The organism is Nonomuraea sp. NPDC049709, from assembly GCF_040674815.1.
In the GTDB taxonomy this organism is placed as follows: domain Bacteria; phylum Actinomycetota; class Actinomycetes; order Streptosporangiales; family Streptosporangiaceae; genus Nonomuraea.
Window position 1 is genome coordinate 1 of sequence record NZ_JBFANM010000041.1, and the last position, 55,475, is coordinate 55,475.

General features: G+C 72.9%; 54 protein-coding genes and 1 pseudogene (1 of these 55 running past the window's edge). 23 read left to right on the forward strand and 32 right to left on the reverse strand.

The window, feature by feature from the left end; all coding sequences use genetic code 11:
* A pseudogene (locus AB0J69_RS35045) lies at positions 1-395 on the forward strand (hypothetical protein); the annotation flags it as partial.
* Between the two features lie 209 nt (positions 396-604).
* On the opposite strand, the gene AB0J69_RS35050 reads toward AB0J69_RS35045, so the two are convergent.
* The 3 genes from AB0J69_RS35050 to AB0J69_RS35060 form a co-directional block, all read right to left on the reverse strand.
* On the reverse strand, positions 605-1,660 hold the full coding sequence (locus AB0J69_RS35050; protein ID WP_364126354.1) for a dihydrodipicolinate synthase family protein: 1,056 nt from the start codon (positions 1,658-1,660) through the stop codon (positions 605-607).
* A gap of 38 nt (positions 1,661-1,698) precedes the next feature.
* A complete protein-coding gene (locus AB0J69_RS35055; protein WP_364126357.1) occupies positions 1,699-2,706 on the reverse strand; it encodes an NAD-dependent epimerase/dehydratase family protein in 1,008 nt (335 codons plus the stop codon).
* A gap of 191 nt (positions 2,707-2,897) precedes the next feature.
* Complete coding sequence (locus tag AB0J69_RS35060) at positions 2,898-3,803, reverse strand: Gfo/Idh/MocA family oxidoreductase (RefSeq protein ID WP_364126359.1); 906 nt, start codon at positions 3,801-3,803, stop codon at positions 2,898-2,900.
* 321 nt (positions 3,804-4,124) lie between these two features.
* Here AB0J69_RS35060 and AB0J69_RS35065 point away from each other — a divergent pair, with 321 nt between their 5' ends.
* Positions 4,125-4,847: a VIT1/CCC1 transporter family protein gene (locus AB0J69_RS35065; protein WP_364126362.1), complete on the forward strand. Its 723-nt coding sequence runs from the start codon at positions 4,125-4,127 to the stop codon at positions 4,845-4,847.
* Positions 4,848-5,010: 163 nt separating this feature from the next.
* Here AB0J69_RS35065 and AB0J69_RS35070 read toward each other — a convergent pair whose 3' ends face one another.
* The 6 genes from AB0J69_RS35070 to AB0J69_RS35095 form a co-directional block, all read right to left on the reverse strand.
* Positions 5,011-5,637 carry a LysE family translocator gene (locus tag AB0J69_RS35070; protein WP_364126364.1) on the reverse strand — a complete coding sequence of 209 codons (627 nt, stop codon included), beginning with the start codon at positions 5,635-5,637 and terminating at the stop codon, positions 5,011-5,013.
* Positions 5,634-6,173 carry a hypothetical protein gene (locus tag AB0J69_RS35075; protein ID WP_364126366.1) on the reverse strand — a complete coding sequence of 180 codons (540 nt, stop codon included), beginning with the start codon at positions 6,171-6,173 and terminating at the stop codon, positions 5,634-5,636. The genes AB0J69_RS35070 and AB0J69_RS35075 overlap by 4 nt, the downstream gene beginning before the upstream one ends.
* Positions 6,174-6,191: 18 nt before the next feature.
* Positions 6,192-6,545: a spore germination protein GerW family protein gene (locus AB0J69_RS35080; protein ID WP_364126368.1), complete on the reverse strand. Its 354-nt coding sequence runs from the start codon at positions 6,543-6,545 to the stop codon at positions 6,192-6,194.
* Between the two features lie 189 nt (positions 6,546-6,734).
* Positions 6,735-8,114, reverse strand: a complete 1,380-nt coding sequence (zwf, locus tag AB0J69_RS35085) for a glucose-6-phosphate dehydrogenase (protein ID WP_364126371.1) — start codon at positions 8,112-8,114, stop codon at positions 6,735-6,737.
* 1 nt (position 8,115) lies between these two features.
* The gene (gene pgi / locus AB0J69_RS35090; RefSeq protein ID WP_364126374.1) at positions 8,116-9,747 is read right to left on the reverse strand and encodes a glucose-6-phosphate isomerase; all 1,632 of its coding nucleotides are present in this window, start codon (positions 9,745-9,747) and stop codon (positions 8,116-8,118) included.
* Positions 9,748-9,856: 109 nt separating this feature from the next.
* Positions 9,857-11,563, reverse strand: a complete 1,707-nt coding sequence (locus AB0J69_RS35095; protein WP_364126377.1) for an IlvD/Edd family dehydratase — start codon at positions 11,561-11,563, stop codon at positions 9,857-9,859.
* Positions 11,564-11,616: 53 nt separating this feature from the next.
* On the opposite strand from AB0J69_RS35095, the gene AB0J69_RS35100 reads away from it, so the two are divergent.
* Both AB0J69_RS35100 and AB0J69_RS35105 read left to right on the forward strand, forming a co-directional pair.
* Entirely contained in the window at positions 11,617-13,920 is a 2,304-nt protein-coding gene (locus AB0J69_RS35100) for a phosphoketolase family protein (RefSeq protein WP_364126380.1), read from the forward strand.
* Positions 13,896-15,080, forward strand: a complete 1,185-nt coding sequence (locus AB0J69_RS35105) for an acetate kinase (RefSeq protein WP_364126382.1) — start codon at positions 13,896-13,898, stop codon at positions 15,078-15,080. The genes AB0J69_RS35100 and AB0J69_RS35105 overlap by 25 nt, the downstream gene beginning before the upstream one ends.
* 135 nt (positions 15,081-15,215) lie before the next feature.
* On the opposite strand, the gene AB0J69_RS35110 is transcribed toward AB0J69_RS35105, so the two are convergent.
* The 3 genes from AB0J69_RS35110 to AB0J69_RS35120 all read right to left on the reverse strand — a co-directional run bounded on the left by AB0J69_RS35110 (position 15,216) and on the right by AB0J69_RS35120 (position 17,477).
* Positions 15,216-16,247 carry a PAS domain-containing sensor histidine kinase gene (locus AB0J69_RS35110; protein WP_364126384.1) on the reverse strand — a complete coding sequence of 344 codons (1,032 nt, stop codon included), beginning with the start codon at positions 16,245-16,247 and terminating at the stop codon, positions 15,216-15,218.
* Positions 16,248-16,318: 71 nt separating this feature from the next.
* Positions 16,319-16,738, reverse strand: a complete 420-nt coding sequence (locus AB0J69_RS35115) for an ATP-binding protein (protein WP_364126385.1) — start codon at positions 16,736-16,738, stop codon at positions 16,319-16,321.
* Positions 16,739-16,832: 94 nt separating this feature from the next.
* On the reverse strand, positions 16,833-17,477 hold the full coding sequence (locus AB0J69_RS35120) for a response regulator transcription factor (RefSeq protein WP_364126387.1): 645 nt from the start codon (positions 17,475-17,477) through the stop codon (positions 16,833-16,835).
* A 185-nt stretch (positions 17,478-17,662) separates the two neighbouring features.
* Here AB0J69_RS35120 and AB0J69_RS35125 point away from each other — a divergent pair, with 185 nt between their 5' ends.
* The 4 genes from AB0J69_RS35125 (at position 17,663) to AB0J69_RS35140 (ending at position 21,921) form a co-directional block, all read left to right on the forward strand.
* Complete coding sequence (locus AB0J69_RS35125; protein ID WP_364126389.1) at positions 17,663-18,145, forward strand: cation:proton antiporter regulatory subunit; 483 nt, start codon at positions 17,663-17,665, stop codon at positions 18,143-18,145.
* An 8-nt stretch (positions 18,146-18,153) separates the two neighbouring features.
* Positions 18,154-19,314, forward strand: coding sequence for a cation:proton antiporter (locus AB0J69_RS35130; protein WP_364126391.1), 1,161 nt, complete (start codon positions 18,154-18,156; stop codon positions 19,312-19,314).
* A gap of 29 nt (positions 19,315-19,343) precedes the next feature.
* Positions 19,344-19,961: a pentapeptide repeat-containing protein gene (locus tag AB0J69_RS35135; RefSeq protein WP_364126393.1), complete on the forward strand. Its 618-nt coding sequence runs from the start codon at positions 19,344-19,346 to the stop codon at positions 19,959-19,961.
* Positions 19,962-20,022: 61 nt separating this feature from the next.
* Positions 20,023-21,921: a hypothetical protein gene (locus AB0J69_RS35140; protein ID WP_364126396.1), complete on the forward strand. Its 1,899-nt coding sequence runs from the start codon at positions 20,023-20,025 to the stop codon at positions 21,919-21,921.
* Positions 21,922-21,939: 18 nt separating this feature from the next.
* Here the strand turns inward: AB0J69_RS35140 and AB0J69_RS35145 are convergent, their stop codons facing one another.
* Positions 21,940-22,797: a helix-turn-helix domain-containing protein gene (locus tag AB0J69_RS35145; protein ID WP_364126399.1), complete on the reverse strand. Its 858-nt coding sequence runs from the start codon at positions 22,795-22,797 to the stop codon at positions 21,940-21,942.
* A 101-nt stretch (positions 22,798-22,898) separates the two neighbouring features.
* Here AB0J69_RS35145 and AB0J69_RS35150 point away from each other — a divergent pair, with 101 nt between their 5' ends.
* Positions 22,899-23,492 (forward strand): NAD(P)H-dependent oxidoreductase, encoded by a 594-nt coding sequence (locus AB0J69_RS35150; protein ID WP_364126402.1) that lies wholly within the window; start codon positions 22,899-22,901, stop codon positions 23,490-23,492.
* Between the two features lie 11 nt (positions 23,493-23,503).
* A complete protein-coding gene (locus AB0J69_RS35155) occupies positions 23,504-24,490 on the forward strand; it encodes an aldo/keto reductase (protein ID WP_364126404.1) in 987 nt (328 codons plus the stop codon).
* 7 nt (positions 24,491-24,497) lie between these two features.
* Here AB0J69_RS35155 and AB0J69_RS35160 read toward each other — a convergent pair whose 3' ends face one another.
* From AB0J69_RS35160 to AB0J69_RS35170, 3 genes are all read right to left on the reverse strand, one after another.
* Positions 24,498-25,586 (reverse strand): hypothetical protein, encoded by a 1,089-nt coding sequence (locus AB0J69_RS35160; protein ID WP_364126407.1) that lies wholly within the window; start codon positions 25,584-25,586, stop codon positions 24,498-24,500.
* Positions 25,576-26,232: a copper resistance protein CopC gene (locus AB0J69_RS35165; protein WP_364126409.1), complete on the reverse strand. Its 657-nt coding sequence runs from the start codon at positions 26,230-26,232 to the stop codon at positions 25,576-25,578. The genes AB0J69_RS35160 and AB0J69_RS35165 overlap by 11 nt, the downstream gene beginning before the upstream one ends.
* A gap of 86 nt (positions 26,233-26,318) precedes the next feature.
* Complete coding sequence (locus AB0J69_RS35170) at positions 26,319-26,969, reverse strand: hypothetical protein (protein WP_364126412.1); 651 nt, start codon at positions 26,967-26,969, stop codon at positions 26,319-26,321.
* A 72-nt stretch (positions 26,970-27,041) separates the two neighbouring features.
* Between AB0J69_RS35170 and AB0J69_RS35175 the strand changes: the two genes are divergently transcribed.
* Positions 27,042-27,332: a hypothetical protein gene (locus AB0J69_RS35175; RefSeq protein WP_364126415.1), complete on the forward strand. Its 291-nt coding sequence runs from the start codon at positions 27,042-27,044 to the stop codon at positions 27,330-27,332.
* On the opposite strand, the gene AB0J69_RS35180 is transcribed toward AB0J69_RS35175, so the two are convergent.
* The 6 genes from AB0J69_RS35180 to AB0J69_RS35205 form a co-directional block, all read right to left on the reverse strand.
* Positions 27,322-28,353 carry an acyl-CoA desaturase gene (locus AB0J69_RS35180; protein WP_364126418.1) on the reverse strand — a complete coding sequence of 344 codons (1,032 nt, stop codon included), beginning with the start codon at positions 28,351-28,353 and terminating at the stop codon, positions 27,322-27,324. The two genes, AB0J69_RS35175 and AB0J69_RS35180, sit on opposite strands and share 11 nt — an antisense overlap.
* 208 nt (positions 28,354-28,561) lie before the next feature.
* A complete protein-coding gene (locus AB0J69_RS35185; RefSeq protein ID WP_364126420.1) occupies positions 28,562-29,701 on the reverse strand; it encodes an FAD-dependent monooxygenase in 1,140 nt (379 codons plus the stop codon).
* Positions 29,702-29,726: 25 nt separating this feature from the next.
* On the reverse strand, positions 29,727-31,307 hold the full coding sequence (locus AB0J69_RS35190; RefSeq protein WP_364126423.1) for an MFS transporter: 1,581 nt from the start codon (positions 31,305-31,307) through the stop codon (positions 29,727-29,729).
* 191 nt (positions 31,308-31,498) lie between these two features.
* On the reverse strand, positions 31,499-32,836 hold the full coding sequence (locus tag AB0J69_RS35195; RefSeq protein ID WP_364126426.1) for an FAD-binding oxidoreductase: 1,338 nt from the start codon (positions 32,834-32,836) through the stop codon (positions 31,499-31,501).
* A gap of 130 nt (positions 32,837-32,966) precedes the next feature.
* Positions 32,967-33,269: a polymer-forming cytoskeletal protein gene (locus AB0J69_RS35200; RefSeq protein WP_364126429.1), complete on the reverse strand. Its 303-nt coding sequence runs from the start codon at positions 33,267-33,269 to the stop codon at positions 32,967-32,969.
* A gap of 69 nt (positions 33,270-33,338) precedes the next feature.
* Positions 33,339-34,232, reverse strand: coding sequence for a hypothetical protein (locus AB0J69_RS35205; RefSeq protein ID WP_364126431.1), 894 nt, complete (start codon positions 34,230-34,232; stop codon positions 33,339-33,341).
* 252 nt (positions 34,233-34,484) lie between these two features.
* On the opposite strand from AB0J69_RS35205, the gene AB0J69_RS35210 reads away from it, so the two are divergent.
* Positions 34,485-36,191: an exo-alpha-sialidase gene (locus tag AB0J69_RS35210; protein ID WP_364126434.1), complete on the forward strand. Its 1,707-nt coding sequence runs from the start codon at positions 34,485-34,487 to the stop codon at positions 36,189-36,191.
* 133 nt (positions 36,192-36,324) lie between these two features.
* Here AB0J69_RS35210 and AB0J69_RS35215 read toward each other — a convergent pair whose 3' ends face one another.
* Both AB0J69_RS35215 and AB0J69_RS35220 read right to left on the reverse strand, forming a co-directional pair.
* The gene (locus AB0J69_RS35215; RefSeq protein ID WP_364126436.1) at positions 36,325-37,197 is read right to left on the reverse strand and encodes a PRC and DUF2382 domain-containing protein; all 873 of its coding nucleotides are present in this window, start codon (positions 37,195-37,197) and stop codon (positions 36,325-36,327) included.
* 124 nt (positions 37,198-37,321) lie between these two features.
* Complete coding sequence (locus tag AB0J69_RS35220; RefSeq protein ID WP_364126439.1) at positions 37,322-37,864, reverse strand: DUF4142 domain-containing protein; 543 nt, start codon at positions 37,862-37,864, stop codon at positions 37,322-37,324.
* Positions 37,865-38,027: 163 nt separating this feature from the next.
* On the opposite strand from AB0J69_RS35220, the gene AB0J69_RS35225 reads away from it, so the two are divergent.
* Positions 38,028-38,483, forward strand: a complete 456-nt coding sequence (locus tag AB0J69_RS35225; RefSeq protein WP_364126442.1) for a pyridoxamine 5'-phosphate oxidase family protein — start codon at positions 38,028-38,030, stop codon at positions 38,481-38,483.
* 19 nt (positions 38,484-38,502) lie between these two features.
* Here the strand turns inward: AB0J69_RS35225 and fxlM are convergent, their stop codons facing one another.
* On the reverse strand, positions 38,503-39,642 hold the full coding sequence (gene fxlM, locus AB0J69_RS35230; RefSeq protein ID WP_364126445.1) for a methyltransferase, FxLD system: 1,140 nt from the start codon (positions 39,640-39,642) through the stop codon (positions 38,503-38,505).
* A 140-nt stretch (positions 39,643-39,782) separates the two neighbouring features.
* On the opposite strand from fxlM, the gene AB0J69_RS35235 reads away from it, so the two are divergent.
* Positions 39,783-40,070: a Fe-S cluster assembly protein HesB gene (locus AB0J69_RS35235; protein WP_364126448.1), complete on the forward strand. Its 288-nt coding sequence runs from the start codon at positions 39,783-39,785 to the stop codon at positions 40,068-40,070.
* A gap of 126 nt (positions 40,071-40,196) precedes the next feature.
* Here the strand turns inward: AB0J69_RS35235 and AB0J69_RS35240 are convergent, their stop codons facing one another.
* Entirely contained in the window at positions 40,197-41,177 is a 981-nt protein-coding gene (locus AB0J69_RS35240) for an acetylxylan esterase (protein WP_364126451.1), read from the reverse strand.
* 114 nt (positions 41,178-41,291) lie between these two features.
* Here AB0J69_RS35240 and AB0J69_RS35245 point away from each other — a divergent pair, with 114 nt between their 5' ends.
* Together AB0J69_RS35245 and AB0J69_RS35250 are read left to right on the forward strand one after the other, a co-directional pair.
* Positions 41,292-41,567, forward strand: a complete 276-nt coding sequence (locus AB0J69_RS35245; protein WP_364126453.1) for a hypothetical protein — start codon at positions 41,292-41,294, stop codon at positions 41,565-41,567.
* A 33-nt stretch (positions 41,568-41,600) separates the two neighbouring features.
* Positions 41,601-42,845 (forward strand): alpha/beta hydrolase, encoded by a 1,245-nt coding sequence (locus AB0J69_RS35250; protein WP_364126455.1) that lies wholly within the window; start codon positions 41,601-41,603, stop codon positions 42,843-42,845.
* A gap of 25 nt (positions 42,846-42,870) precedes the next feature.
* Here AB0J69_RS35250 and AB0J69_RS35255 read toward each other — a convergent pair whose 3' ends face one another.
* The 3 genes from AB0J69_RS35255 to AB0J69_RS35265 all read right to left on the reverse strand — a co-directional run bounded on the left by AB0J69_RS35255 (position 42,871) and on the right by AB0J69_RS35265 (position 48,674).
* On the reverse strand, positions 42,871-47,022 hold the full coding sequence (locus tag AB0J69_RS35255; RefSeq protein WP_364126458.1) for a hypothetical protein: 4,152 nt from the start codon (positions 47,020-47,022) through the stop codon (positions 42,871-42,873).
* Between the two features lie 120 nt (positions 47,023-47,142).
* On the reverse strand, positions 47,143-47,649 hold the full coding sequence (locus AB0J69_RS35260) for an isoprenylcysteine carboxylmethyltransferase family protein (RefSeq protein ID WP_364126461.1): 507 nt from the start codon (positions 47,647-47,649) through the stop codon (positions 47,143-47,145).
* A 68-nt stretch (positions 47,650-47,717) separates the two neighbouring features.
* Positions 47,718-48,674 carry an NAD(P)-dependent alcohol dehydrogenase gene (locus AB0J69_RS35265; protein ID WP_364126463.1) on the reverse strand — a complete coding sequence of 319 codons (957 nt, stop codon included), beginning with the start codon at positions 48,672-48,674 and terminating at the stop codon, positions 47,718-47,720.
* A 99-nt stretch (positions 48,675-48,773) separates the two neighbouring features.
* Between AB0J69_RS35265 and AB0J69_RS35270 the strand changes: the two genes are divergently transcribed.
* The 3 genes from AB0J69_RS35270 (at position 48,774) to AB0J69_RS35280 (ending at position 50,444) form a co-directional block, all read left to right on the forward strand.
* Positions 48,774-49,436 carry a helix-turn-helix domain-containing protein gene (locus AB0J69_RS35270; RefSeq protein WP_364126466.1) on the forward strand — a complete coding sequence of 221 codons (663 nt, stop codon included), beginning with the start codon at positions 48,774-48,776 and terminating at the stop codon, positions 49,434-49,436.
* Between the two features lie 126 nt (positions 49,437-49,562).
* Positions 49,563-50,150, forward strand: coding sequence for a hypothetical protein (locus AB0J69_RS35275; RefSeq protein WP_364126469.1), 588 nt, complete (start codon positions 49,563-49,565; stop codon positions 50,148-50,150).
* Between the two features lie 102 nt (positions 50,151-50,252).
* Complete coding sequence (locus AB0J69_RS35280; RefSeq protein WP_364126471.1) at positions 50,253-50,444, forward strand: DUF1918 domain-containing protein; 192 nt, start codon at positions 50,253-50,255, stop codon at positions 50,442-50,444.
* Here the strand turns inward: AB0J69_RS35280 and AB0J69_RS35285 are convergent, their stop codons facing one another.
* Together AB0J69_RS35285 and AB0J69_RS35290 are read right to left on the reverse strand one after the other, a co-directional pair.
* A complete protein-coding gene (locus AB0J69_RS35285) occupies positions 50,445-50,969 on the reverse strand; it encodes a type II toxin-antitoxin system prevent-host-death family antitoxin (protein ID WP_364126474.1) in 525 nt (174 codons plus the stop codon).
* Positions 50,970-51,164: 195 nt separating this feature from the next.
* A complete protein-coding gene (locus tag AB0J69_RS35290; protein ID WP_364126476.1) occupies positions 51,165-52,076 on the reverse strand; it encodes an aldo/keto reductase in 912 nt (303 codons plus the stop codon).
* Positions 52,077-52,185: 109 nt separating this feature from the next.
* Between AB0J69_RS35290 and AB0J69_RS35295 the strand changes: the two genes are divergently transcribed.
* From AB0J69_RS35295 to AB0J69_RS35310, 4 genes are all read left to right on the forward strand, one after another.
* Entirely contained in the window at positions 52,186-53,004 is an 819-nt protein-coding gene (locus AB0J69_RS35295) for an SDR family NAD(P)-dependent oxidoreductase (protein ID WP_364126479.1), read from the forward strand.
* A gap of 61 nt (positions 53,005-53,065) precedes the next feature.
* Positions 53,066-53,614 (forward strand): GNAT family N-acetyltransferase, encoded by a 549-nt coding sequence (locus AB0J69_RS35300; protein WP_364126482.1) that lies wholly within the window; start codon positions 53,066-53,068, stop codon positions 53,612-53,614.
* Positions 53,615-53,669: 55 nt separating this feature from the next.
* A complete protein-coding gene (locus AB0J69_RS35305) occupies positions 53,670-54,431 on the forward strand; it encodes an SDR family NAD(P)-dependent oxidoreductase (RefSeq protein ID WP_364126485.1) in 762 nt (253 codons plus the stop codon).
* A 72-nt stretch (positions 54,432-54,503) separates the two neighbouring features.
* Positions 54,504-55,076 (forward strand): DUF4142 domain-containing protein, encoded by a 573-nt coding sequence (locus tag AB0J69_RS35310; protein ID WP_364126488.1) that lies wholly within the window; start codon positions 54,504-54,506, stop codon positions 55,074-55,076.
* A gap of 103 nt (positions 55,077-55,179) precedes the next feature.
* Here AB0J69_RS35310 and AB0J69_RS35315 read toward each other — a convergent pair whose 3' ends face one another.
* Positions 55,180-55,475, reverse strand: the final stretch of a protein-coding gene (locus tag AB0J69_RS35315; protein WP_364126491.1) for an aldehyde dehydrogenase family protein. Its footprint extends 1,144 nt past the window's final position; the window shows 296 of its 1,440 coding nt (coding positions 1,145-1,440); the start codon falls outside the window, past its right edge; its stop codon occupies positions 55,180-55,182.

Consider the following 55,475-nt stretch of genomic DNA (forward strand, 5'->3'; position numbering starts at 1 on the left):
GGCGCAGTGCCGCCGAGGCCGAGAGCCTGGCCCGCCGGGCGCTGGCCAGGGCCAGGCGCATCGGGAACGTGGCCGCGGTGCTGTCATTGCGCGCCGACACCGACATCGTGCTGGAGTCGGTGGCCGACGAATCCGCCGGCGAGCAGAGCCTCTCGGTGCTCGCCCGCCGGGTGGGGCTGTCGGTGCCGACGCTGGAGAAGCTGCTGGAGGCGCGCGACGCGGCGGGCGGGCAGGCGCTGACCACCCGCGAGATCGCCGAGCGGCTCGCCGTCCAGCAGCGCACGGCGCGGCGGATGCTGCACCGGCTGGAGCTGGCGGGGCTGGCCGAACGCACCGGCAACCTCACCAGCGGCTCCAGCGGCCGCCCTCTGACCCTCTACCGCCTCACCCTCTGAACCCGGCACCCCTTCCGGGGCCACGGCCGCCGAGCGGTCCGGACCGTCCAGGAGGGCCGGAGCGTTGAAGGGCGCCCGGCCGTTGTAACGCGCCCAGCCGTTCAGGAACGCGCGGCCGTTCAGGAACGCGCGGCCGCTGAAGAGCACCCCGCCGTCCAGGGACGCCCGGCCGTTGAAGGGCGCCCAGCTGTTCAGGGGCGCCCGGGCGTTCAGGCGAGCCATCGGTCCAGGCCCTCGGCCACGAAGTCGTCGTCGCGGAGCCACGGGTAGGCCGCCCAGATCCGGTCGATCTCCGCGAGCTGGCCCGGGGAGAGCTCCTCTGCCGGGTCGAGGCACCAGCGGCCCGCCAGCAGGCCCTGCCGGCGCAGCACCTCGTGGATGCCCGGGATGCACCCGTGGAAGCCGTTCGCCGAGTCGAAGATGGCCGCGTTGGCGTCCGTGAGGTGGCCGTCGAGGCTGAGCAGCCTGCGCACCGCCCCGTCGTCGCCGGAGCGGGCCAGCGTGGCCTCCTCCAGCAGCTCCACGGCCCGCCGCACCCAGACCGCCCACTGGCCGAGCAGCCCGCCGACGAACTCCACCTCCACCTCGCGCCCGTCCACGACCACCCGGTGCGAGGTGATGAGATCGGCCAGGATGTGGTCGTCGTTGCCCGTGTAGAGCGCCACCTCCCCGGCCCGCCCCGCCCGTACGACGCCGTGCAGCACGTCGAGCGTGCGGTAACGATCGAAGGGGGCGACCTTGATCCCGACCACCGACTCGATCGCCGCCAGCCGCGTCCAGAACTCCCGTGACAGGGCACGCCCGCCCACCGCGGGCTGCAGGTAGAAACCGATCACCGGCAGCACCTCGCCCACGGCCCTGGCCCGCTCGATCAGCCCGTCCTCGTCCAGCTCCCGGTACGGGCTGAGCAGCACCATGTGATACCCCAGCGACCTGGCCAGCTCGGCCTCCGCCACCGCCTGCGCGGTGGGCCCGGTCGCGCCCGCCACCAGCACCACCTTGCGCCGGAACTCCCCGGCCGTGGCGGCGGCCAGTTCGAGCACGGGCGGCAGCAGGTCGGTGCCGTGGATGGCGAACTGCGTGGTGTGCACGCCCACCGCCAGCCCGCCGGCCCCGGCCTCCACGTAGTAACGCGTCAGAGCACGCTGGCGGCGCTCGTCCAGCCGCCTGTCCCCGGTCAGGGCAAGGGGATGAGCCGGGATCACCAGGCCACGCCTGAACAGGTCGCGCACGGACGTCTGCGCCTCTGGAGCCGTGCTGAGCACGTGAGTCCCCCTCTTTTCTGCTGAAGTGAGCACGCGGATCAGAAACGCCCGTCGCGGCGTTCGAACTTGGTGGGCTTGCCGAGCAGCGGACCGCCGTCCGCGACCCAGCGCGCCGTGTGCTCGATGAGTTCGGCGGGGGTCAGCTCGGGGTAGCCGAACAGGCGGTGGCATCTGGAGGCGTTGGAGAGCAGCGCCGTCGGCGCCTCCTCGCCCGTGAACACCGGCTCCTTGCCGAGCGCGGCGCCAAGGTCCAGCGCCGCCCTGCGCACCGAGACGAGCTCGGGGCCGGTGACGTTGAGCACGTACGGCGGTACGTCGGCCAGCAGCAGGGACCGGAGCGCGACCTCGTTGGCGTAGCCCTGCCAGACCACGTTCACCTGCCCCGTGGCCAGGTCGACGGGCTCGCCGGCGAGCACCTTCTGGGCCAGGTCCACGAGCACCCCGTAGCGGAGCTCGACCGCGTAGTTGAGGCGGATCAGCGACAGGCGGGTGCCGTTCGTCTCGGCGAAGTGCGTCAGCACGCGTTCCCTGCCCAGGCAGCTCATCGCGTAGTCGCCCACGGGGCCCACGGGCGAGTCCTCGGTGCTGCCGCCACCGCCCACGGGGACGAGGGGGTAGACGTTCCCGGTGGACAGCGCCGCGATCCTGGCGCCGGCGAAGCGGTCGGCCACCCGGCCGGGCAGGTAGGCGTTGGTGAACCAGGTGGCGTGCTCGCGGCCCTGCGTGCCGAACTTGGCCCCCACCAGGAACACGACGTTGGGCGCGTCGGGGAGCTCGCGCAGGGCGCGGTCGTCGGCGACGTCGGCGGCCACCACGGTCGCGCCCGCGTCCTGGAGCGCCCGGGCCAGCCCTGGCTCGGAGAAGCGCGACACCGCGATGATCCGCCGGTCTCCCCGGCTGGCGTTCACGGCCAGCCGCACCAGGCTCGGGCCGAGCTTGCCACCGGCGCCCAGGATCATGATGTCGCCGTCGAGCCTGCCCAGATCGTCGATGAGCCCGGCACTCGGCCGTGCCAGCCGCTCCTCGAGTTCCGCTGTCGTCCGCACGCGGTCTCCTCCATCTCTATTTACGGTCCAGACCGTAACCGGATGGAGCTCCGGCTGTCAACGGGCACGGCCTGGTCAGGCGCCGTTAGGGCCCGACCGGAGGCGTGGGTCAGACACCCTTACCCGGCCCGGCCAGGGGCACGGGCCAAGCGCTGTTACGGCCCCGGCCAGGGGCGCTTCCAGGGGCTGGGTCAGGCGCTCTCGCGGGCGGGGAGCGCGCTTTCGCGAGCCGAAACGAGCACGTCGAGCACGGCCCTGGTCTCCTGCCACGGCACCGGGCTGGGTGCCCCGCCCACCATGGCGAGGAAGGCCTCGATCGTCCCCTCGTACCCGAGCCCCTTCACCGGATCGTCCCCGCCCTCGATCACGATGGTCTCGGTGGAGTCCCGCTTGTGCAGGGTGACGGCGTACGACTCGGACTCCGAGACGCCGAGGATCTCGACCGTGCCGGTGATGCCGTCGTCCCAGCGCAACGCCATCACCCCGGTGTCCTCCGAGCGCAGCGACGCGTAGTGCCGCCTCGCCCCGGCCGCCCCCACCAGCCGGACGGCGGGACCCAGCAGTGCCACCAGCAGCTCCACCCCGTGGATCCCCATGGTCACCATCGTCCCGCCACCCTCGCCCGGCGTGTCCTGCCAGGCGTTGTAGCCGGTCGCCCAGATCCCCACGTCGTGCCGTACGGTGGCGCGCACGGCCAGCACCTCGCTCCGCTCGGCCCGCGCGCCCGCGAAGGCCGGGGCGAAGCGCAGCACCGAGCCGGACATCACGCGGTCGTGGATCGGCAGCCGGTCGAGCTCCTCCAGCTGGGCCCGGGCCGCGGCGGCGGGCTTGTTGACGAAGCAGGCCACGCCCGTCTCCAGGACCCTGGCCAGCGCCCGCGGCACCTGCGGGTTGGGCACGGTCAGCACCACCCCGTCGATCCGGCCCGCCAGCGCCTCCTCCAGGCTGCCCGCCACCTTCGCCGCGGGATTCTCCGCGGTGAAGCGCCGCAGCCGCTCGGGATCCGGCTCCCACACGACGAGCTCGGCGTGGCGGGCCAGGGTGCGGGCGTCGGTGAAGGGATGGCTGGTGGCCAGCCCGGCGAGGGCGATGCGCACGGTCGTCTCCGATCTGTCAGGAAGGGAGGCCATCATCGCAGCGCCCCTCCGGGCGGACGGCAAGGGTATTGACAGTACAACGATGACCTATTTACGGTCAGGACCGTTATCGACGGAACGGCCGATTACCTCCCGGAACGGCACGACCGGCAGCGAGCCGGCCCTGACCCCGACCCTGGGCGGTGGAGGGTTGTGCTGTTCACCGCACTCCGCGGTCCTGCGGCCGGGTTTCCGCAGGCCAGGGAAGCCTCTCCTTCGTTGCGGATCTTGGCCCCATATGCCACATTTCTAGAAAGAGGGGTACATATACGGAGGAATTGCATGACCATCGAGCTCGCCCGCCCGCATCCCCCCGAGCAGCACCACAGCCACCGGGACGTGACCGGCGGCTGGCTGCGGCCGGCGGTGTTCGGGGCGATGGACGGGCTCGTGTCCAACTTCGCGTTGATCGCCGGGGTCGTCGGCGCGGCGGGGGCCGGGCAGGGGGCGGTGCTGGCCGGGTGTGCCGGGCTGCTGGCCGGGGCCTGTTCCATGGCGGCCGGGGAGTACACGTCGGTGAAGTCCCAGACCGAGCTGATGCGCGCCGAGATCGCCGTCGAGCGGCGCGAGCTGGCCCGTAATCCCGTCGGCGAGCGGGCCGAGCTGGCGGCGCTCTACCGGGCGCGCGGGCTCGACGCCGAGCTGGCCGAGCGGGTGGCCGACGGGTTGTCGGCCGATCCGGAGCAGGCGTTGCGGGTGCACGTCCGGGAGGAGCTCGGCGTCGACCCGGATGACCTGCCCTCCCCCTTGCTGGCGGCCGGCTCGTCGTTCTGCGCGTTCTCGGTCGGGGCGCTGGTGCCGCTGGCGCCGTTCCTGTTCGGGGCGTCCGGGCTGGTGGTGGCGCTGGTGTTGAGCGTGGTGGCGCTGTTCGGGTTCGGGTCGGCCGTGGCGGTGATGACCGCGCGGCCGTGGTGGCGGGGCGGCCTGCGCCAGCTCGCCCTGGGCGTGGGGGCGGCCACCGTCACCTTCGCGCTGGGCCACCTGCTCGGCGTGACCATCGCATAACGCGCGTCGCATAACGCGCGTCGCATAACGCGCGCGGGCCGACGGTCAGGAGTGGTCGGCGCTAAGGAGTGGCCGCGCTCCGGGGCGGCCGACGGTCCGGGGCGGCCGACGGTCCGGGGCGGCCGACGGTCCGGGGCGGCCGACGGTCCGGGGCGGCCGGCGGTCAGGGGCGGCTGGAGGCGGCCAGCTTGATGCCGAGGCCGATGAGGGCGGCGCCCGTGAGTCCGTCCACCACCCTGCGTACGGCCGACCGGGCGAACACCCTGCGCAGCGTCCCCACCACGTTGGCCACCACCAGGAACCAGGCGACCGTGCCCGCCAGCGCCACCCCCGAGAGCATCAGCGCGGACGCCCCCGAGCTGAGGAACTGGGGCACCAGGGCCACGAAGAACAGCGCCGCCTTCGGGTTGAGGACGTTGGTCAGCAGCCCTTCGGCGAACGCCGCCCACGAGCCGCGCCTGCCCGGGTCGGGGACGTCGAGCCGCAGCTCCCCGCCCCCGCGCCAGGCCGAGCGCAGCGCCCTGACCCCGAGGTAGAGCAGGTAGGCCGCGCCGGCCACCTTGACCACGGTGAACGCCAGGGCCGAGGCGGCCAGCAGGGCCGCGATACCGGTGGCGGCCGCCACGACCCAGGCGAAGACCCCCACGGCGATCCCCGCCGCGGCCGCCATGCCTGGCCCGCGCCCCGAGACGGCCGAGCGGCGTACCACCACCGCGAAGTCCGGGCCGGGCGACATCGCCCCGAGCAGCACCACTCCACCGAAAGCCGCGATCTGCGCCATAGAGGTCATGGCGTCCACCTTACGAGCACCCTCCCCTCGGGGATCAAGGCGGACCGCTCCCATGTCCACGTCGGCACGGTGATCATCTCGGCGGGCCGGTCGAGCGGGATGGGAATGTCGAGCAGGGCGGAGTGCGGGGTGAGCGGCAGGCCGCCGCTCGGGATGACGACAGTCTCCAGCGGCGTGCGCTGGGACGGCCCGTCCGGCTCGTCGAGCTCGCTGCGCACCCACGTGGCCGGGCCGGAGAAGGCCATGAACGCCAGCGCGCCGCGCGGCGCGGCCCCGGAGTGGCGCAGGGCGCCGGCGGGCAGCCAGCCGTGCTGGCCCGGCAGGTAGGTGATGCCGGAGACGTGCAGCTCGCCCGCCAGCAGCACGAACTCCTCCCCGGCCAGGTAGTGGCCGTGCTCGGGCCGGGCCCAGCCTACCGGGAAGCGTACGAGCGTCGCGGAGCCGTCCAGCCGGGCCACCCGGACCGGCAGGTTCGACCCGGGCATCAGGAAGGCGTGGCCGGGCAGCTCAGCGTCGTCGAGCAGGTCGGTCAGCACGTGTGCCGTCTCGGCTCGTCAGCGCTTGCGGCGCCGCTTCGTGAAGATGGCCCGCAGCGTCAGCAGCAGCACGACCGCGACGAGCTGCCCGCCGATGACGATGCGGTTGACGTCGACGGCCGGCCGCCACAGGGCGTCGCCGTCCTTGAGCACGAACACGCCCGCCGGGGTGGCCCCGAAGCCGAAGCCGCCGCCGCTGCCTCCCCCCTCCTCGCCCTTCTCGCCCCGGTTCTGGCCCTGGCCCCCGCCGCCGCCCTGGGCGACCCTGGCGACCGGGATGACGACGACGTCGCCGTGTTGGATCGGCTCGCCGAAGACGCGTTTGACGGTCGCGGCGTCCTTCGACTGTTCCACCAGCTCCATGATGTCCATCCCCCCATCGTCACCCCGGGGCGCCGCCCCGTCGAACGCCCCTGGTCGTCGCCTGCTCACGGGCCTCCCGACCGCCCGCCCTCTCCTCCTACCCACCGCACTCCGGTGCAGGTCTCTCCCGGGACGCAACGACCAGGTAGGGGAGGAAGGGAAGGCGTCGAGCACGCGGGAGAAGGGGAGCGGGAGCGGTCAGTCGAACGTCGTGGAGATCTCGTGCCAGCCGCCCGGCGGGATGTCCGCCGCCCGCTCCGGCCCCCAGGACCCCTTCGCGTACGGCAGCGGCGCGTCCGTCAGGTCGAGCACCGGCTGCACGATCCGCCACGACTCCTCCACCAGGTCGAACCTGGCGAACCTGCGCGGGTCGCCGCTGACGGCGTCGGCCAGGATGCGCTCGTAGGCGGCCTCCATCGGCCCGAGCACCTTGGTGAAGTCGACGCTGACCGGCACCGGCCGGGTGTGCTGCTTGCCCGGCTCCTTGGCCAGCAGGTCGAACGTCACCCCGGCGTCGGGCTGGAGCCGGAACCTGACGAGGTTGGGGCTGTCGGGCGCGCCGCCGTTGCCGAACATGGTCACCGGCGGCCTGCGCAGCTCGGCGACGACCTCCAGGTCGGTGGTGGGCAGGCCCTTGCCGGAGCGGATGCACCACGGCACGCCGGCCCAGCGCCAGTTGTCGATGTAGGCGCGCAGGGCGACGTAGGTCTCGGTGGTGGAGCCGGGGCGCACGCCGTCGGTGCCGAGGTAGCCGTCGTACTGGCCGCGCACGACGTCGGCGGGCGCGATGGCCTGGACGGCGCGCAGCACCCGCCACTTCTCGTCGAGCTGGGCCCGGGCGTCGGTGGACGGCGGCGGGTCCATCGCGAGGATGGCGAGGAGCTGGAGCAGGTGATTCTGCACCACGTCGCGGATGGTGCCGTTGGCGTCGTAGAAGGCGCCCCGGTCGCGTACGTCGAAGTCTTCCGCCATGGTGATCTGCACGCTGCGGATGTGGGAGCGGTTCCAGATGGGCTCCAGCAGCGTGTTGGCGAACCGGAACACCATGAGGTCCTCGACCGGCTCCTTGCCCAGGAAGTGGTCGACCCGGCGCAGGTGGTCCTCGTCGAAGTGCTTGAGCAGCTCGTCGTTGAGGCTGCGGGCCGAGTGGAGGTCGTGCCCGAACGGCTTCTCCACCACGAGCCGCGAGTCGCGGTTGAGGCCCACCCCGGACAGGCCCTCGGCCACCGGCGCGAACAGGGACGGCGGCACGGCCAGGTAGTGGACCAGGAAGCCCTTGCCCGCCACCTCGTCGCGCAGCCGGGCGAACGTGCCGGGGTCGCGGTAGTCGCCGGCGACCAGCCGCAGGTTGCCCGCCAGCTTCTCGAACGCCGCGTCGCGGACGCCGCCGCAGGCCTCGCGGGCGTGCTCGCGCAGCCCGTCGAGGTCGAGGTCGGTCTTGGCCACGCCGATGACCGGCAGGTCGAGCCGGCTGTCTGCGGTCAGGTGGTAGAGCGCGGGCAGGAGCATCTTGCGGGCGAGGTCACCGGTGACCCCGAACAGGACCAGCGCGCCCGCCTGCTCCTTGTCGCGCGCCATCTCAGGCGCGCCTTCCGCGCAGCTCCCGGTATTTGCGGATCAGCTGTTCGGTGGAGGCGTCGGGGAAGGTGGTGGGCGGCTCGTCGGAGGTGAGCGCGGGCGCCAGGTCGAGCGCCATCTTCTTGCCCAGCTCGACGCCCCACTGGTCGAAGGAGTCGACGCCCCAGATCGTGCCCTCGACGAACACGATGTGCTCGTAGAGGGCGACGAGCTGGCCCAGCGTGGAGGGGGTGAGCTTGGGGGCGAGGATCGTGGAGGTGGGGCGGTTGCCCGGCATCACCTTGTGCGGCACGATGTCGGGCGCGGTGCCCTCGGCGGCGATCTCGTCGGCCGTCTTGCCGAAGGCCAGCGCGGTGGTCTGGGCGAAGAGGTTGGCGGCGAGCTGGTCGTGCATGCCCTCGCGGTCCTCGTGGGGCTCGGCGAAGCCGATGAAGTCGGCCGGCACGAGCCGGGTGCCCTGGTGCAGGAGCTGGTAGAAGGCGTGCTGGCCGTTGGTGCCCGGCTCGCCCCAGAAGATCTCGCCGGTGCGGGCGGTGACGGGGGTGCCGTCGGCGCGCACGGACTTGCCGTTGGACTCCATCGTGAGCTGCTGCAGGTAGGCCGGGAAGCGGTGCAGCCGCTGGCTGTAGGGCAGGACGGCGCGGGTCTCGGCGTCGAAGAAGTCGGTGTACCACACCCCGAGCAGGGCCATCAGGACCGGCATGTTGGCCTTGAACGGGGCCGTGCGGAAGTGCTGGTCCATGGTGTGGAAGCCGGCCAGCATCTCGCGGAACCGCTCGGGCCCGACGGCGATCATCAGGGACAGGCCGATGGCGCCGTCGTAGGAGTAGCGGCCGCCGACCCAGTCCCAGAAACCGAACATGTTGTCGGTGTCGATGCCGAACTCCGCGACCTTGGCGGCGTTGGTGGAGACGGCGACGAAGTGCTTGGAGACCGCTTCCTCGCCGAGCGCCTCGACCAGCCAGCGGCGCGCGACCCTGGCGTTGGTGAGCGTCTCCAGCGTGGTGAAGGTCTTGGAGCTGACCACGACCAGCGTGGTCGCCGGATCGAGGCCGGCGAGGTTGCCGGTGATGTCGGCCGGGTCGATGTTGGAGACGAACCTGGCCGAGATGCCGACGTCGGCATAGTCGCGCAGCGCCTCGTAGGCCATGGCGGGGCCGAGGTCGGAGCCGCCGATGCCGATGTTGACGACGGTCTCGATCGGCTTGCCGGTGGCGCCCTTCCACTCCTTGGACCTGACCCGGTCGGCGAAGGCGCTCATCTTGTCGAGCACGGCGTGCACGTCGGCCACGACGTCCTGCCCGTCCACGACGAGCTTCGCCTCGCGCGGCATGCGCAGCGCGACGTGCAGGACCGCGCGGTCCTCGCTGACGTTGATGTGCTCGCCGCCGAACATGGCCGCGATCCGCTCGCGCAGCCCCGCCCGCTCGGCCAGGGCCGCGAGCAGGTCGATGGTCTCCTGGGTGGCGCGGTGCTTGGCGTAGTCGAGGTAGAGGTCGCCGGCGGTCACCGTCATGCGCCCGGCCCGCCCGGGGTCGTCCGCGAACAGCTCGCGCAGATGCCTGCCCGCCAGCTCCTCGTGGTGCTTGCCCAGGGCCGCCCACTCCTGGCTCTGGGTGATGTCGCCGTTCACGCTCTTCCTCCTCGCGTCGCCAACCCGATCATGCCTGGTTCCATCGTCCCGTAACCCCGTACCCCCCGCGGTTGATTCCGCGCATGGCGGAGCGGAGTCTTTAAGCCCCTCAGTGGGATTCGCGGCCCACGTGGTCGCCGCCGGAGCCGACCAGGAAGTCGAGGTCGGCGCCGCGGTCGGCCTGGGTGACGTGCTCGACGTAGAGGCGCTCCCAGCCGCGTACGGGCCGGGCGTGCCCGGTCATGACCGGCTCCCTGGCGGCCAGCTCCGCGTCGGGGACGTCCACGTCGAGGCGGCGGGCGGCCACGTCGAGCACGATCGGGTCGCCGGTGCGCACCCTGGACAGGGGCCCGCCGGCGGCGGCCTCGGGGGCGGTGTGCAGCACGACCGTGCCGTACGCGGTGCCGCTCATGCGGGCGTCGCTGATGCGTACCATGTCGCGCACGCCCTTCTCCAGCAGCTTGGCCGGCAGCGGCAGGTTGCCGACCTCCGGCATGCCCGGATAGCCCTTGGGCCCGCAGCCGCGCAGCACCAGCACCGAGGTCTCGTCCACGTCGAGGTCGGGCGAGTCGAGGCGGGCGTAGACGTCCTCGACGCTGTCGAAGACGACGGCCCGGCCGCGGTGGCGCAGCAGCTCGGGCGAGGCGGCGGCGGGCTTGATCACCGCTCCGCCCGGGGCGAGGTTGCCACGCAGGACGGCGATGCCCGCGTCGGGCAGCAGCGGGGCCGAGCGCCGCCGGATGACGTCCTCGTCCCAGATCTCGGCCCCGGCGAGGTGCTCGACCAGCGGCCGCCCGGTGACGGTGATCGCGGCCGGGTCGAGCAGGTCCTCGACCTCCTTCAGCACGGCCGCCAGGCCCCCGGCCCTGAACAGGTCGTCCATCAGGTGCCGCCCGGCCGGCTGCAGGTCGACCAGCAGCGGCACGCCGGAGCCGGTGTGGTCGAAGTCGTCCAGGTCCAGCTGGACGCCGAGCCGGCCGGCGACGGCGAGCAGGTGCACGACGGCGTTGGTGGAGCCGCCGACGGCGGCCAGCGTGACGATGGCGTTGAGGAAGGAAGCCCTGGTCATCACCTGGCTCGGGCGGCGGCCCTCCATGACCAGCTCGACGGCCAGGCGGCCGCTCTCGTGGGAGCGTTCGAGCAGGCGGCTGTCAGGGGCCGGGGTGCCGGCGGTGCCGGGCAGGGTCATGCCGAGCGCCTCGGCCATGCAGGCCATGGTGGAGGCGGTGCCCATCGTGTTGCAGTGGCCGCGGCTGCGGATCATGGACGACTCGGACCGGAAGAACGCCTCGCGGGAGAGCGTGCCAGCGCGCACCTCCTCGCTGAGCCGCCACACGTCAGTGCCGCAGCCGAGCGGCGCCCCGCGGAAGTGCCCGGTCAGCATGGGCCCGCCGGGCACCACGAGGGCGGGCAGGTCGACGGAGGCGGCGGCCATCAGCAGCGACGGGATCGTCTTGTCGCAGCCGCCGAGCAGCACCACGCCGTCGATGGGGTTGGCGCGCAGCATCTCCTCGGTGGCCATGGCGGCCAGGTTGCGCCACAGCATCGCGGTGGGACGGACGTTCGTCTCGCCCAGGGAGACGACGGGCAGGTTGAGCGGCACGCCGCCGGCCTCCCACACGCCGTGCATGACGCTCTGGGCGACCTCGTTCAGGTGGGAGTTGCAGGGCGTGAGGTCGGAGGCGGTGTTGGCGATCGCGATGTGCGGCTTGCCGCCCTCGAACGCCTCCTGCGGCAGGCCGCGCCGCATCCATGCCCGGTGTATATAGGAGTTTCGGTCGTTTCCTGAATACCAGCGCGAACTCCTGAACTCCATGTTCGGCACCTTATCGGGGATTCATTCCGCCCTGTCGAGGAATCAGCAGGGGCATGGACCATATAGACGCGTACTGGCGGGCGGCCAACTACCTGTCCGTCGGGCAGATCTACCTGCTGGACAATCCGCTGCTGACCGAGCCGCTGCGGCCGGAGCACATCAAGCCGCGCCTGCTCGGCCACTGGGGCACGACGCCCGGCCTCAACTTCTGCTTCGCGCACCTCAACCGGGTGATCCGCGAGCGGGACCAGGACATGATCTACATTGCCGGCCCCGGCCACGGCGGCCCGGCGGCGGTGGCGCACGCGTGGCTGGAGGGGTCGTACTCCGAGCGGTATCCGGACGTGTCGCAGGACGTGGAGGGCATGCGGCGGCTGTTCCGCCAGTTCTCCTTCCCCGGCGGCATCCCGAGCCACGTCGCGCCGGAGACGCCCGGGTCGATCCACGAGGGCGGCGAGCTGGGGTACGCGCTCGCGCACGCGTACGGGGCGGCCTTCGACAACCCCGACCTGGTCGTGGCCTGCATCATCGGCGATGGTGAGGCCGAGACGGGCCCGCTGGCGGCGAGCTGGCACTCCAACAAGTTCCTGGACCGCCGCCGCGACGGTACGGTCCTGCCCATCCTGCACCTCAACGGCTACAAGATCGCCAATCCGACCGTCCTGGCCCGCATCCCGGAGCCGGAGCTGATCAAGCTCATGGAGGGCTACGGCTACCGCCCCCACCTCGTCGGCGCCGACCACGAGGAGATGGCCGGCACGCTGGACCTGGCGTTCGAGGAGATGGCCGCCTACAAGGCGGGCGACGCGGCCCGCCTGCCGATGATCATCCTGCGCACGCCCAAGGGCTGGACCGGGCCCCGCGAGGTGGACGGCCTGCCGGTCGAGGGCACGTGGCGCGCGCACCAGGTGCCGCTGTCCAAAGTCCGCGAGAACCCCACCCACCTGGGCATGCTCGAGGAGTGGATGCGCTCGTACCGGCCTGAGGAGCTGTTCGGCTCGGACGGCCGGCCGGTCGCCGGGATCCTCGACACGGTGCCGCGCGGCACGCGCAGGATGAGCGCCAACCCCCACACCAACGGCGGCGAGCTGCTGGAGCCGCTGCGGCTGCCGGACTTCCGGCGGCTCGCGGTCGAGGTCAAGGCCCCGGCGGAGCAGTCGAGCGAGCCCACCCGGGTGCTCGGCGGGTTCCTGCGCGACGTGATCGCCGCCAATCCGAGCACGTTCCGGCTGATGGGCCCGGACGAGACGGCGTCCAACCGGCTGTCCGAGGTGTTCGAGGTCACCGACCGGGCCTGGGACGCCGAGCTGCTGCCGACGGACGAGAACCTGGGGGCCGGCGGGCGCGTCATGGAGGTGCTGAGCGAGCATCTGTGCCAGGGCTGGCTGGAGGGTTACCTGCTGACCGGGCGGCACGGGCTGTTCAACTGCTACGAGGCGTTCATCCACATCATCGACGCCATGTTCAACCAGCACGCCAAGTGGCTGGAGTCGTCGCAGAAGATCCCGTGGCGGCGGCCGGTGGCGTCGCTGACGTACCTGCTGTCCTCGCACGTGTGGCGGCAGGACCACAACGGCTTCAGCCACCAGGACCCGGGCTTCCTCGACGTGGTGGTGAACAAGAAGGCGTCGGTGGTGCGGGTCTACCTGCCGCCGGACGCCAACACCCTGCTCTCGGTCGGCGACCACTGCCTGCGCTCGCGCGACTACGTCAACGTGATCGTGGCCGGCAAGCAGCCGGTGCTCGACCTGTTCACCATGGACGAGGCCGTCGCCCACTGCACGCGCGGGCTCGGCATCCTGCCGTGGGCCTCCACCGACCAGGGCAGCGAGCCGGACGTGGTGCTCGCCTGCGCCGGTGACGTGCCCACGCTGGAGACGCTGGCCGCCGCCGCGCTGCTGCGCGAGCACCTGCCCGAGCTGAAGGTACGCGTCGTCAACGTCGTGGACCTCATGCGCCTGCAACCGCCCTCGGAGCACCCCCACGGCATGGAGGACGCCGAGTTCGACACCCTGTTCACCACCGACAAGCCGGTCATCTTCAACTTCCACGGCTACCCGTCGCTCATCCACCAGCTCACCTACCGCCGGAACGGCCACGACAACATCCACGTGCGCGGCTACAAGGAGGAGGGCACCACGACGACGCCGTTCGACATGTGCATGCTGAACGACATCGACCGCTACCACCTGGTGCTCGACGTGATCGACCGGGTGCCCGGCCTCGGCGCCACGCAGGCCCACCTGCGCCAGCACATGACCGACGAGCGGCTGCGGGCGCGGGCGTACACGCGGGATCATGGGGAGGACCCCGCGGAGATAAGATCGTGGACATGGCCGGCCGCATTCTCGTCCTGAACACCGGCTCCTCGTCCATCAAGTACGAGCTCGTCGACATGCGGACCGGTGAACGGCCCGCCCGCGGGCTGGTGGAGCGCATCGGCGAGGAGCGGGGGCGCCTGTCGCACCGTGTGGGCGACGGGCCGCCCTACGAGAGGCAGGCCCGCTTCGCGGGGCACGACGAGGGGCTGGCCGCGGTCATGGAGGCGTTCGGGACGGCGGGGCCGGAGCTCGACCCCGTCGCGGTCGGGCACCGCGTCGTGCACGGCGGTGCCCGGTTCACCGAGCCCGTGCTGGTCGACGACGACGTGATCGCCGCCATCGAGGAGCTGGCCCCGCTCGCGCCGCTGCACAATCCCGTCAACCTGGCCGGCATCCGGCTCGCGCGCAAGGCGTTCCCCGAGGTGCCGCAGGTGGCGGTGTTCGACACGGCGTTCCACCGCACGCTGCCGCCGGAGGCGTACACGTACGCGGTGCCCCGCGACTGGCGCGAGCGGCTCGGCGTGCGGCGCTTCGGCTTCCACGGCACCTCGTGCGCCTACGTCTCCCGCCGCGCCGCCGCCGTGCTCGGCCGCGACCTGGCCGAGCTCAACCTGATCGTGCTGCACCTGGGCAACGGCGCCAGCGCGACCGCGATCTCCGGCGGCCGCAGCGTCGACACCTCCATGGGCCTGACCCCGCTGGAGGGGCTGGTCATGGGCACCCGCTCGGGCGACGTGGACCCCGCGATCGGCGGCTACCTCGCCCGGGTGGAAGGGCTCGACGCCCAGCGGGTGGAACACCTGCTCAGCTACCAGGGCGGGCTGCTCGCGCTCACGGGGACCGGCGACATGCGGGAGGTGCGCGCCAGTGGCGACGCCGGCGCCCGGCTGGCCCTCGACGTCTACACGCGGCGCATCCGCAAATACGTCGGCGCCTACTACGCGCTGCTCGGCCGGGTGGACGCGATCGTGTTCACCGGCGGGGTGGGCGAGCACGACGCCGCCACCCGGGCCGAGTCCCTGGCCGGGCTGGAGCGCCTGGGCATCGCCGTGGACCCGGCGCTCAACGAGGCGGCCTCGTCGCTGGAGCGGGCGGTGTCGCCGCCAGGGTCGGAGGTGGCGGCGCTGGTCATCCCGACGGACGAGGAATGGGAGATCGCCCGGCAGGCGTACGCGCTGACCGGCGACGGCTCGTAACAGGCGGCAGCGCCCCGACCGCGACCATCCCCGACCGCGACCATCCCCGACCGCGACCATCCCTGACCGCGACCGCCCCTGACCGCGACCGCCCCTGACCGCGACCTTCGCCCGCCGGCGAGGGCGGGGAGCGGCTCAGGTGTCCTCGCCGTCGTCGCGGCGGGCGAGCGGGACGGCCGGCACCCAGAACTCCACCGTCGTGCCCCCGCCCGGCGTGCCGCGGATGTGCCACCAGCCGCCCGCCGCCTCCGCGCGCTCGCGCATCTCGATCAGCCCGAAGTGCCTCGCCTCCGCCTCCGGGGACGGGGACGGCTCCAGGCCGGCGCCGTCGTCCTGGACGGTGACGTGCACGCCCAGGTCCAGCGAGGACAGCTCCACCGTGACCCGGCTCGCGCCGGCGTGCTTGCGCACGTTCGTCAGGGCCTCCTGGCAGATGCGGTAGACGGTGACCACGGTCTCGGCCGGCGGCTCGCCGTCCAGGTCGGCCCGCAGCTCGTGGGCCACGCCCGTGCCGGCCTTCATCTGGTCCAGGTAGGCGGCCAGGCTCGCCACCAGGCCCTCGGCGGGCGGGCGCAGGCTGAAGGCGAGGTCGCGCAGGCGGTGCACGGCGGCCTCCACGGTCTCGTCGAGCGTGCGCACCTCGGCGGCGTGCTCCTCCGGCAGCTTCTCCGCCCACGTCCGCAGCCGCATCCCCACGGCGACCATGGACTGGATGGTGTCGTCGTGCACGCCTGAGGCGATGCGGCGGCGCTCCCGCTCCTGGGCCCGGACCAGGCGGGCCAGCAGCAGGCCGCGCTCGTCCAGCGCCCTGGACATGCTGCGCCGCTCGGTCAGGTCGCGGGTGACCTTGCCGAATCCGCGCAGGCCGCCCTCGTCGTCGTACAGGGCGGTGATGACCACGCTGGCCCAGAACCGGGTGCCGTCCTTGCGCACCCGCCACCCCTCCTCCTCCCACCGGCCGTCGGCGGCGGCCTCCGCCAGGCCTTTGGCGGGCCTGCCCGCCGCGACGTCCTCGGGCGGGTAGAAGACGGAGAAGTGGGTGCCGATGATCTCCTCGGCGGAGTAGCCCTTGATGCGCTGCGCACCCACGTTCCAGCTGACGATCACCCCGCGCGGGTCGAGCATGAAGATGGCGTAGTCAAGGATGCTCTGGACGAGCAGCCTCATATCCTCCTGGGACTGGCCATGCTCGGGCATACCGCAGCCTTTCATGACCAGCACAGAGAGCCAAACCGAATTCAGGCCTCGGCCGGACCCGCCTGAAGGGGAGCGAGACGGGCAGCCAGCTCGCACCACACCACTTTGCCGCCCTCACCTGGCGAGACGCCCCAGCCGGTGGACAGCAGGCGTACGACGTGCAGCCCCCAGCCGCTCGCCGGCCCCGGGTCGCGCGCCTCGGGCAGCTCTGCGCCGGTGTCGCCGACCTCGACCCGCACCCACGACGCGTCCGCCCGCAGGCGCAGCTCGGGCGGGCCGTCCCCGTGCACGAGCGCGTTCGTCACCAGCTCCGACACCACTAACAGGACATCCTCGTGGCGCCCCAGGTAGCCACATTCGCGCAGGGCCATGCGGGCCAGGCGCCGGGCCTCCGTGATGCTGCCCATCTCCTGGGGCAAACGAGTGTCCACCTGGTACGGCTCGACCTCCTTACTTACCACGCCTCTACTCTCACGGAGTGCGGCGGCCGGTCACGAGACGCAATCGCGCCAGGCGGGCTGATACAGATGTGGGAAGTGACCTGGTGCGTTTGCGTCAATCCAGGAGGCCGTCCCGGCGGGCGAAGGCCACCGCCTCCAGCTTGGAGCGGGCGCCCAGTTTCTCCAGCACGTGCTGCACGTGGTTGCGCGCCGTGTTGTGGGCCACGCCGAGGCGGTCACTGATCTCGTACGTGCTGGCGCCCTCGGCCAGGAGCAGCAGCGTCTCGCGCTCGCGGGCGGTCAGCGCCGAGCCCACGTGGCCCGCCCGGCCGGTCAGCCGGTCGAGCACGCCCGGCAGCAGCCCCGGCGCGAACACCACCCCGCCGGCCGCCACCTCCCGCACCGCCGACTCCAGCTCGCCCAGGCGCGAGGACTTCACCACCAGCCCGGCGCCGCCGGCGGCCACGACCCTGGCCGCCACGGACGCCGTCGCCTCGCCGGTCAGCACCAGCACCCGGGTCCTGGGCGCGACGGCGGCCAGCCGGCCGATGGCCGCGATGCCGTCGCCGTCGGGCAGGCGGCGGTCGAGCACGACGACGTCGGGCTGGCACCTGCCGGTGTCGGCCAGGGCGCCGGCGATGGTGCCGGCCTGGGCCACCACGTCGATGTCGGGAGCGCGGCCGAGCGCCAGGCCGATGGCCTCCGCGACCATGGCGTGATCTTCCACGAGAACCAGCCGGATCGAGGGGGCGGTCGGCATCGTGCGTTGTCCCTTGTGGTGTTGCAGCTCGTGTCGGCGTCGCGGGCCGTCGGTCGTGCGTGCGGGCTCGCGGCTATGAGCAGTCTCGCACGCGCGGCGACCGCCCGCAGGAGACCGCGGCCGCCACCGGGTGCACCATTGGTAAGGTTGTCCGGAAATGTGCTGATCTGGACGGGTGGGGATAGGTGGAGGTCGAACAAACAGCACTGCCGGGAATCGGTCTGCGACACGATTTCACCACCCGCAAGGGACAGCGGGTGGGCGTCATCTCCCACCGCACCGGACGCCGGGACCTGGTGATCTACGACAAGGACGACCCCGACGCGGTCTGCCAGACGGTCAAGCTCAACGACGAGGAGGCCGACGCCCTGGCCGAACTGCTGGGCGCCCCCCGCATCGTCCAGCGGCTCAACCAGCTGCACCAGCAGGTCGAGGGCCTGGTCAGCGTGCAGATCCCCATCCCGGCCGGCTCCCCGTACGCCGGCCGCCCCATGGGGGACGCCCGCGTGCGGACCCGTACGAGCGCCTCCATCGTCGCCGTCGTGCGCGCCGGGCAGGTGTTCGCCAGCCCCGGGCCCGAGTTCGTCTTCGGCGCCGAGGACGTCGTGGTCGTCGTGGGCAGCGAGGACAGCACGGCAGAGGTGGCCGGCATCCTGGTGAGCGGGTAGGGCCGCGGGTGCACCATACCGCTGTCCTTTTTCTCGAGTTCGGTGCTGTTCTCCTTGGCCTGGGACTGCTGGGCGCGCTGGCGTTGCGGGTCGGCATCTCCCCCATCCCGCTCTACCTGATCGCCGGCCTGGCGTTCGGGACCGGTGGCGTGCTGCCGCTGGCCACGAGCACGGAGTTCATCTCGACCGGCGCCGAGCTGGGCGTCATCCTGCTGCTGCTCACGCTCGGCCTGGAGTACAACGCCGACGAGCTGGTCACGAGCCTGAAGGGCAACGCCCGCGCGGGCGTCGTGGACCTGGTGCTCAACGCCGCGCCCGGCGCCATCTGCGCGTTACTGCTGGGCTGGGGCCCGGTGGCGGCCGTGGCCATGGCCGGCGTCACCTACGCCACCTCCTCGGGGATCACCGCCAAGGTGCTGTCCGACCTGGGGTGGATCGGCAACCGGGAGACGCCGACGGTGCTGTCGCTGCTGGTGTTCGAGGACCTGACGATGGCGATCTACCTGCCGGTCCTGACCACCATGCTGGCGGGGCTGAGCCTGCTGAGCGGGGCCATCGCGGTGGGCATCGCGCTGCTGACCGTGACCGTGGTGCTGGTCGTGGCGCTGCGGTTCGGGCGCTTCATCGAGGCGTTCGTGTCCAGCCCGAACTCCGAGGTGCTGCTGCTGAAGGTCGTCGGGCTGGCCCTGCTGGTGGCGGGGCTGGCCCAGCAGCTGAACGTGTCGGCGGCGGTCGGCGCGTTCCTGGTCGGCATCGCGCTGTCGGGCGAGCTGGCCGAGGACGCGCAGGCGCTGCTGGCGCCGCTGCGGGACCTGTTCGCGGCGGTGTTCTTCGTCTTCTTCGGCTTCCAGACCGACCCCGGCAAGATCCTGCCGGTGGCCGGGCTGGCCACCCTGCTGGCCCTGGTCAGCATGGTCACCAAGCTCCTGACCGGCGCGTACGCGGCCCGGCGGGCCGGCATCGCCAAGGCCGGCCAGGCGCGGGCGGGCATCGCGCTCATCCCGCGCGGCGAGTTCAACATCGTCATCGCCGGGCTGGCGGTGGGCGCGGGCGTGCATCCCGACCTGGGCGCCCTGGCGGCGGCGTACGTGCTCATCCTGGCCGCCTTCGGCCCCCTGGCGGCCAAGCTGGTGCAGCCGCTCATCACCGCCATCGCCAAACGGGCCTAGCCGGGAGCCGCGTCCGCTAGTTTGTTCGCATGGCAGAGCGCAAGCACGGTGTCCCGCCGCCCCCGACGGAGAAGACGATCAGGTCCGCCGACTGGGACAGCCTCGAGCTCTCCGGCGAGAGCTACCAGCGGGTGCTGTTCCAGGACGTGGACATGACCGAGCTGGTCGATCACGGCTCCTCGTTCGAGGAGTGCCAGTTCAGGAACGTGCGGTTCAACGTGTCGGTGCACGAGGACGCCCGCTTCCTCAACTGCACGTTCTCGCGCTGCTCGTTCTTCGACGCCACGTTCAGGGGCTGCAAGCTGACGGGCAGCATGTTCGACGGCTGCACCTACGGGCTGCTGAAAGTGGAGGGCGGCGACTGGTCCTATGTCGGGCTGCCCGGCGCCGACCTGCGCGGCAGCGCCTTCCACGGCACCCGGCTGCGCGAGGCCGACCTGACCGGGGCCCGGCTGGAGGGGGCGGAGGTGCGCCGCGCCGACCTGTCGGGGGCGTGGCTGCGCGGGGCCGACCTCACGAAGTGCGACCTGCGGGGCAGCGATCTGAGCACGTTCGACCCGCACGAGGTCTCGCTGAAGGACGCGGTGATCGACCCGTTCCAGGCCACGGTCGTGGCGGCGGCGCTCGGGTTCGACGTACGCGAATAGCCCGTCACACGCGGAAAGTGCCCGGGTGCGAGACCGGCCCGTCCCACGCCAGGATGTCCGTGTGCGAGAACTCACGCCGGCCGAGCAGGCCGTGTCCGCGGCGCTCCGCCGGGGCCAGGAAATCGACCTGCGCTCGGGCGACCCCGTCCACGACTCCCCCGCCTACGCCGCCGCCTGGGATCCCGGCCGCACCATCCGCGCGGAGGTGCTGGCGGAGCTGCTGCTCGGCGAATACGCCGACCCTGGGGACAAGCCGGGCCTGCGCCTGGCCGGGGCGCGGATCACCGGCCTGCTCCACCTGGCGTTCGGCGAGATCGACTTCCCGATCACGTTCGAGGGCTGCGCCTTCGACGAGCGGCCCGACTTATACCAGGCCCGCACCCGCTTCCTCAGCTTCGCCGGCTCCCGGCTGCCGGGCCTGATCGCCTCGAACATCCAGGTCGAGGGCAACCTGCGGCTGACGGGCTGCCACGTCACCGGCGAGCTGCGCCTGCCCAGCGCCCGGATCAACGGCAACCTCACGCTGAACCGCGCCCGCCTGGACAACCCGGGCGGCACCGCCATCAACGGCGAGCACCTCGACGTCGGCAGCAACCTGCGCGCCCAGGACGGGTTCACCTGTGACGGCGAGATCATCCTGACCGCGGCCCGGGTGGGCGCGGCCGTCAACATCGACGGCGCCCGCCTGCGGGCCCCGGGAGGGGTGGCGTTCGGGGGCGGCAACATGGTCGTCCAGGTGGGGCTGTTCGCGCGGGACGTGGAGGCCGAGGGCGAGGTCAGCCTGCGGTTCGCCCGCGTGGCCGGGCCGCTCACGCTGCGCGGCTCGCGCCTGCGCAACCCCGGCGGCCTCGCGGTGCGCGGCGGCGGCCTGAACGCCGAGAGCGGCCTGTTCATGTCGCTGGTCGAGACCGAGGGCATCATCTGGCTGGAGGGCGCCGCCATCGGCCGCACGCTCAGCCTCGACGGCGCGCGCCTGCGAAACCCGGGCGGCCTGGTGCTGGCCGGCGACAACATCGTGGTCAACGGCGCGCTGCTGGCCCGCGAGGGGCTGTCGGCCGAGGGCGAGATCAGCCTGCTGAACGCGTCCGTCACCGGCCCCGCCCACTTCGAGGGCGCCCGGCTGGTCAACCCCGGCGGCGCGGCGCTGTCGGCCAACGGCATCACGGTCGGCAAGGTGCTCAACCTCTGCGACGGCTTCTCCGCCCAGGGCCGCATCCGGCTGACCAGCGCCCGGATCGGCAGCCGCCTGTGCCTCCACGACGCCACGCTGGAGGCGCCCGGCGGCGCGGCGCTCAAATGCGGGCGGATGGAGGCGCGGGAGCTGGCCCTGCGCACCGCCGAGCCGATCCGGGGCACGGTCGAGCTGCGGCACGCGCGCATCGGGTTGCTGCGCGACACCCCCGGCGTGTGGCCGGACGCGCTGCGCATGGACGGGCTGTCGTACGAGGTGCTGGAGCCCATGCTGCCGGCCGCCGAGCGGCTGGACTGGCTGCGCCGCGACCCCGACGGCTACCTGCCGCACGCCTACGAGCAGCTCGCCGCGATGTACCGGCGGCTGGGCAGCGACGCCGACGCCCGCGACACGCTGCTGGCCGGCCAGCGGCAGCGCCGCGCCACCCTCCCCTGGTACGCCGCGCTCTGGGGGCACCTCCAGGACGTCACCGTCGGCTACGGCTTCCGCCCGCTGCGCGCGGCCGGCTGGCTGGCGGCGCTGCTGGTCCTGGGCACGGTCGTGTTCGCGCTGGCCGAGCCGCCGCCGCTGAAGCGCGGGGAGGCGCCGGAGTTCAGCTCGCTGGTCTACACCTTGGACCTGCTGCTGCCGATCATCGACTTCGGGCAGGAGAAGGCGTTCAACCCGGGCGGCGGGACGCAGTGGCTGGCGTACGGGCTGATCGTGGCGGGCTGGGTGCTGGCCACGACGATCGCCGCCGGCCTGACCCGCTCCCTGCGCCGCGCCTGAGCCGCCTCGGGCGGACGGTCAGGCGTTCACCGCCCGCAGCGCGCCGGGGCGGCGGCCGGTCAGGCGGTCGAGCGCGGCCGCGGTGGCAGGGTCGGCGGGCAGGTAGACGACGATCCGCTGCTCGCCGCCGGTCAGGTCGAGCGGCTCCCTGGCAAGCCGGAGCTCGCCGGCCTCCGGGTGCGCCATGCGCTGCACGGGAGCCGTCCGCGCCGGCTGGGACGGCCCGGCCAGGCGCCCGGTGAAGGCCTCGCCCGCCGCGAACGACAGGTCGGCGATCAGCTCCGCCGCGTACGGGTCGTCGGTGCCGGCCTCGTACTTCAGCGCGGCGGCCTGCTCGTCGGCCACCCGGTCCCACTCGGGGTAGGCGATCCTGGCCCGCACGTCCGCGAACGTGTACCTGATCAGGTTGGGCGCCTCGCCCTCCAGCAGGCCGACGGGGCCGAAGAGCCGGTCGAACCCCGTGGTGCGGTCGAGCACCTCCCCCAGCCGGTTGAGCAGCACGGCGGGCGCGGGCTCCAGCCGGTCGAGCAGCGCCCGCACGGTGGGGCGCACGGTGCGGTCGGGCGCCTGCCCGGCGGCCGGGCACAGGGCGATGCCGCCGCTGCTCACCTTGGCCAGGTGGCGCAGGTGGATGCGCTCTTCCGGGGTCATGCGCAGGGCGTCGGCGAGCGTCACGAGCACCTGGACGGACGGGTTGCGGTCGCGGCCCTGCTCCAGCCTGGTCAGGTATTCGACGCTCACCCCGGCCACCGTGGCCAGCTCGGACCTGCGCAGCCCGGGCGTGCGCCGCCGGGTGCCGTCGGGCAGGCCGACGTCGGCGGGCTTGATCGCCTCGCGGCGGGCCCGCAGGAAGGCGCCCAGCTCGTTGTCGCTCACGTGCCGAGTCTAGAACCGGCGCCCCCGGCTTATCGTGGCCCTCCGGGGCCAGTCTGAGCGCGGCCTTCCTCCGCGCCCGGCGGCGGGGCAGGTTGGTGCCCATGACGAACATGAGATTGGCGGTCATCACGGGCAGCGTCCGCGAGGGCCGCTTCGGCCCCACGGTCACCCGGTGGTTCGCGGAGCAGGCGGCCACGCACGGGCTGTTCGACCCGGACGTCGTGGACCTGGCGGACACGCCGTTGCCCGCGGTGCTGCCGGCCACGGCGGAGGAGCTGGCCGACGTGCACGGGCGGCCCGCGGACCTGCGGCGCCTGGCCGGGCGGCTGGCGGAGGCGGACGCGTTCGCGGTCGTGACCCCCGAGTACAACCACAGCTTCCCCGCCTCGCTCAAGCACGCCATCGACTGGCACTCCACGCAGTGGCAGGCCAAGCCGGTCGCGCTCATCTCGTACGGCGGCTTCGGCGGCGGGCTGCGCGCGGCGGAGCACCTGCGGCAGGTGTTCGCCGAGATGCACGCGGTGACGATCCGCAACTGGATCAGCTTCGACCAGCACTGGACCCGGTTCGACGCCGACGGCCGCCTGGTGGATCATGAAGGGCCGGAGGGGGCGGCCAAGGCGCTGCTGGACCAGCTCGGCTGGTGGGGCAGGGCCCTGCGGGAGGCCCGGCTCGCCACTCCCTACCAGGCTTGAGAGGTGTCGTGATGCGTTACCGTCTGCTGGGCCGTACCGGGCTGAGGGTCTCCGAGCTGTTCCTCGGCGCGATGACCTACGGCGAGGCGTCGCCGGAGGTGCGGCGCATCTTCGACCTGTACGCCGAGGCCGGGGGCAATGTCGTGGACACCGCCTCCATGTACGGCGAGAGCGAGAGCGTCGTCGGCGAGGTCCTCCAGGGCCGCCGCGACCGGTTCGTCCTGGCCACGAAATACACCGGCACCCGCGACCGCACCGACCTGAACGCGGCCGGCAACCACCGCAAGAACCTCGTCCTGTCGCTGGAGCAGAGCCTGCGGCGGCTGCGCACCGACTACGTCGACCTGTTCTGGGTGCACGTCTGGGACCGCAACACGCCGGTCGAGGAGACGATGCGGGCGCTGGACGACGTGGTGCGCTCGGGGAAGGTGCTCTACGTGGGCATCTCCGACGCGCCGGCGTGGGTGGTCAGCCGGGCCAACACGCTGGCCGAGTGGCGCGGGTGGACGCCGTTCGCGGGACTGCAGGTGCCGTACAGCCTGCTGCAGCGGGACATCGAGCGGGAGCTGCTGCCGATGGCCCAGGCGTACGGGATGAGCGTGGCGGCGTGGGGGGTGCTGGCCCGCGGCGTGCTGTCCGGCCGGTACGCCGCGCCGGACGCGGCCGCCTCGCGCGTGTCACCCGATTCGCTCGGCGAGCGTGAGCGGGCCGCGGAGCGGGCCGTGATCAAGGTGGCCGGCGAGCTGGGCGCCACCCCCTCGCAGGTCGCGATCGCCTGGGCACTGCGGCGCGGCGTGCACCCGATCCTCGGGACGAGCAGCGCCGAGCAGCTCAAGGACAACCTGGGGGCCTCGGACGTGAGGCTGCCCGAGGAGGCGATGCGGCGGCTGGAGTCGGCGGTGGAGTTCGAGCTGGGCTTCCCCGGCGACTTCATCGGCCAGGTGGACCGCAGCCCGGACATCTACGGCGACGCCCTGCCCCGCCTCGACGGCCGCTGACCCCCGATCAGCACAGCCCCATGGCCGTCTGCCACAGGCCCGGCAGCGCCGCCAGGACCCGGTCCCCGCGGCGCCGCCGGTCGGCGAACGTCTCCGCCCCCAGGTCCGCCAGCAGCTCGCGGAGACCGTCCGTGTAGTCGGCCGCGTAGTCGTCCACGTGGTCGTCCACGTGGTCGTCCACATGGTCAGCCAGGTGGTCGGCCGCATGGTCGGCCAGGTGGTCGGCCACGTGGTCGCCGGCCGCGGCCCGCTTGGCCACGCACCGCGCGTACGTGGCCACCACCCAGAAGACGGCCTCCCGGTGCAGCCCCCGCTCGATGAGCTCGCGGGTCCCGTCGATGGCGGCCGGCCGCGCCACGGCGCTGATGTCGGAATCGAACCGGTACGAGGGCGCCCGCACCGAGGCGGCGGCGTCGAACGCCCTCTCCAGCGCCGCCAGGTGCCACCGCACCCGCGCGGCGTCGAGATCGGCGCAGCCGAGCAGCTCGAGCAGACTCTCGTGGAACTCCAGCCGCCCGTACTCGGCGAGCAGCTCGCGGACGGCCGCGTACCGGCGGCGGATCGTGGGGTTACGCAGCCCGGCCACCAGCAGGACGTGCGCGGTCGCCCCGGTGCCGAACAACCACGAGTTGACCTGGTCCACCAGCGGCGCGGACTCGTCCATGCCGTTGATCCAGCCCCGGACCCGGTCCATGGCGTTGGTGCACCGCGCCAGGATCCAGGGCCGCTCGGCGAAGTCGCGGGCCACCACGCGCTGGAGCTCCGTCAGCCGCCCCGACGGGTCGGCCAGCACGCACGGCAGGTGGAAGCTGCCGGCCAGGTGGTAGTCGCTGAGCACCTCGTGGGTGGAGCCGAGCCCGGTGATGGAGGAGACCTCCAGCAACACCTCTTTGTAGCGAAATTTCCCTATATGACCGATGCGAGCGGCCGGGTCCGAGACCACCATGACGTCCACGTCCGAGGTGGGGGCCAGCTCGGCACCCGCGTCGGCCCACAACGCCGACCCGGTCAGGAACGCCCCGCCGAAGCCGGGCAGCCCGGCGCCCTCCTCGAGCACCCACTGCCGCGCGACCTGTCTGGCCTGCTCAACCCGCATCCACTTCCTCCCGATCAGGGCCGCTGCGCGAGGTCCTGAACAGGACGAACGCACCCAGCACGACTAGCACCGCCAGCCCGCCCCAGATCCAGCCAGGGACGCCGCCCGATGCCGCGGGCCCCTCGCCGGCCGCTTCCGAGGGGCCGGCCGCCGCCGCTGGACCCGCCGCTGGATCCGTCGCTGAACCCGTGGCGGGACTCGCCGCGGCGGACGGTGCGCCCGCCGCGGACCCCTCATCGGTGGCCGAAGGCGAAGCCGATGACGAAGATGATCCTTTCACGCTGAAAGGGATTTCGCCCTCAATGGGATGCCCATCGGACGAAACGACACGCCACGCGAGCACATACGTGCCGGGCGCGAGCGGCTGCGGGAGGTCGGCGAGGACCTTGGGCCCGTCGAGCCGCGGCTTGCCCAGGGCGACCTCCTTGCCGGCCGCGTCGTGCAGCGCGACGAACGGGAACTTGACGCTCGCGGTGTATTCGAGCTCGATCTCCTCGACCGAGGACACCTGGGCGTTCTTCGCGGGAGAGCTGCGTTTGAGCGCGTCGTGGGCGAAGGCGGGTGAGGCTAGAAAAGTCACGAAAGAAGCCAGGAAAAGGGCGCAGGCGAGTGCCACCCTGCGGAAGTGCCGCGGCGTGAATGCCATGATGGGTCTCCAGAATGATCTTCCGGACGACCGGGCCCGTGGCGCCGGCGTCCGGACACAGGCAAGGGCGAAAGGGACAGGCTGCGTCAGTGACGCGCCGCCGCGGCGGGCGGCCCTCGCCTGCTGATCGTTCCGGGGACGGTCCTGCCCGCGCACGCGGCCGCGCCGGGCCGCACCGGCAGCCGCCTCGGCGGTTCCGGCCCGGCGTCCGCCCTGGCCGGGGCGGTGACGAGCAGCCGGATGACCGGGCGCGGTGCGCCGTACAGGCGGATCATGAGCCACAGCGCGCGCTCGCCGCGGTGCAGCCACCACGCCGTCAGGGCCGCCACCGTGAGGTGGACCAGCACCATGCCCGAGGACGGGTGGGCGTGCGCGTGGTCGGGGCCGATGGCGGGGGCGAGCCGGTCGAAGAGCTGGTGCAGCACCATCTGGGTGCTCACGGTGGCCGCCGGCACGGCCGCGGGGCCGCGCTCGCGGCCGTCGATCGCGTAGGCCAGGCCGAGGGCGGCCAGCACCCCGGCCAGGTAGACGCCGAACGGGACGGTCGCCCCGCCGGCCAGCGCGTGCCCGCCCGCCGACACCGCGCCGCAGACCGTCGCGAACACGACGGCCCGCGACAGTCGCAGCACCGCGGACGCCGCCACCGACCCACCCGCCGTGGCGGGCGACCCGGCGGGCGGCCCGGACGGCGCTACGGTGAGCGCCGCGGGACGCGCGGTGGGCGACGTGAAGGGCACATTCGACATCCTTCCACACGGTTCGCGGGATCCCGGAGGTTCGGAACGCTCGCGTGTGGGCAGTGGACTCCGATGGACGTCGCCACCAGCGCCGGCGAGGACCTGGAGAGGCTGGTCCGCCGGGAGCTAACGGACGCGGGTTTCACCGTCGAGCCGTCGCTGATGTCCGCCGACGGCGGGCTCGGAGTCTGGCACGACCCCACGCGCGGAGTGGTCGTCACGTGGGGCACCTCCGCCGACCAACTCGTCAAGTACGGGACCATCCGCGCCGCGGTCCAGCTCGCGCTGCGTACGGTACTGGTCGACGCGGGCCATCAGGTCAGGGAGGAGTTCAACGGCCTGGAGCTGATCGTCACTTCCTGACCTCGCGCAGCGGCCGCCCCACCTCGTGCAGGTGCCGCAGCGCCTGTCCCCATGACTCCAGCAGGCCGCATTCGACGTAGTCGATCCCGAGCGAGGCGCAGTAGTCGCGCACGATGGGCTGCGCCCGCCGCAGGTTCGCGGTGGGCATGCTGGGGAACAGGTGGTGCTCGATCTGGAAGTTCAGGCCGCCGAGAGCGGTGTTGACCAGGCGCCCGCCCCGTACGTTCCGGGAGGTCAGGACCTGGCGGCGGAGGAAGTCCAGCTCGTCCTCGGCGGTGAGCACCGGCATGCCCTTGTGGTTGGGCGCGAAGGTGCAGCCGAGGTAGACGCCATAGCACGCCTGGTGCACGACCAGGAAGAGCAGCGCCTTGGGCAGCGGCAGCACCAGGAACACCGCCCCCAGGTACGCCAGCACGTGCGCCACCAGCAGCAGCCCCTCGGTCCGCCGGCTCTTGAGCGACTCCTTGCGCAGCGCGCGGAAGCTCGACACCTTCAGGTTCAGGCCTTCGAGCGTGAGCAGGGGGAAGAACAGGTACGCCTGCCGGCGGCCGATGAACCGGGGCAGCCCCCGCGCGGCCTCGGCCTGCTTCTCCGACCAGAGGAGGACGTCGGGAGAGACGTCGGGGTCGTGGTCCTCGTGGTTGGGATTGGCGTGGTGGCGGGTGTGCTTGTCCATCCACCAGCCGTAGCTGAGCCCGACGGCCAGGTTGCCCGCGATCAGCCCGGCGATCCTGCTGGTGCGCCGCGACCGGGAGATCTGGCCGTGCGCCAGGTCGTGGGCCAGCAGTGTGACCTGCGCGAACGCCACCGCCATCAGCACGGCGATCGGGATCTGCCACCAGGAGTCGCCGACCGCGGCGAACACCGCCCAGGTCCCCGCGAACAGGGCGGCCACCAGCCCGATCCGGACCGCGTAGTAGCCGGGCCGCTTGTCGAGCAGCCCTTCCTCGGCGATGCGCCGCGACAGCTTCGCGAAGTCGCTCCCTCGCCGGGTTTGGGGGGCGGTCTCTGCGACAGTCACATTCGTCTCCGATGCCGATGAGTTTGTGATCATTCATCAGCATCGCGGGAGATGGGGGTCGCGCGGACCCCCGCTGTCACCCGTCCTCTTGGTAGTGCCCGCCCTACCAAGGGACGCCCCCGCCGCCGGGGGATCGGGCCGCCATCGCACTCAGCGTGGCACTGGACGACCTCACCTGGTGGGGAATGGCGGGCGGCGGGGGCGCCGGCTAGGCGAGCTGCAGGGCCGGCATCACCTCGGGGGCGGCGGTCCGGCCGTGGATGTGCAGGTCGGGGCGGAAGGCAGAGAGGTAGGCCGCCCGGTCGCGGAAGGTCGCGGCCAGGGCGTCACCGTAGTCGATGAGCTGCCGGTGGGCGTGCCTGCGGGGCTCGTAGCGAGCGTACAGGAGACGGTCGAGCAGCTCTGCGTCGCCCGCGGCGGCGCAGATGACGTCGGCCAGGATCTCGGCGTCGTGCAGCGTGTAGCTCATGCCCATGCCGGTCATCGGGTGGCAGGCGAAGGCGGCCGAGCCGAGGAGGGCGGCGTTGCCCTTGTGGTAGGCGTCCACCCGCAGCGAGGAGACCTTGATCCGCTGCCAGGTGGCGGGTTGCAGGGCGTTGAAGGCGTCGGAGCTCTCGGTGACGAACTTCTTCAGCTCGTCCAGCAGTGCCGGGATGCCGTCCTGGAAGATCTCCTTGTCGTCCTCCGGGGGCAGGCCGACGAACACCCTGGCCTCGTCCCTGTTGATCGGGTACAGGTAGGCCAGCCAGCCCTCGGAGCTGAAGTACAGCCGGTTGAGCTGGGCGACGCTGGCGCTGAGCGGCACGGTGGCCACCCGCATGAGCAGCCGCTCGTACGGCATCGTGCGCTGCTCGATGCCGAGCGCCTGCCGCACCGCGGACTTGGTGCCGTCGGCGCCGATCACGACGCCGGCCCGCAGCCGCCGCCCGTCGGCCAGTGTCAGCTCCTCCACGCGGCCGTCGCCCATCGCGATGTCGTCGATGCTGGCGTCGAACCAGAAGTCGACCCCCTCCATCGCGCAGGAGGTGTAGATCAGCTCGACCAGCTCCCGGTAGGGACGGATGAGGAAGCCGCCCTCCGGGTAGTGGCATTCCTGGATGGGGTCGCCATCGTGGTAATAGCGGATGATGTCGCGCCTGAGGCCACGGCGTCCGACGAGGTCAGCCAGTCCGTGCCTGGCCAGCACCCGCAGCCCGGGAGGCTTGAGGAAGTCGGCGCCCGCGCTCGGGACCGAGGGTCCCTGCTCGATGACGACGACGTGCTGGCCGCGGCGGCCGAGCAGCAAGGCCAGGAAGCAGCCGCCGAGCCCGGCGCCGACGATGGCTACGTCGCACGATGTGGTTGCCATGACGAGAGCCCTTCTAGAGGTTGAACTAGTTCGTGTGCCCGCGGGTCCCGGCGAGCGGGCCGGGTTCGGCCGCCCGCGGCCGCGGGATGTGGTCCGTGGGGGGTGTGCGGGTCTCGACTGGCAGCAGCGCGTCGGCCTCGGCCGCCACGGTGGCGAGGGTCATGCGCAGCTCGAGCAGCAGCCGGCGCGGGACCTTGACCATGACGTCGCCCGGGTCCGGCCGCAGCCGCGTGATCTTGGTCAGGGCCAGCGCTCCGATGAGCACCGAGATGGCCACGCACATCGCGAGCGCTCCGGCCAGGCCCGCGAAGGGCCCGGTCATGAACGGGTGGTCGATCACGACCGACACGACGGCGACGCCGACGGCACCGCCGACCATGCGCGCCATGGTGGCCGCGCCGACGGCGGAGGCGTACTGGTGGGGGCGGGCGGCCAGGGTGGTGGCGACGGAGGTGCCGGGCGCGAGCGCGCCGACCCCGACACCGACCACGACGCTCGCGATCAGGCCCCATACGGTGGGTCCGGCCTGCATGAGCACGAGCACGCACGCGCCGCCGCAGAGCAGGGAGCCGGCGTAGATCAGGCCGTACGCGCCGACCCGCTTGACGATCTTGCCGGCCAGGAAGCTCGTGACGACGACGGCCACCGACGTGGGGGTCAGCCACATGGCCACTTCGAGCATGGGGTAGCCGAGGTGGAGCAGGTACAGCGGCTGCACGGTCAGCAGGCCGTAGGACAGCGCGCCGAACCCCCAGGTGGCCAGCCAGCCCCAGACGAACCGGGGGCGCCGCCACAGGGCCAGGTCGATCGCGGGCAGGCGGTGGTGCCTGGCCTGCGCGAGCGCGCCGCCCAGCAGGGCCAGCGCCGCCAGCGCCAGCCACACCACGTCCATCCCCCAGGCCATGGCCTTGGAGATGGCCAGCACGATCACGGCGATGCCGGCCGCCAGCAGCCAGGCGCCGAGCACGTCCGGCACGCCCTTGGCGTTGCCGCGCCGGCCCGAGGGGAGCGCGGCGCAGGCGATCAGCAGCAGGACGCCCATGACCACGTCGGGCACGAACAGCGCCCGCCAGCCGACGGTGGCGGCCAGCCAGCCGCCGCCTGCCTGCATGAGCAGGCAGCCGAGGCCGGAGGCGGAGCTCCACAGTGCGATCGCGCCGCGCCGCTGGGATTCCGGCAGTTCCCCGAGCAGCAGCCCGAGGCTGGCCGGGATCATCGCCGCGGCGCCCGCGCCCTGGACGGCCCGCGCGGCCAGCACGAATGACCAGGACTCCACGGTCACGGTGGCGATCCCGCCCACCATGAACACCACGAGCCCGACCGCCAGCACCCGGCGGCGGCCGAACAGGTCGGCCCAGCGGCCCGCGGTGGCCAGCAGCGCCGCGATGGGGATGAAGGCCGCGCTGGTCAGCCAGACCAGGTCGCCCAGCGGCATGCCGGCGCCGGCGGGCGTGTACCGCAGCACTCCCACTGCCAGGGTGGTGGCCGTGGTGTCGGCCATCACCGTCAACATGACACCCGCACCGACCAGGCGCAGCATCACTCCGTGACGCCGGTCCGCGCCGGTCGTGCCCGTCCCCCGGACAGCGGCTGGTGACGAACGCACGTGGTTCCTCCTATGGAAGCGTCGGTCGGTCTCCGCCGGAAGCACACTCCGGCTGTGCTGACGGCGGAGCCGGACGTCGGTTCTGGCCCGGTGGTTCTGGCCCGGTGGTTCAGGCCCGTGTGGTTCAGGCCCGGTGGTTCAGGCCCGTGTGGTTCAGGCCCGGTGGTTCAAGCCCGGTGGTTCAGCGTGGTTCAGGCGCCGTACCGGCCGGGCGAGAGCAGCCCGTCCGGGTCGAGCGCGGTCTTGAGCCGGTGCAGCATGCCCAGGCCGGCGGTGCTGGTCTCGGACCAGACGTCGGCGGCGGCGTGGTCGATGTCGGAGCGGTAGATGGCGCAGCCGTGCCCGCGCAGCAGGCAGTTGCCGTCGTTGCGGAGCTGGTGCGCGCGGTAGGCCGCGTCGGGCGCGCCGCGCTCGAAGAAGATCTGGATGACGCCGTTGGCCATGTGCCTGCTGACGAGGTTCCACTCGACCATGAGGGCGGTGGTGTGCGCGTCCACGGCGGTCTGGAGCGCGGCCAGGAGGTGCTCGGTCCGGCGGGCGTGCATCGGCAGCAGCGGCAGCAGGGCCAGGAAGCCCATAGGGCCCTCGTCGATCTGGTCGCACGAGGTCACGCCGAGCGCGTTGTGCACGCCCAGGCAGGTGGGGATGCCCTGCGACATGAGCGCCCTGGCGTAGAGCGGGTCGTCCGGGCCCACCTCGGCCGTGTCCAGCACGCGCAGCGCCTCGGCGCCCTCGACCTCGATGAGCGCCTTGCGCAGCAGCTCCTCGGCCAGCTCCACGGTGGCGTCGCTGCCCATGAGCGGCCCCATGATGGTGAACAGGCTCGGGTCGACGCCGGCGGGCAGGGCCCAGTCGCCGTGGCTGGGAACCAGCGACAGCTCGCGCACCCGCATCAGCCCGTCGGCCGGGTTCCCGCGGCGCAGGAAGCCGGAGACCGCGCCGACCGCCACGCCGACCTGGTCGCGCGGGATCCGGCCGTGCACGAGCCCGATGGTCTGCGGGCGCGGCACCAGCGACACGGCCATGGCGGTGACGATGCCCAGGTTGTGCTGGACGAACGCCTGCGTCAGGTCGGGTCCGGCCACCCGGCCGTGGTAGCGGCCCGCCGGGTCGAGCCCGCCGGTGGTGACCACGCTGCCGTCGGCCAGCACGGCCTCGATCCCGGCCACGTCGTGGACGCGGGAGCGGATGCAGCCGTCGCCGCGGTCGAGCGCGTTGCCGACCACGGAGGTGTCGGCGCACGAGGCGGTGACGTTGAGCATCCACGGGGTGTCGCGCAGCACGGCGGCGAGCTGCCGCTGGGTGACTCCCGGCTCGATGACCGCGAAGCCGGCCTCCAGGTCGAGGCTGCGCACCCGGTTCATGCCGCCGAGGTCGACGACCAGGTTGTCGTCGGTGACCGGCATGGCCGAGCCCATGCCCCAGTTCCTGCCGGTGCTGATCGGGTAGAGGCGGCGCTTGTCGGTCATGGACTGCCGGACGAGTGCGCGTACCTCGTCGAGGGTGCGCGGCGTTTCGACGCCCGCCACGGATCGCGGCTGGTGGCCCCCGACGTCACGCGACCTCAGCTCCGGTCGCGATAGGTCCTGCATGGCTCTCCTCAAGGGGTGAGATTCGCTTTTCCGGCTCCCGGGGCCGGGCGCCGTTGGGGGGCACACGTCAGGGGGTGTGCTGGAGCAGGTCGTCGATGGAGCCGATGGCCTGGTTGGACATCTCCCTGATGCCGAGCAGCCGCTGCTCGACGAAGACGTCTCCGTGGACGTCTCCGTGGACATCAGCGTGGACATCACCGTGGACGTCGGCGTGAAGGTCGGCGGGGGCGGGCTGGGCGGCGTCGGGGAAGTCGAGCGTGCCGCGCGGCGCGGCCTGGGCCGGTACGTCGTGCGGGCCGTACGGGTGGCGCCGGACGTGATCGGCGCGCTCGTGCCTGGTGCGGGCGGGCAGGTGCGGGGGGGTTCGCATGACGGGAGCTCTCCTACCGGATTCGGATGGGGTTTTCCGGGCGACCGCTCGCCGTTGAGCGGCTCGAGGTCAGCGCGCGCCCTCCTCGAGGTCGGCGTGTCCGACCCGGGGAGTGACGGCCGCGGGGGTCGCCCGCGGCACGCCGTGGTTGATGACGCTCGCGGCGATGCGGCGCTCGGCCAGCCCCATGTGGGGACGGCCGCCGCCGGTGGAGCTCGGCCGTGCGGTGGCCGAGCCGCGGATCATGGAGCTGGCGTGCACCCATCGGCGCGATTCCGCCAGCACCTCACGCTGCGCGCGGATGAGGTCCGCGTGCAGGGCGTAGTGCTCGCAGACGGCCCGCGCCAGCACCCGTGCCATGACGAGGTGCTCTTCGCAGGCGCCCGCGACCTTCGCCTCCAGGCCGGTGACCTGGGCGAGGAGCAGTTGCAGATGCGGCAGGCCCGAGCCGCGCTCGAACCCGTGGAGCTCGGCCAGCCGCTCGGGCCAGCGCAGCCGCCGCTCGATCGAGGCGCACACGTCCGCCACGAGCTCCGCGGCGGGCCGGCCGTCCGGGTCGCGGCCGTCGAGCTGCACGGCCCGCTGCGCCGTCGGCCCGAAGTCGGTGAGCCTGCGCAGCCCGCTCTGGAGCAGGCGTACGCGGTTGTGCAGGCACGCGGCGCTCCAGCCGAGCACCAGCAGACGGTCGGCGTCCGCCTCGCAGTGCCAGCCCACCAGCGCCACCTCGCGGGCCATGCGGTGGTAGAGGACCCACGACTCATGCTCGGCCGGCGGCGCCGGGGTGTCGATCCACACCTGCAGGCCGCCGGGGGGCAGCTCGGCGACGCCGACCTCCATGCCGGGCACGACCCTGGCGCAGATCCGCTGGACGACCCGCTGCTGCGCGGCGGTCTCCGGCGCCATCGGCACCGGGCCCGGCAGCACGCGTTCTGGGGCCACTCTCGCCCTCGGCTCGATGCTCATATGGGCCACCTCCCGACCCGCGGTCTTCTCGACCTACGTAAATTGACACTTAATAGTGCCGTCCCGATCGTCGTAAGACCGGGGATTCCTGTCAACTGCCACTTAACGGAACCAGCATGATTCGCGCCCGGCCACCGCGCCCCGCGACGTGAACCCGCGACTTCCCGCAGGTGAATGCCGCGTTACGGAGCGTCGATGATCTAGAGTCCGTACGGTGCGCTGAATCCCGAACAACAGCCGAGGAGCGAACCCGTGCCGGTGACCAGAGCCGTGGTCGCGGCCTTGTCGATGGCCGCCGGACTGCCCGCGCACCCCGGTCCGGTGCAGGCCGGAGCCAATTACTGCGTGCTACCGGAGCACTCCCAGCAGTCCGCGCGGAGCGGGCCTTACCTGATCGATACTGCTTCCTCACTAGACTGGATTCATCCCAATCCGCCGCCTGCCGCGCGCGAGCCGACGGACTCCGAGCGCCTCGACTTCGCCGGGTTCCCGAACGTGTCGGCCCTCGACGTGACGGGCCCCCGCGGCGCCCCGGAGCAGAAGGTGATCAGCACCTTCACCACGAACGTCGACAAGGTCGTCACCCTCACCAACTCCGCGGCGGTCTCCGAGGACGGCGGGCTCACCTTCGGCCCGGCGGGCGCGACGCCGCTGCGCGAGTCCCCGGTCGAGCTGCTCGACGGCCGCTTCTTCGCCACGGAGTACTACCTGACCAGAACCGGGCCGCACACCGCCAAGCTGGGCGTGCTCACCTCGTCGGCGCTGGAGGACGGCGAGAGCTGGCTGCGCTCGGAGGCGACCCTGACCACACCGGGCGACCTGCTGCCCGGCGGCGCCGCGCACGGCGCCCCGATCCAGCTCGCCGACGGCACGATCCTGATCACCGCGTACGCCCGGTACACCGGCACGGGGGCCTACCAGTCCGAGATTTACGCCAGCGCCGACGGCGGCCGCACCTTCGAGCGGCGCGGGGTGATCGCCGCGCCGCCGCCAGGGTTGGCCTACAACGAGACCGCCGTGGAGGAGACGCTGGACGGCAGCCTGCTGGCGGTGCTGCGCCGCGACGGCGAGCCGTACTCGACGCTGCACCAGAGCCGCTCGACCGACGCCGGGCGCACCTGGTCGCCGGTGCGCGAGCTGCGCTTCGCCGGCCAGGACTGCGTGGTGCGCGGGGTGGCGCCGCGGCTGCTGCTGACCCCGGGCGGCGTCCTCGTGCTGAGCTCGGGGCGCCCGGACAACTGGCTGGCCGTCTCCCCCGACGGGCTCGGGGAGGAATGGCTGGAGCCGCGGGTGACGTACCACAACCGCGACGGGGTGTGGGACACGCACGGCTCGTCCGGCTACACCGGCCTGGCCGCGGTCGGGCCGCACCGGATCATCCAGGTGTTCGACAACTGCAAGCTGCCCGGCGTGCGGCCGGACGGGCTGCTCGACGAGACGGCGTGCCCGGCGCACGGGAGGTTCGAGCACGGCGGCTGGTACGCGGTCAAGCGGCTGCTGTTCACCGTCGCCACCGCGGGCACCAGGCTCGACCTCGCCGAGCTGCGGCGGCGCGGCGACCTGCGGATCTCCACCACCATGCGGTGGTCGAGCCGGCAGCGGCCCAGGACGCGCCCCGGCGGGGCCCTGGACGGCAGCACCGGCTACTGGTCGAGCGCCGTGAGCCGGGGCCCGGGTCGCTACGTGCTGCACTTCGACCGGCGGCGCGTCATCAGCCGCATCGGCCTCAGCCTGCGCCCGGGCCACCCGGCCGGGGCCCGCGTGTACGTCTCCGCGGACGGGCGCTCCTGGGGCGACCCGGTCGTCACGATCAAGAACAGGGTCGACCACGCCCTGCGCTACGACGAGATCGGCCGCACCGCCAGGCACGTGAAGATCGTCGTGGATCCCGCAAGGGACTGCGACCCGGAAATAGGCCGGACTTGCGGCATGCTCAACGAGGTCGAGCTCTATTCGTGAATACCCTGGCGGCCGGACAATAAAGTTTTCTGTCAGTTATCGGATTTGGTCCGGCCCGGGATTCGATGAACGTCCGCGGGGGCCCGCACCGACGGCACCCCCGCGCGACGACTTTCCGTTCCGGCGCGAGCCGTCACCGCTCCGGCGGGAGCTCCTCGCCGCGCCCGAACGTCCGGTTCTCGTCCCTGGTCACGCCTTCCTCGTCGATCTCCACCCGCTCCTTGCGGATCTGGCCCTCGACGGTCTCCTCGCGCTGGACGTCCTGCTTGTGCACGTGGACGCGCTCGACCGGCTTGGTCTCCTTGCCGACGACGGGACGCTCCTCGTGCAGGATCATCTGCCGTTCTTCCTCGCCTATCTCGTACGTGCCGGACATCTCCCCGTCCCGAATGGGCTCGCGCTCGATCACGACCTCCTCGTGCGAGAGCGGTACCTTTTCGTGGACGTTTTCCGTCTCGACGTACTTGTGCAGGCGTACGCGGCCGGTCTCCCTGCTTTCCTTGCCGATGTGGAGCTGCTCCTCCGACCGCGTCATGTCGATGTCGCGGTCCTCGGTGATGCCCCCTCGCGTCTCGCCGGCCAGGCCCCCGCGCCTTTCGCCGGTGATGCCCGCGCCGGTCTCACCGGCCAGGCCGGCCCGCTCGCCGATGACGGGCCCGCGCGTACGGGTCTCGCTGCCGCGCTGGCGCGGGATGTCCGTCGGCTGCATGCCGTAGTAGCGGTAGAGGTCGGCCTCCTCGTTCAGGGACAGGCGACCGTCCACGTCGATGTTGGGCGCCCCCTTGATCATCTCCTTGTCGAAGGGGACCCGGATCTCCTCACCCGAGCGGCGGGCGTTGGCCAGCGGCACGAAGGTCTGCTTCATCCCGAAGAACCCCGTGCGTACGGTCACCCACTCCGGCTCGCCCGTACGATCGTTGAGGTAGACCTGGCCCACCTTGCCGATCGACTGTCCGTCCGACCCCACCACATGGCAGTCGAGCAGGTTACGGATCTCTGTTTGCATAGCCACGACGATCCCCCCGATGTGTTCGTCCTGGTTCAAATGGGACAAATACCCCAAATCGCCATAACACCACACAGAGGCGCGGCAGTTTTCGTTCTATTTCGGCAAATGACGTTATGCCTTTTCAGTCGCCCTGAGCCTTGCGCAGGGCGGTCAGGTGCTCCTGCAGCGACGGCGCCGCCGCCTTGGCCAGCGCCACCACGGCCTGCGAGGAGCCGTTGGAGATCTCCGTCCTGGTGGCGGCCAGGGCCTCCGTGTGCGCCTTGACCATGCCGGACAGGAAGTCCTGGTCGAAGTCGCGGCCGGTCGCGTTCTGCAGCCGGATGAGCTCGGCCCGCTGGTCGGCGCTCGGGGAGGTGGGCAGCTGGATGCCGAGCTGCGTGGCCGTCTGGGTGACCTTGGTATCGAGCTTGGTGTGGTCCTTGACCAGCATCTTGCCGATGGCCTTGATCGGCTTCGTGGTGCCCTTGCCCTCCGCCAGGCGCCCGGCCTGGACCTCGGTCATGTTGCCCTGGTGGATGGCCCGCATCCAGGTCTTGTCCTGCTCGGACGGCTGCGTGTCGGTCCGCGCGACCACGGCGGCGGTGTTCGGCGCCGCGCCCCCGCCGCAACCGGGAAGGGTGGCCAGGGCCGCGACGGCCAGCGACAGGGTCAGACGAGTGCGCATGAGTTTTCCTATGTCATGGTGATACGTCTCCGCTACAGAGAGTAACCGTCGGGCGGGTGGCGTCCTGGCATTCCAGGTGCCCGGGCGCGGCGGCCGGCCGGATTTCCCGTACGCGGGCCGTCCCCGATAATGACTACGACCCGACGACAGGAGAGCGAGCCACATGTCCCAGCCCACCCCACGCACCCCCGAGCAGCGCAAGCTGGACACCCTCCAGCGGCTGGAGCACGACGTGGACGCCTGGGTGGCCACGGCCGGCGAGGACGGCACCCCCTATCTCGTGCCGCTGTCGTTCCTCTGGGACGGCGCCACCCTGCTCATCAGCACGGCCAGCACCAGCCCGACGGCGCGCAACCTGCTGGCCAACGGCAAGGTGCGCGTGAGCGTGGGGCTGGTGCGCGACGTGGTGCTGATCGAGGGGACGGCCCGGGCCACGCCCGCGACCGAGATCCCGGCGGAGGAAGCCGACGCGTTCGCGGAGAAGGCGGGTTTCGATCCGCGCAAGGAGGCGGGCTCCTACCACTACTTCCACATCACGCCGCACCGGCTGCAGGCGTGGCGGGAGTCGAACGAGCTGGCCGGGCGCGACCTCGTCCGCGACGGCGTGTGGACGGTCTGAGCCCTCCCGCCCAGGAGCGTCAGCCGTAGTCCAGCACCAGCGTGGTGTGGCGCTTGGCGATGACGAGCGGCCTGCCGGAGACCGGCCCCTGGTGGGCCTCGATGCGCAGGCCGCCCGCCTCGGGCCGGCCCGCCTCGTCCCACGCCTTGACGTGCGCGGCCAGTTCCGCCGCCAGCTTGGCCCCGCCCGCTCCGTGGCCGCGCGCGACCAGGGCGCCCTCCATGAAGAGCAGCGCGATGCTGTCGCCCTCGACGATGCCGGCGGTGGCACCGTAGCCGCGGCCGGACAGCTTGCCGGTCACGGCGCACCAACGCGGCTCGTGCAGCGCCAGCCACAACGACAGGCCCATGACGACCGCGAACGGCGACGCCGCCTCCTCCATCTTGACGGTGATCTCGGTGGGCGCGGCTTCGAGCGCCGAGAGCACGTCGCCGACCTCGCGCGGCTCGGGCAGCGCCAGCGCCACGTGGGGGTCCTGGCGCAGCACGGTGACGACCTCGGTGCCCGCGAACGGCCCGCGCATCCGCATGAACCCGCACGGCGCCACGGACCTGCTGGCCCAGTGATCGCCGGCCCGCTCCATGGCCGCCGACACCTGCACGCCGCGCAGGTCGAGCGGCACCACCAGCCGCCCGTCGGCGCTCAGCTGCTCCAGCCAGGCGGGCGCCAGGTCCCAAACGCCGACGGTGGCGATCAGCCGGTCGTACGGGGCCCGCTCCGGGTGGCCGCAGGCGCCGTCGCGGCAGACCACCTCGACCTGCGGCAGGCCCGCGCCGGACAGGTGGGCCCGGGCCCGCGTGACGATGTCCTCGTCGATGTCCACGCTGACCACCCGCCCCTCGGGCCCGGTGAGGTGGGCCAGCAGCGCCGCGTTGTAGCCGGTGCCCGCGCCGATCTCCAGCACCCGGTGGCCGGGCTCGACGGCGAGCTGGTCGAGCATGGTCGCCATGATGGCCGGCTGCGAGGACGAGCTGATCGGCCGGCCCTGCGCGTCGAGCTTGGTGACGATGGGCTCGTCGCGGTAGGCGTCCTCCGGCGCGACGTCCGGCACGAAGAGGTGGCGCGGGACCGCGAGCATGGCGGCGGCCACGGCCTCGCTGACGTCCTGGCGCTTGCGCAGCTGCGCCACCATGGCTTCCCTCTGCTTCGCGAAGTCCATGGGGCCCATTGTCCATGGGGGCGGGATCCGTACGGGATCACCGCGGAATTCTTGGTAAAGAAAGGGTCGAGAAGGGTTGAGCCGGAGAGTTGGGGGAAGGGCAGGCAACTCCTGAACGTCGACCGTGAGGAGGAGCCGTAGTGCTCACCCTGACAGCCAACGCAGCCCAGGCGATCCGTGATCTGACCGCGGCCGCGCCCGAGCCTTCCCAGAGCGGGATTCGCATCTCGTCTCAGGGAGAGGGCGCGAGTTCGCTCACCCTTTCCCTGGCCACCGCCCCCGAACCGGCGGACGCAGTGGTCGAGGCGGAGGGCGCGCGGGTCTATCTCGATCCTGTGGCTGCGACCGTGCTGGAGGACAAGTCCCTGGACGCCGGAGCCGATGACCAGGGAAGCGTGTCCTTCCTGGTCACCGAGCAGAACGCCTGAGGCGGCCCCCGCCGTGCCGGAGCCGATCGGGACTCCGGCACGGCGGGCTCGCCGCCCGGCCGTGCCCGAGCCGTCAGTGCTGTGGCCGGCCCGATCGTCGGCCCGATCGCCGGTCCTATCGTCGGCTCAGCCGTCGCCGAGGAGCTTGTGCAGGTAGCGGAGCTGCTCCTCCGACTGATAGCCGCCCCCGCCCTCGTGGTTGTTCCAGGGCCACACGGTGATCTCCTTCGGACCCTGCCAGTGGTTGTAGGCGGCGAACACCGTGGACGGCGGGCAGACGTCGTCCATCAGCGCGACCGAGTACAACGCGGGCACCCGGCCGCGGGCCGCGAAGTTGACGCCGTCGAAATACGCCAGCGTGCGGAACACCTGGTCGGCGCTGTCCCTCCGGGTGGCCAGATACCTGACCAGCTCCTGGTACGGGTCACGCCCGGTGATCTCCACGGCCCGCCGGAAGTGCGACAGGAACGGCACGTCGATGAGCGCCGCCTTGACCCCCGGGTGCAGGGCCGCGGTGGCCTGCGCGATGGCGCCGCCCTGGCTGCCGCCGGAGGCCACGATGCGGCCGGCGTCCACGGCCGGATGCGCCGCCGCCGCGTCGACCGCCCTGACCGCGTCGGTGAACACGCGCCGGTAGTAGTAGTCGGCGGGGTCGAGGATGCCGCGGGTCATCATGCCGGGCGCCTGCGGCCCCGCGCTGCCGTGCGGGTCGCCGGTGGAGCCGGGGCTGCCCACGTTCGCGCCGCCGTGGCCACGGGTCTCCATCACGAACACCGCGTACCCCGCGGCCGGCCACATCAGGTGGTCCCTGGCGAACCCGCGCCCGCCGCTGTAGCCGATGTAGTGCATCACGCACGGGACGGGCCCCTCCGTGCCCCGCGGCAGCAGGAACCAGCCGTTGATGCGGTGCCCGCCCCATCCGGCGAACGACACGTCGAACACGTCCACGCCGGTGAAGGGCAGCTCGTACGGGACGTACTCGGCGGCCAGGTCGAACTCCCCGGCCTCGGCCAGGGTGGCGGACCAGAAGTCGTCGAAGTCGGCGGGCTCGTCACGGTCGGGGAGGTAGTTGCGGAGTTGCTCGAGCGGCATGTCGAACAGTGGCACGTGGTACTCCAGCCTGTAGAAAGGATGCTGATATTTCACCCCATGACGCTGGAAAGCGCTATCCCGCTCCTGGCTCGAAGCTGAAAAGCGTGACATCGGGGTAGACGTTTACGCGTGATCGAGCATGTTATCGAGGTCCCTTACTCCCACCTCTATCCCGGTCTGATCCTGGACGCCCCGGCGGGCGCCGACGACTTCCTCGTGCTGTTCGGCGACGACTCCGAGTCCCGGGCCCAGTTGCTCAGCGACGACACGGGACGGCCGGTGCTGAGGATGGGCGGATACATGACGGCCGGTGGCACGGTGATCGACGAGCGCGTGTGGACCGTGCGCGAGTCCGTACGCCGGGGTGACCGCGTCCGCCTGCGCCTGGGCCGCTCACTTCCCTGACCGGAACGGGGGACGTGCACTAGCGTCCCTTCCGTGGCTTCTTTCGCCAGGCTGGCCGGACGGGCGGTGGCGGGTGCCGGGGTGCTGGCCCTGTCGCCGGTCCTGGGGCTGGCCGCGCTGGCCGGGACGGCGATGGTGGGCGCGCGACCGGCGGTGTTCACGGTGGCGGGGCTGGCGGTGTTCGGCTCGGTGTTCTTCCTCGGGCTGCTGCTGTGCGTGCCCCGGCCGGTGGTGGCGTGGGGGCGCTGGTTACGCGCGCTCGTGGTGCTGGGCGTGGCGGCGGCGGTGATCTGGCAGGTCTCCGTGGCCACGCTGGAGCCGGCGCCGCCGTCCGGCGCGCCGTCAAAGGTGGCCGGGCAGCGGTCGTGGCGGCTGTCCACGGGGTCGGAGCTGGCGTACGTACGGGTGGCGCCGAAGCGGGTCACGCGGCCGGAGCCGGTGGTGTTCCTGCACGGCGGCCCCGGAGTGGGCGACCTGGCCGGGGACTCGGCGTTCTACGGACGGCTGGCGGCGGACGGTTTCCGGGTCTACGTCTACGACCAGCTCGGCGCGGGTCGCTCGGCGCGGCTGGCCGACCCCCGGGGGTACGGTCTGGCGCGGGACGTGGCGGACCTGGAGGCCATCCGGCTGGCCGTCGGCGCCGAGCGGCTGAACCTGGTGGCCCGGGGGCATGGGGCGCAGGTGGCGGCCGCGTACCTGGCCGAACATCCGGACCGGGTGGCCAGGACGGTCCTGTACTCCCCGGACGGGCTCTCACCGGGACGCGCGGCCGGCCGCCCCGAGACCGCCGCGGCCTTCCTCGGGCCTCTCGGCGCCGGAGGGCTGCCCGACGCGCGCACGCTGGCGGTCTCCACGCTCCTGGAGGTGGATCCGGCGGCGGCCCACGCGTTCGCGGGCGACCTGGGCCTGGACGCCCACCTCGCCCTCCTCCGCCGCCGATCCTCGTCCCCGTGCCCGTCCCCGTCCGGCGCGGAGGGAGGCGGCCCGGTGGGGGGAGGTGGCTATGTCGCTCTGTCGGGGCGGCCGGCCCCGGCGTCGCTGCGCCGCGACCTGGCCGGCGTGACGGCGCCCGTGCTGATCGTCAAGGGTCCGTGCGACGCCCAGAGCTGGTCGGCCGCCACCGGCTACCGGCGCGCGCTGCCCGGCGCCCGCTTCACCTACGTCGGGGACGACCGCGGCGCCGCCTACCTCGGGGTGCTGCGGGCGTTCCTCACGGACCGCCCGGTGGCCCCCTACGAGGGCGAGCAGCCCCCGCCGGGCTACCGCGGCCCCCGCTAGCCCGGCCTCTCCGGCGGGAACGGGCTCAGCGGGACTCCGATCGCGGTGAGGTGCCGTCGGAGGCGCAGGAGCCCGCCTTGGTGCCCGCCACCTTCCACTCCGCACCCGGGAACGGGCTCATGAAGTGCGTCAGCAGGTCCACCGCATAGTCCGGCACCTGCCCGCCCGGGTCCAGCAGGGACACCATCTGCGGCCCGTCGGCCCCGCGCAGCGTGATGGAGTTGGTGCCCGCGCCGGCCGCGAAGCCGGGTTTGGCGTCCACCGTCACGCACGCCAGGCCGATCCCCGCCGCCTTGATCTCCTGCTTGGCCCCGATGCGGCGCATCCGCTGGTCGTAGCGGCGCAGGGCGAGCGAGGTGGCCGGGCCGATCCGGACGGACTCGTGGAACACGTCGCTGCCGATCCCCCGGCTCAGTTTGAGGTCCAGGCTGACGTCGGGCCGCAGGTCCACGCCCTTGGCGGCGATCTTGAGGGTCCCGTAGTCCCCCTCGAAGCCGGGGGCGACGTACCCCAGGGCCGGGGGCGCCTTCAGGCCGAACGGGACCTTGCCCGGCCGGATGCGCAGCCACGACACGCGCTGGACGGACAGCGCGACGTTCTCGATCGCGCTCTTCCCGAGCCCGAACCGGCCGCCGACGTGGTAGGTGAGGAAGCCGGTCGTGTACGGGACCTCCTTGCTCACCGCGATGCCCTGTGCCGCGACGGGATCCACCCTGAGCCCCGCGCGCAGCGTGACGCGCCCCGTGGGGACCGGCTTGGAGACCAGGTCGAGCGACTGGTCGGGGTTCAGCCGGACGGTGGTGTCGGCGGCCAGGTCCTTGACCGCGAACGACACGTCCCCGAGCCGGCCGGACGGGTCCACCAGGCCGCCCTCCACGCCGAGGTAGCCGTCAAGGGTGCTGGCGCCGCCCACCGCCTTGTACGTGACGGCCGGCACGCTCAGCCCGGCGGCCGAGGCGTCGGCGTCCACCCCGAAGACGGCGGGCACGTCGGAGAGGCGCAGCTCCCCGGTGCCCTTCCCGGCCAGGGTGACCTTGGTGGTGAGGTTCTTGACGACCGCGGAGTTGGTCACCCGGATGCGGGTCCTGGCCCCGTACGTCGCCTGGACGGCCACCGCCGCGGGAACCGGGTCGATGGCGACGTGGCCGCGCAGCCCGCCCGCCTCGGCCCGCACGTCGAGCGTGCCCAGCGTGGCGGCCGGCTCGATCCGGTACGACGCCTGCACCGCGTTCCCCTGCCCCACGCCGAACGGCCCCAGCGCCATGCTGGTGATCTTGGAGGGCAGGCCGGTCAGCGTGGCCCTGGCCTTGATCGGCACCGGTGACAGGACGCTGCTGGCCAGGTACACGCCCAGGCTGCGGCGCTTGGGGGCGAATCCGGAGAACGCGAACGTCTTGCCGGTCAGGTCCACGGTGACCTGGTCGGGCAGTCCGGTCACGTCCAGGTACCCCTGCAGCCCGAAGCACCCGCGCTGCGGCGTGCAGAAGGGGCCCTGCGCGCAGCCCGGCGACCCGGCGGCGCAGCCGCCGTCCACCAGCGACACGCCGCCCGGAACGGCCGGCGCGGCCCGCATGCGGTCGAGCGCCGCGGTCTTGCCGAGCCAGGCGCGGGCGCGCACGTCCAGGCGGGAGCCGGAGTAGGTGAGCTTGCCGTCGGCCGAGGAGACGGCCAGCCGGCCGGGCACCGGGCCGAGCGTGCCGATCAGCCCGAACCGCGTGTCGCCCTGCGTGACGTCGGCGTCCACGGCGAGGGTCTGCCTGGCCGAGCGGAAGTCGGCGGTGAACCCCTGCGCGGCCGGGCTGAACTCGACGTTCGACAGCCCCTTGACCAGCACGCTGGCGTCCAGGTCGCCGGTGGCCTGGTCGTAGTGGGCCGCCAGGTGCGGCCCGGCGGGCGACGTGGCGCCGTCGTGGTTGGTGAACGCCAGCGCCGCCGACCCCACCGGCCCCGACAGGCCGCGGAAGCGGTACGCGGCGGCGTCCCAGGAGGCGTCGAACCTGGCCGGCACGCCGGTGACCTCGGCGGCGGCCCTGGCGTACCGGTCGCCCAGCTTGACCCTGGCCAGCGCCGACACCTTCTCGACCGGCGCGTCCGAGGTCCAGCTCAGGGTTCCGGCCCTGGCGTCGGTCACCAGCTCGGCCCGCTCGCGCACGCCCTCGACGGTCGCGCGCACGTCCTCGCCCCCGCCCGATGCCGCGCCCGATGCCGCGCCCGACGCCGGCCCCGATGCGGACCCTGACGCCGCTCCCGGCGCTGTGCCGGAGGCGTCCGAGGCCCCTGGCGACGCGGTCCCCGCCGTGCTGGTCACGTGCGCTTTATTGGCATAAATCCGCACCTGCTCCAACGTCGAGGACGTCGCGACCTTGACGGTCGTGCGCTCGCCGAGCTCCCACGACGCCGTCACGTCGTCGTGCACGCCGAGCACGGTGCCGTCGATCGTGGGGCCCGACCGGAGGTTCGTGTAGGCGGCGCGGAGCTTGTCGATCACGCCGCTGGCCTGGTAGACGGCCTTCCTGGCGGCGGGGTCGAGCGTGACGTCCACCTTGGCGGGGGTGTTGGAGATCTCCAGGCGGGCCACGTGCGTGCGGTCGATGCTGGCCGCGCCCACGAACGACCGGCCGCTGGAGTCCACCTCCAGGCGGGCGTGCGGCGCGGCCCCGTACGTGACGTCGAACCCGGACAGCCCCGACAGCAGCCCCGACACCCCCACCGCGGCGCCGTCCTTGATCATGGTGACGTGCCCGCCGCGCGGGCTGGAGATAGCGCCCTCGTTGCGCTGCAGCACCACCGCGAACCTGCCGATGGGCGAGCTGGTCGTGTGCGTGACGCGGTGCTCGGCCAGGTCGTTGACCAGCCGCACCTTGGCGGGCAGCTCGCTCAGCTCGGCCTTCAGCACGGTCTTGCCGGCGGCCCGGTCGAAGTACAGCAGGCTGGCGGCGCCGGAGCGCGAGCGGCCGGAGCCGGCGGCGACAGCCAGGCTCTGCTTGCCGTTCGCGGTGCCGTACCTGGCGGTGAAGGACGGCGGCACCCGCCGCAGCCCGACCCGGGTCACCCTGGCCAGGCGGCCGTCGCGGTAGTCGAGGTCGTCCACCTGGGCGCGGCCGATGGAGGAGGGGCTGGTGAAGCTGATCTCGCCGCCCGCCAGCCGCACCTCGGCGCGGGCGGGCATGCGGTCGAGCACGGCGTGGGTGAGGCGGCGGCCGGTCACGGCGAGCGCCTCCAGCCTGGCGGGCGCGGAGGCGGCGACGTCCAGCGAGCGGGAGTCGAGGGCGGCGTTCACGGTGAGCTCTTCGGTGGCGGGCGTCTGGCGCAGGCTCACGGCGCTGCGCCCGGTCAGCGCGGCCACCAGGGCGGCGGACTCCCCCGGCTCCTTGCGCTTGACCGTGGCCTTGACCCGCTTGCCGGCCAGGTCCACGGTGAACGTGCCCCAGTCGGAGGCCGACAGCGACGTCCCTCGGCGCAGGCCGTCGAAGCCGACCGAGACCTTGCCGTCGTACTCGGCCCAGACCTGGGCCTTGAGGTTCTCGCGGGAGAGCCGCCGGACGGCGAACCCCAGCCCGATCGCGCCCTCGGCGGGGCTCGCGGCGGGCACCAGGTCGGCCGCGAGGTCGGGGAGGGCGTCGCCGGTCACGTCGGCGGCCACCGGCACGCCGACCGGCTGCCGGATCGAGCAGGAGACCGGCACGTCGGCGCTCTCGACGCACAGCCGGTACGTCATCCCCGGCATGGCCTTCCCCAGCCCCTCGAACGACTTCGCGATCGCGGCCAGCGGCTTGACCAGGCCCAGCGTCTCGGCCCGGGTGGTGTCCGGCAGCAGGTCACCGGGGTCGGGCGCCTGCCTGCCGAGCCCCTGCTCCTCCTGTACGGCGGCGGCGCCCGCGATGATCTCGTCGATGAGCCCCGGCCCGGCCGGCGTGGTCACCTCGGGCGCGTCCGGCCCGACCTTCTCGTCCCCGGCGGTCTGCAGGGCGAGCGAGGGCCGCTGCGGGACGGTCACGACCGCGGCCGGCGGCTCCTGGACGGCGGGCACCGGCCGCACCTGCGCGGGGCCCGCCTGCGCGGACCGGGCCTGTGCCGGTACGGACTGGGACTGCGCTCCGGCGGTAGGCGGCAGGGCCACGAGGACCGCGCCGGCGACGGATGTCGAAGCGAGCACGCGCAGGAGGGCGTGCGGCATGAAGCGTTCTCCCCCGGACCTATCTAATTCATCCCATCAGAAACATAGGTCACGAGACGACCATAGTTCCTCACTAGGAGTCAAACCGCTCCCGACATGGGGCCCCAATTTTCTCGGGACTCACGGTTGGTACGGGTGCACTCTCGGCCACCATCCCGGCACGTGGGAGCGGTAGACGTCGTAGTCTGCGCCGAAGCGCCGGCGCAGGTTCGGCTCCTCGTACCAGCGGACGAAGGAGTAGACCGGGATCGCCAGGACGGCGACGTAGACCAGGAGCCACGGATCGCCGAAGATCATGGCCTGGCCGAGGTCGGCGGCGAAGATGGCGACGTACATGGGGTTGCGGACGTACCGGTAGAGCCCGCCGATCACCAGCCGGGCGGGCGGCGCGACCGGGATCGGCGTCCCGAGCCCCTCCACCACGAACCTGACGAACGCGTTGACCAGCACGGCCAGCCCCGCCAGCACGAGGATCGCGCCGAGCGCCCTGAGCGGGATCATGACCGGGTCCGGGAAGGGGGCGCGCATCCGCCAGCCGCTGATCCAGTACGGGACGAGCACGGCGACGGTTCCGGGGGCGGCGGCGAAGAAGACTGCGCTGACGACGGCTGCGGGTGTTCTGCGCATGGCAACGCTCCTAATTCATTATGTGATGAGTTTAGGAAGGGCCCGCGGCCGCGTCAATGATCGCGGGATCAGCCGGCCCGGACGACGATCTTGCCGCGCACACCTCCCGACTCCAGGGCCCGGTGCGCCTTGGCGATCTCGGCGAGCGGGAACACCGTGTCGACGACCGGCCGGATCGCGCCGGTCTCCACGTACCGGGCGAGGTCGGCGAGGAGGCGGTGGGTGGGGTTGCCGCTGAAGAAGCGCACGCGGCGCCGGCCGAACACGGCGGAGGCGGCGACGTACGACAGGGACGCCGCGGCCCGCTTGACGTCGAAGGCGATCGCCACCATGCGGCCGCCCGGCGTCAGGAGGCGGCGGTAGGCAGGATGGGCGGTGCCGACGGTGTCCAGGACCACGTCGAACGCGCCCAGGTCGGCCGGGCCGGTGGCGGCGTAGTCGAGGGCCTCGTCGGCGCCGAGGTCGCGGACGAGATCCAGGTTCCGGGCGCCGGCGAGCGCGGTGACGTGGGCGCCCATGGCCTTGCCGAGCTGGACGGCGACGCTGCCGACGCCGCCGGCCGCGCCGCGGACGAGCAGCCGCTCGCCCGCCGCGAGCGCGGCCTTGTCACGCAGCGCCGTGATCGCCGTCGTGCCCACGGCGGGCAGCGCCGCGGCCTCGGCCAGGTCGAGCCCGGCCGGGACGCGGGACAGCCGGCGGGGCCGGACGGCCACGAACTCGGCCGCGCTGCCGAACGAGCGGCCCAGCAGCCCCCACACCCGGTCGCCCACCGCCGGCCCGGACGCGCCGGGGCCGAGGGCGGCGACCTCGCCGGCGAAGTCGACTCCCGTACGCTTCGGGAATCCCCGCTCCGTCAGCCCGGCCACCAGCCGGACCCGGCCCGCCCGGACGTGCACCTCGCCGCCGTTGACGCTGGTGGCGTGCACGCGCACCAGCACCTCGCCGGGACCGGGGACCGGCTTGGGCAGGGTGCCCTCGTACAGCACCTCGGGGGGCCCGTACCGGTCGTAGAGGGCCGCGCGCATGTCACTCACTGTCCTTTTCATCCCCTCTTGCAGAGTTCATGCCAGTGACGCTAGCGCGCTAAGCGGAAGGGGCCATCCACTTACGCTAATGTGAGAAACATGCCTGGTCATCCCTCTCGGATAGCGCCTCCCCCGGAGGCCGCCGGACTGCGCGCGGACGCGCGGCACAACCGCGACCGCATCCTCGACGCCGCGCGGGAGGCGTTCGCCACGCGCGGGCTCGACGTGCCGATGGCGGCGATCGCGCGCCGCGCGGGCGTCGGGGTGGCGACGCTCTACCGGCGCTTCCCGTCGCGGGAGTCGCTGGTCACGGAGGTGTTCGCCGACCAGCTCGATGCCTGCGGGGCGGCGGTGGAGGAAGCGATGGCCGATCCGGACCCGTGGCGGGCGTTCCGCACGGCGATCGAGAAGGTGTGCGCGATGCAGCTCGCCGACCGGGGGTTCACGGCGGCGTTCCTGACGGCGTTCCCGGAGGCGGTCGACTTCGAGCGCCTCCGGGCGCGGGCCGAGCTCTGCTTCGCCGAGGTGGTGCGGCGGGCCAAGGACGCCGGGCAGCTGCGCGCCGACTTCGAGCCGGCGGACCTGGTGCTGCTGCTCAAGGCCGGCAACGCCATCGCGGCCGAGCCCGGGGAGGTGGCGGCGGCCGGGTCGCGGCGGCTGGTGGCGTACCTGCTGCAGGCCTTCCGGGCCGAGCACGCCGAGCCGCTGCCGCCCGCGCCGCCGCTCGGGCTCGGCCACGTGTACGCGCCGGCGGCGCGCTAGCGATCACGGGCGGCGAGCCCCGGAGCGGTCAGGGGATCGACCTGGCCCGAGGTGTACAACGGCATGGACCGCGCCCGCCGCCCCCGTGTGTACTGCTGGGGCGACCTCGGAGGAGGAGTGTGCTCGATGGACGACCCGCTGTGGAGCTCCCTGCCCGGCGGCGTGCGCGACCGCGTGGACGCCCTGATCCGGGACGGCCGCATGCTGCGGGCGATCCAGGCCGTGCGGGAGGGCCTGGCAGAGTCCGGTCCGGCCGGGCCGCGCCCCGGCATGGCCGAGCCGCGCCCCGGTCCGCACGGGCGGGGCCCCGGCCTGTACGAGTGCCTGGACACCGTGACCTGGCGGGCCGCCGCCCTCGGGCAGAGCCTCGACCCGTGGCCCTCCCCGCCCCTCGACCTCGACGCGCTGTCCGCCACGATCGCGGCGCTGCCCGGCCGGCTGGAGGCGATCGAGGCCGTGTGGGACGGCGACTCGTTCGGCTGGATGATCGAGCTGCTGGCCGTCACCGCCGGGCCGCGCGCCGAGCACCGCCTGGCGCACGTACGCCACGGCGGCGACCTGCGGGTGTTCAACGGCCAGGTGCCGCCGTGGCCGGAGGCGGAGGAGGCCGGTGCGGCCGGGCGGGCGCTGGCGGAGCGGTTCGGGGTGCCGTTCCGGTTCGCGAGCCCCACCGAGCCGGACGACACGGCACCCTACCGGCGCGAGCCCCGCTGACTGCCCTCCGGAGGGGCTCACCGGCTTCCCGGGAAGGCCGGGCTGGTGCACTGTGGGAGGGCACCACGAAGTCGCCACAGCCCAGCCGAGAGGAAGTCCACCATGCAGGCGAATGTCGGTGACATGCTGATCATCCGCGGCGCCGTCGTCGGTCAGGCGTCCAGGAAGGGCGAGATCCTCGAGGTACGCGGCGCCGCCGGGTCGCCGCCCTACCTCGTCCGCTTCGACGACGGCCACGAGCAGCTCGTCTTCCCCGGCCCCGACGCCTTGGTCGAACCGACCGGGCCGGCCTGATCACTCCATCAGCGACACCAGGGCCGCGGCGATGTCGCCGCCGGAGCCGGCCGCGATCTCCTTGCCGTCGCGGTCCCGGGCGACGGCGACGACCCCGTCCACCGGGCCACGGACGAGGGAGATGGTGTGCCCCTGCGACAGCAGGTCCTCGGCGGTCGCGCGGCGCCGGGCGGCGGGCCGGTCGAGGAGGCGACGGGCCGCGATCAGGGCGGCGACCGGGGCGCGGTGGCGGGTCAGCAGCACGGGGCCCTCGTCGTACGGGCCGGCGGTCTGGCGGACGAGGTCGCCGAGCTTGGAGCGGGCCGTTGACAGCGACAGCACCGGCAGGCCGCTCAGCACCCCGGACACCTCCGGCAGCGGGACCAGCGCGGCCCACTCCCAGCGCTCGCGGGTGATCAGCGTGACCGTGCCGCTCCTGGCGGCGTGCACGAGGGCGCCCCAGCGGGCGCGCGCCTCCTCCACGCCGACCGGGGCGCCGAAGCGTGCCTCCAGCTCTTCGTACGGAGGCCGTTCCGCGTTGACCATGCGCAAATCGTAAGGCGCCTTACAGATTTTTCGCAAGCCGCCTTACAAGTCCGGGGCGCAAGCCCGGCGGGTCTCCGGACACGCCCCGGCGGGGATCCGCGCCGAAGCGGGTGCCCGCAAGCCCGATGGTCGCCGCCATCCGGGCGATCTCCCCGTCACGCCCCGGCCGTTCCGTCGCCCGCCTGGCGGGCGTGTTCAGGCGAGCGCGTCCAGAGCGGACAGGTCCTCCGGGGTGAGCTCGACGGCCACCGCGTCCAGGTTCTCCTCCAGGTGGGTGAGCGAGCCCGTGCCGGGGGTCGGCAGGGTGGCCGGCGAGATGTGCAGGAGCCAGGCCAGCGCCACCTGCCCGGCGCTCGCCCCGTGCCGCCGCGCCACCTCCGCCAGGCCCGCCGCGCCACCCGCGGGGCGCGCGCTCTCGCCGTGCCCGGCAGCGGCCCCGCCGAGGCCCGTCGCCGCAGCGGCGGCGGTGGCCAGGGAGCCGTTGCCGAGGGGGAACCACGGCAGGAAGGCCAGCCCGCGCTCCTCGCACAGCCGCAGCACCGGCTCGGACTCCCGGTCAAGGACGTTGTAGCGGTTCTGCACCGAGGCGATCTGCGTCACCTCCAGCGCCCGCCGCAGCTCGCCGGCCGTCACCGTGTCGAGGCCGATGTGCCGGATCTTGCCCTCCTGCCGCAGCTCGGCCAGGGTGCCGAGCTGGTCGGCCAGGGGCACCTCCGGGTCCAGCCGGTGAAGCTGGTAGAGATCGATGGTCTCCGTTCCGAGGCGGCGCAGGCTGGCCTCGCACATGGCCCGCAGCCGCTCGGGCCGCCCGGCGACGTGCCAGACGTTCGGCCCCGTACGCACGACGCCGCCCTTGGTCGCCACCACGACCCCCTCCGCGTACGGGTGCAGCGCCCGCGCCACCAGCTCCTCCGCCAGGCCGGGGCCGTAGTTGTCGGCGGTGTCGACGAGCGTGACCCCGCGCTCCACGGCGCGGCGCAGCACGCGCACCGCCTGCTCCGGCTCCAGCCGCGGCCCCCAGTAGCCGTGCCCGGTGAGCTGTCCCGTGCCGTAGCCCAGACGCCGCACCCGCAGCTCGCCCGCGATGTCGAAGCTCAGATCGACCAATGTGCACCTCTCAGTAGCGACGGCCCGGGACGGGAGGGTAGCAGCGGGCCGGATTCCGCACGGCGGACGGGGTAGCGTCGGATCGGGGAACGCCGGAGCGGAGGTGGACATGCGTCCCATGGAGCAGCGGACGATCCTGGTCACGGGCGCGACCGACGGCCTCGGCCGGGCGCTGGCCGCCGACCTCGCGGGCCGGGGCGCGACCGTCCTGGTGCACGGCCGGGACGACGGGCGCGGGCAGGCCACGATGGAGGAGATCCGCGCGCGCGTGCCGGGGGCCCGGCTGCACTGGTACCGCGCGGATCTGGCCTCGCTCGACCAGGTGCGCGAGCTGGCCGCCGCCGTCGCCGCCGAGCACAAGGGGCTCGACACGCTGGTCAACAACGCGGGCATCGGGACGACCGTGCCGGGCGGCGGGGTGCGTCAGGAGAGCGCGGACGGGCACGAGCTCAGGTTCGCGGTCAACTACCTGGCCGGGTTCCTGCTCACCCGGCTGTTGCTGCCGGTGCTGCGGTCCGCGGCCCCGTCCAGGATCGTGAACGTCAGCAGCCTGGGCCAGGCGCCGATCGACTTCGACGACGTGATGCTGGTCAAGGACTACAGCGGGGTACGCGCGTACTGCCAGAGCAAGCTGGCCCAGGTGATGTTCACCGTGGACCTGGCCGAGGAGCTGGCGGGCACGGAGGTCACCGCGAACGCGCTGCACCCGGCGACGTACATGCCGACCAAGATGGTCGTGGCCACGCCCGTGAGCGAGCTGCGCGAGGGCGTGGCGGCGACCTCGCGGCTGGTCACCGACCCCGCGCTGGACGAGGTGTCCGGGCGCTTCTTCGACGGCACGCGGCCCGCGCAGGCGCTGGAGCAGGCCTACGACCCCGGTGCCCGGGCCCGGCTGCGCGAGCTGTCGGAGTCGCTGGCGGCCCGCTGACCCCTCCGCGGGCGGCCGAAAACCCGTCGAGAACGCCCGCCGCGTCGGCTAACGTGCCCCGGTGCGCGTTTACCTGGAGACCGAGCGGCTGATCCTGCGCCGCTTCACCGAGTCCGACGAGGACCACCTGTTCGCCCTGCACAACGACCGCGAGGTCATGCGCTACCTCAACGGCGGCCAGCCGACGCCGCGGGAGGTGATCGTCGAGCGGACCCTGCCCAGGTTCGTCGCCGGCGGGTTCTTCGCGGCCCTGGAGAAGCCGTCGGGCGCGTTCCTCGGCTGGTTCCACCTGCGACCGGCCGAGCACGGATCGGACGAGGAGCCCGAGCTGGGCTACCGGCTGCACAAGGCGGCGTGGGGCAGGGGGGTCGCGACGGAGGGGTCGCTCGCGCTGATCGACAAGGCGTTCGCGGAGCTGGGCGCCCGCCGGGTGTTCGCCCAGACGATGGCGGTCAACCTCGGGTCGCGGCGGGTGATGGAGAAGTGCGGGCTGCGGCTGGTCCGTACGTTCCACCTGGAGGGGTTCGAGGCCATCGAGGGCTCGGAGCACGGCGAGGTCGAGTACGAGCTGCTGCGCTCCGGCTGGGAGGCCGCCCGCGACCGCCCCTGAAGCGGCCCGCGCGGAACCTGGTGCACTGGTCGGACCAGTCGCTAGGGTGCCTGCTATGGGATATGACGCGCTGTTCCGCCTGGACGGGCGGCGGGCCGTGGTGATCGGCGCAGGGAGCGGGATCGGCCGGGAGGCGGCGCTGGCGCTGGCCGCCCACGGGGCCTCCGTGGTCTGCGCCGACCGCGACCTGCCGGCCGCGACGGAGACCGCGGCCGGCTGCGGCGGGACCGCCCGGCTGGTCGACGTGCTGGACGAGGGGGCGGTGCGCGCGCTGGCCGCGGAGGAGCCGGCCGACGTGCTGGTGTTCACGGCGGCCACGAACGTGCGCAAGCGCCTGCTCGACTACTCCGGCGAGGAGTTCGACCGGGTCGTGGGGCTGAACCTGCGGGCCTCGTTCGACGTGGTGCGCGCGTTCGGGGCGGGCATGGTCGAGCGGGGGCGCGGGTCGATCATCGGGTTCGCCTCGATCCGGGCCTCGGTCACCGAGCCGGGGCAGAGCGTCTACTCGGCCACGAAGGCGGGGCTGGTGCAGTTGCTGCGCACGGCCGCGGCGGAGTTCGGGCCGAGCGGGGTGCGGGTGAACGCGATCGCGCCGGGGGTGGTGGAGACGCCGCTGACCAGTCAGATCAAGGAAAATCCCGGCTGGTACGCCGCGTACGCCGCCAAGAGCGCGCTCGGCCGGTGGGCGGCCGCCGAGGAGATGGCCGGCGCGGTGGTCTACCTGGCGAGCGACGCGGCGAGCTTCGTGACCGGCTCCGTGCTGTACGTGGACGGCGGCTGGACCGCCGTGGACGGCCGCTACGACCCGCCGAATTGAGCCGCCCGAATCAACCTGAATACCTCGGCCCGGATTGGGCAGCGGGCACGGGTCCCAGGAAAGGAGGGACCCATGAGAACAGCACGGAAGTTAGCACCCGCGGGCATCGCGGCCGTGCTGGCACTGACCATCGCCCCCGCTGCCACCCCTGCCGCCACGGCCCAGACCCCGGGGACGGCCGCGCCGAGCGCCGCCGTCAGTGAGACCGGCTGGGCACTGCGCGTACCCGCTCAGGACAGGGCGTACCTGAGGGCGGCGCACAGGGGCCACCTCGCCGAGATCGCGGCCGCGAAGGCCGCGTTGCGCGAGTCGCGTGACAGGGATGTCCGCGGCATCGCCTGGCGGCTGATCCGCGATCACCGCAGGCTGGACGCGCGGCTGCGCGAGGTCGCCGACCGGTTCGACGTCCGCCTTCCCACCTCCCCCAGCGCCGCGCAGCGGGACGACCTGCGCGCGGTGGTCGCCAGGTCCGGTCCGCGTTTCGACCGCGCCTGGCTGCGCCTGCAGGCCGATGCGCACGAGCACGCGCTCTGGCTGGGGCAGCGGGAGCTGCGGCGCGGGCACTCCGCTCGGGTGAAGGACCTGGCGCGTGACAGCGCACCGGTGATCCGGCACCACCTGCGCGAGATCCGCGCCGAGCTGTAACGAATCCCTCCATGTGACCGGAAGTCCGGTCATCGGGTGAGCCATGCCGGTCGTCCGTGGTGCCCTCCGGGGGCTCACGGGCGGCCGGCACGGCCGTGCGGCGTCACGGCCGGATGATGGCCATCCTGGTCACGGTGAGCTCCTCGATGGCGAACCGGGGCCCTTCGCGGCCCGACCCCGAATCCTTGACACCCCCGTACGGCATGTTGTCCGCCCTGAACCCCGGCACGTCGTTGACCACGACCCCGCCGGCCTCGATGCGCTCGATCGCCGCGAACGCCGTGGCCAGCGAGCGGGTGAACACCGCCGCGTGCAGGCCGTACCGCGACCGGTTGACCGCCGCGAACGCGGCGTCGAGGTCGGGCACCGGCCGGACGCACACGACGGGCCCGAAGATCT

What these genes read in the sequence shown, in the direction of transcription:
- AB0J69_RS35065 (WP_364126362.1), top strand. Translation starts at nt 4,125, where the DNA reads ATGACCATCGAGCTCGCCCGCCCGCATCCCCCCGAGCAGCACCACAGC.
- AB0J69_RS35305 (WP_364126485.1), top strand. Translation starts at nt 53,670, where the DNA reads ATGGGATATGACGCGCTGTTCCGCCTGGACGGGCGGCGGGCCGTGGTG.
- AB0J69_RS35185 (WP_364126420.1), bottom strand. Translation starts at nt 29,701, where the DNA reads ATGGCAACCACATCGTGCGACGTAGCCATCGTCGGCGCCGGGCTCGGC.
- AB0J69_RS35135 (WP_364126393.1), top strand. Translation starts at nt 19,344, where the DNA reads ATGGCAGAGCGCAAGCACGGTGTCCCGCCGCCCCCGACGGAGAAGACG.
- AB0J69_RS35105 (WP_364126382.1), top strand. Translation starts at nt 13,896, where the DNA reads ATGGCCGGCCGCATTCTCGTCCTGAACACCGGCTCCTCGTCCATCAAG.
- AB0J69_RS35155 (WP_364126404.1), top strand. Translation starts at nt 23,504, where the DNA reads ATGCGTTACCGTCTGCTGGGCCGTACCGGGCTGAGGGTCTCCGAGCTG.
- AB0J69_RS35080 (WP_364126368.1), bottom strand. Translation starts at nt 6,545, where the DNA reads ATGGACATCATGGAGCTGGTGGAACAGTCGAAGGACGCCGCGACCGTC.
- AB0J69_RS35255 (WP_364126458.1), bottom strand. Translation starts at nt 47,022, where the DNA reads ATGCCGCACGCCCTCCTGCGCGTGCTCGCTTCGACATCCGTCGCCGGC.
- AB0J69_RS35205 (WP_364126431.1), bottom strand. Translation starts at nt 34,232, where the DNA reads ATGAGCATCGAGCCGAGGGCGAGAGTGGCCCCAGAACGCGTGCTGCCG.
- AB0J69_RS35100 (WP_364126380.1), top strand. Translation starts at nt 11,617, where the DNA reads ATGGACCATATAGACGCGTACTGGCGGGCGGCCAACTACCTGTCCGTC.
- AB0J69_RS35095 (WP_364126377.1), bottom strand. Translation starts at nt 11,563, where the DNA reads ATGGAGTTCAGGAGTTCGCGCTGGTATTCAGGAAACGACCGAAACTCC.
- AB0J69_RS35150 (WP_364126402.1), top strand. Translation starts at nt 22,899, where the DNA reads ATGACGAACATGAGATTGGCGGTCATCACGGGCAGCGTCCGCGAGGGC.
- AB0J69_RS35285 (WP_364126474.1), bottom strand. Translation starts at nt 50,969, where the DNA reads ATGGTCAACGCGGAACGGCCTCCGTACGAAGAGCTGGAGGCACGCTTC.
- AB0J69_RS35280 (WP_364126471.1), top strand. Translation starts at nt 50,253, where the DNA reads ATGCAGGCGAATGTCGGTGACATGCTGATCATCCGCGGCGCCGTCGTC.
- AB0J69_RS35165 (WP_364126409.1), bottom strand. Translation starts at nt 26,232, where the DNA reads ATGGCATTCACGCCGCGGCACTTCCGCAGGGTGGCACTCGCCTGCGCC.
- AB0J69_RS35260 (WP_364126461.1), bottom strand. Translation starts at nt 47,649, where the DNA reads ATGCGCAGAACACCCGCAGCCGTCGTCAGCGCAGTCTTCTTCGCCGCC.
- AB0J69_RS35070 (WP_364126364.1), bottom strand. Translation starts at nt 5,637, where the DNA reads ATGACCTCTATGGCGCAGATCGCGGCTTTCGGTGGAGTGGTGCTGCTC.
- AB0J69_RS35295 (WP_364126479.1), top strand. Translation starts at nt 52,186, where the DNA reads ATGCGTCCCATGGAGCAGCGGACGATCCTGGTCACGGGCGCGACCGAC.
- AB0J69_RS35270 (WP_364126466.1), top strand. Translation starts at nt 48,774, where the DNA reads ATGCCTGGTCATCCCTCTCGGATAGCGCCTCCCCCGGAGGCCGCCGGA.
- AB0J69_RS35200 (WP_364126429.1), bottom strand. Translation starts at nt 33,269, where the DNA reads ATGCGAACCCCCCCGCACCTGCCCGCCCGCACCAGGCACGAGCGCGCC.
- AB0J69_RS35215 (WP_364126436.1), bottom strand. Translation starts at nt 37,197, where the DNA reads ATGCAAACAGAGATCCGTAACCTGCTCGACTGCCATGTGGTGGGGTCG.
- fxlM (WP_364126445.1), bottom strand. Translation starts at nt 39,642, where the DNA reads ATGGACTTCGCGAAGCAGAGGGAAGCCATGGTGGCGCAGCTGCGCAAG.
- AB0J69_RS35275 (WP_364126469.1), top strand. Translation starts at nt 49,563, where the DNA reads ATGGACGACCCGCTGTGGAGCTCCCTGCCCGGCGGCGTGCGCGACCGC.
- AB0J69_RS35120 (WP_364126387.1), bottom strand. Translation starts at nt 17,477, where the DNA reads ATGCCGACCGCCCCCTCGATCCGGCTGGTTCTCGTGGAAGATCACGCC.
- zwf (WP_364126371.1), bottom strand. Translation starts at nt 8,114, where the DNA reads ATGGCGCGCGACAAGGAGCAGGCGGGCGCGCTGGTCCTGTTCGGGGTC.
- AB0J69_RS35110 (WP_364126384.1), bottom strand. Translation starts at nt 16,247, where the DNA reads ATGAGGCTGCTCGTCCAGAGCATCCTTGACTACGCCATCTTCATGCTC.
- AB0J69_RS35265 (WP_364126463.1), bottom strand. Translation starts at nt 48,674, where the DNA reads ATGCGCGCGGCCCTCTACGACCGGTACGGGCCCCCCGAGGTGCTGTAC.
- AB0J69_RS35220 (WP_364126439.1), bottom strand. Translation starts at nt 37,864, where the DNA reads ATGCGCACTCGTCTGACCCTGTCGCTGGCCGTCGCGGCCCTGGCCACC.
- AB0J69_RS35160 (WP_364126407.1), bottom strand. Translation starts at nt 25,586, where the DNA reads ATGCGGGTTGAGCAGGCCAGACAGGTCGCGCGGCAGTGGGTGCTCGAG.
- AB0J69_RS35310 (WP_364126488.1), top strand. Translation starts at nt 54,504, where the DNA reads ATGAGAACAGCACGGAAGTTAGCACCCGCGGGCATCGCGGCCGTGCTG.
- AB0J69_RS35175 (WP_364126415.1), top strand. Translation starts at nt 27,042, where the DNA reads ATGGACGTCGCCACCAGCGCCGGCGAGGACCTGGAGAGGCTGGTCCGC.
- AB0J69_RS35225 (WP_364126442.1), top strand. Translation starts at nt 38,028, where the DNA reads ATGTCCCAGCCCACCCCACGCACCCCCGAGCAGCGCAAGCTGGACACC.